The sequence below is a fragment of the Streptomyces sp. MRC013 genome (assembly GCF_023614235.1).
GTDB lineage: Bacteria > Actinomycetota > Actinomycetes > Streptomycetales > Streptomycetaceae > Streptomyces.
Genome location: NZ_CP094264.1, coordinates 4,405,805 through 4,463,475 on the forward strand (window position 1 = coordinate 4,405,805; position 57,671 = coordinate 4,463,475).

Genomic DNA, 57,671 nt, shown 5'->3' on the forward strand with positions numbered 1-57,671 from the left:
GAGGCGTACGCCGGGCAGGCCGACCCCGGCTCGCACGCCTACCGGGGCCGCACGGCACGGAACGCCGTCATGTTCGGCCCCCCGGCCACGTGTACGTCTACTTCACCTACGGGATGTGGCACTGCCTGAACCTGGTGTGCGGCCCGGAGGGCACCGCGAGCGGGGTCCTGCTGCGCGCCGGGGAGATCCGCACCGGCCACGGACTGGCCCGGCGCCGACGCCCCTCGGCCCGGAGCGACGGAGAACTCGCCAAGGGGCCGGCCCGGCTCGCCACGGCCCTGGGCATCGACCGCACCCTGGACGGCACCGACGCCTGCGCCGGCCCGGATTCCCCGCTGTCCGTGCTGACGGGCGCCCCCGTGCCCCTCGACCGGGTACGCAACGGCCCCCGCACCGGTGTGGGCGGGGAGGGCGCCGCGCACCCCTGGCGCTTCTGGATCGACGGGGACCCGACGGTCAGTCCGTACCGGGCCCACACACCGCGCCGAAGGAGGGCTTGACTCCGGGGAGCGGGCCACCTAAGCTCGACCGAGCCGCAAGAGCCGGGGCACGCTGTATCAGCACCCCTGGGGCGGCCAAAACCACTACCTGGCGATCCCCCCTGGCAGGGGCGGATTCGTCGTGCCGGAATTCATTTCGAGGAGCTCGATTATGAGCACCGCGGGGAATCCGCTAAAGTGGAGGAAGCCGAAAGGCGGAGGCCTTCCAACGGCCGCTGGAGAGGGAATCCGGACCGGGAACGGGGCGGTGAACGGATCTGGTAGTGTTGGAAACACCGAAGGAAGCGCCCGGAGGAAAGCCCGAGAGGGTGAGTACGAGGGAAGCGTTCGTTCCTTGAGAACTCAACAGCGTGCCAAAAGTCAACGCCAGATATGTTGATAACCCCGTCTCTGTGAGACGTGGTTCCTTTGAAGAACACAGCGAGGATGCTGTGGATCGGGAGGATCATTCCTTCTTCCGGTCCCGCTCAACGCGGGTGTTTGCCCGGATGACCGGGAAGCATTCACGGAGAGTTTGATCCTGGCTCAGGACGAACGCTGGCGGCGTGCTTAACACATGCAAGTCGAACGATGAACCCGCTTCGGTGGGGGATTAGTGGCGAACGGGTGAGTAACACGTGGGCAATCTGCCCTGCACTCTGGGACAAGCCCTGGAAACGGGGTCTAATACCGGATACGACCGCTTCGGGCATCCGATGGTGGTGGAAAGCTCCGGCGGTGCAGGATGAGCCCGCGGCCTATCAGCTTGTTGGTGAGGTAACGGCTCACCAAGGCGACGACGGGTAGCCGGCCTGAGAGGGCGACCGGCCACACTGGGACTGAGACACGGCCCAGACTCCTACGGGAGGCAGCAGTGGGGAATATTGCACAATGGGCGCAAGCCTGATGCAGCGACGCCGCGTGAGGGATGACGGCCTTCGGGTTGTAAACCTCTTTCAGCAGGGAAGAAGCGCAAGTGACGGTACCTGCAGAAGAAGCGCCGGCTAACTACGTGCCAGCAGCCGCGGTAATACGTAGGGCGCAAGCGTTGTCCGGAATTATTGGGCGTAAAGAGCTCGTAGGCGGCTTGTCGCGTCGGATGTGAAAGCCCGGGGCTTAACTCCGGGTCTGCATTCGATACGGGCAGGCTAGAGTTCGGTAGAGGAGATCGGAATTCCTGGTGTAGCGGTGAAATGCGCAGATATCAGGAGGAACACCGGTGGCGAAGGCGGATCTCTGGGCCGATACTGACGCTGAGGAGCGAAAGCGTGGGGAGCGAACAGGATTAGATACCCTGGTAGTCCACGCCGTAAACGTTGGGAACTAGGTGTGGGCGACATTCCACGTCGTCCGTGCCGCAGCTAACGCATTAAGTTCCCCGCCTGGGGAGTACGGCCGCAAGGCTAAAACTCAAAGGAATTGACGGGGGCCCGCACAAGCGGCGGAGCATGTGGCTTAATTCGACGCAACGCGAAGAACCTTACCAAGGCTTGACATACATCGGAAACATCCAGAGATGGGTGCCCCCTTGTGGTCGGTGTACAGGTGGTGCATGGCTGTCGTCAGCTCGTGTCGTGAGATGTTGGGTTAAGTCCCGCAACGAGCGCAACCCTTGTCCCGTGTTGCCAGCAGGCCCTTGTGGTGCTGGGGACTCACGGGAGACCGCCGGGGTCAACTCGGAGGAAGGTGGGGACGACGTCAAGTCATCATGCCCCTTATGTCTTGGGCTGCACACGTGCTACAATGGCCGGTACAAAGAGCTGCGATACCGTGAGGTGGAGCGAATCTCAAAAAGCCGGTCTCAGTTCGGATTGGGGTCTGCAACTCGACCCCATGAAGTCGGAGTCGCTAGTAATCGCAGATCAGCATTGCTGCGGTGAATACGTTCCCGGGCCTTGTACACACCGCCCGTCACGTCACGAAAGTCGGTAACACCCGAAGCCGGTGGCCCAACCCCTTGTGGGAGGGAGCTGTCGAAGGTGGGACTGGCGATTGGGACGAAGTCGTAACAAGGTAGCCGTACCGGAAGGTGCGGCTGGATCACCTCCTTTCTAAGGAGCACTTCTTACCAGGCCGTCTGGTCTGGTCAGAGGCCAGTACATCGGCGAACGTCCGGTGCTGGTGGCTCATGGGTGGAACGTTGACTATTCGGCACACTCGGGATCTTCCTTTGTTAGTACTGCTTCGGCGTGGAACACGGGGAGGGGCCGGGGGTGTTGGGCGCGCTGTTGGGTGTCTGAGGGTGCGAGTGTTTGCTTGCCCTTCTGCGATGCCGGTCCCAGTGAACTCCAGGTGTGGCTTGGGGGTGGTGGGTGGCTGGTCGTTGCTTGAGAACTGCACAGTGGACGCGAGCATCTGTGGCCAAGTTTTTAAGGGCGCACGGTGGATGCCTTGGCACCAGGAACCGATGAAGGACGTGGGAGGCCGCGATAGGCCCCGGGGAGCTGTCAACCGAGCTGTGATCCGGGGGTGTCCGAATGGGGAAACCCGGCAGTCGTCATGGGCTGTCACCCGCTGCTGAACACATAGGCAGTGTGGAGGGAACGAGGGGAAGTGAAACATCTCAGTACCCTCAGGAAGAGAAAACAACCGTGATTCCGGGAGTAGTGGCGAGCGAAACCGGATGAGGCTAAACCGTATACGTGTGAGACCCGGCAGGGGTTGCGTGTGCGGGGTTGTGGGATCTCTTTTTCATGGTCTGCCGGCTGTGAGACGAGTGAGAAACCGTATGGGTAGGCGAAGGACATGCGAAAGGTCCGGCGTAGAGGGTAAGACCCCCGTAGCTGAAATTCATGCGGCTCGTTGGAGAGACACCCAAGTAGCACGGGGCCCGAGAAATCCCGTGTGAATCTGGCGGGACCACCCGCTAAGCCTAAATATTCCCTGGTGACCGATAGCGGATAGTACCGTGAGGGAATGGTGAAAAGTACCGCGGGAGCGGAGTGAAATAGTACCTGAAACCGTGTGCCTACAAGCCGTGGGAGCGTCGCGCAAGGACTTCGGTTCTTGCGTCGTGACTGCGTGCCTTTTGAAGAATGAGCCTGCGAGTTTGCGGTGTGTTGCGAGGTTAACCCGTGTGGGGAAGCCGTAGCGAAAGCGAGTCCGAATAGGGCGGTGTAGTAGCGCGCTCAAGACCCGAAGCGGAGTGATCTAGCCATGGGCAGGTTGAAGCGGAGGTAAGACTTCGTGGAGGACCGAACCCACCAGGGTTGAAAACCTGGGGGATGACCTGTGGTTAGGGGTGAAAGGCCAATCAAACTCCGTGATAGCTGGTTCTCCCCGAAATGCATTTAGGTGCAGCGTCGTGTGTTTCTTGCCGGAGGTAGAGCACTGGATAGGCGATGGGCCCTACCGGGTTACTGACCTTAGCCAAACTCCGAATGCCGGTAAGTGAGAGCGCGGCAGTGAGACTGTGGGGGATAAGCTCCATGGTCGAGAGGGAAACAGCCCAGAGCATCGACTAAGGCCCCTAAGCGTACGCTAAGTGGGAAAGGATGTGGAGTCGCAGAGACAACCAGGAGGTTGGCTTAGAAGCAGCCATCCTTGAAAGAGTGCGTAATAGCTCACTGGTCAAGTGATTCCGCGCCGACAATGTAGCGGGGCTCAAGCGTACCGCCGAAGTCGTGTCATTGCAGCATGAGGGCTAACGCCTGTTGTGATGGGTAGGGGAGCGTCGTGTGCCGGGTGAAGCAGCCGTGGAAGCGAGTTGTGGACGGTTCACGAGTGAGAATGCAGGCATGAGTAGCGATACACACGTGGGAAACGTGTGCGCCGATTGACTAAGGGTTCCTGGGTCAAGCTGATCTGCCCAGGGTAAGTCGGGACCTAAGGCGAGGCCGACAGGCGTAGTCGATGGACAACCGGTTGATATTCCGGTACCCGCTTTGAAGCGTCAGCGCTGAACCCAGCGATGCTAAGCCCGTGAAACCGCCGTGTGCGTCTTCGGACAAGTGCGGAGTGGTGGAGCCGGTGGCCCAGACTGGTAGTAGGTGAGTGATGGGGTGACGCAGGAAGGTAGTCCAGCCCGGGCGGTGGTTGTCCCGGGGTAAGGGTGTAGGCCGTGTGGTAGGTAAATCCGTCGCACGTGAAGGCTGAGACCTGATGCCGAGCCGATTGTGGCGAAGTGGATGATCCTATGCTGTCGAGAAAAGCCTCTAGCGAGTTTCATGGCGGCCCGTACCCTAAACCGACTCAGGTGGTCAGGTAGAGAATACCGAGGCGTTCGGGTGAACTATGGTTAAGGAACTCGGCAAAATGCCCCCGTAACTTCGGGAGAAGGGGGGCCATGTCTGGTGATGAGTCTTGCACTCGGAGCTGGGTGTGGCCGCAGAGACCAGCGAGAAGCGACTGTTTACTAAAAACACAGGTCCGTGCGAAGCCGTAAGGCGATGTATACGGACTGACGCCTGCCCGGTGCTGGAACGTTAAGGGGACCGGTTAGCTCCATTTCGGTGGGGCGAAGCTGAGAACTTAAGCGCCAGTAAACGGCGGTGGTAACTATAACCATCCTAAGGTAGCGAAATTCCTTGTCGGGTAAGTTCCGACCTGCACGAATGGCGTAACGACTTCTCGACTGTCTCAACCATAGGCCCGGTGAAATTGCACTACGAGTAAAGATGCTCGTTTCGCGCAGCAGGACGGAAAGACCCCGGGACCTTTACTACAGTTTGATATTGGTGTTCGGTTCGGCTTGTGTAGGATAGGTGGGAGACTGTGAAGCTTCAACGCCAGTTGGGGTGGAGTCGTCGTTGAAATACCACTCTGGTCGTGCTGGATGTCTAACCTGGGTCCGTGATCCGGATCAGGGACAGTGTCTGATGGGTAGTTTAACTGGGGCGGTTGCCTCCTAAAGGGTAACGGAGGCGCCCAAAGGTTCCCTCAGCCTGGTTGGTAATCAGGTGTTGAGTGTAAGTGCACAAGGGAGCTTGACTGTGAGACCGACGGGTCGAGCAGGGACGAAAGTCGGGACTAGTGATCCGGCGGTGGCTTGTGGAAGCGCCGTCGCTCAACGGATAAAAGGTACCCCGGGGATAACAGGCTGATCTTCCCCAAGAGTCCATATCGACGGGATGGTTTGGCACCTCGATGTCGGCTCGTCGCATCCTGGGGCTGGAGTCGGTCCCAAGGGTTGGGCTGTTCGCCCATTAAAGCGGTACGCGAGCTGGGTTTAGAACGTCGTGAGACAGTTCGGTCCCTATCCGCTGTGCGCGTAGGAATATTGAGAAGGGCTGTCCCTAGTACGAGAGGACCGGGACGGACGAACCTCTGGTGTGCCAGTTGTTCTGCCAAGGGCATGGCTGGTTGGCTACGTTCGGGAGGGATAACCGCTGAAAGCATCTAAGCGGGAAGCCTGCTTCGAGATGAGTGTTCCCGCCTCCTTGAGAGGGTAAGGCTCCCAGTAGACGACTGGGTTGATAGGCCGGATATGGAAGCCCAGTGATGGGTGGAGTTGACCGGTACTAATAGGCCGAGGGCTTGTCCTCAGTTGCTCGCGTCCACTGTGTTGTTCCCGGGTTGCGAACAGTCGCACCGGCATACAACATCTATTCAAGTGAATAGTGTGCTTGTTCGCTCGAACCCGATGGGGTTTCGGTGGTCATAGCGTTAGGGAAACGCCCGGTTACATTCCGAACCCGGAAGCTAAGCCTTTCAGCGCCGATGGTACTGCAGGGGGGACCCTGTGGGAGAGTAGGACACCGCCGAACAATCTTTCAGGACCCTTGGTCCCAGCGTGCATGCTGGGACCAAGGGTCCTTTTGTTGTTGTTGAAGTCTGCTCGAAGCGCGATGGGATCTCCGTTGCGCGAGAATGACCTGCGGTACCCGAAGACAGGAGCCACACCCATGTCCACCAACTCCTCCGACGACCGTCCGGAGCGCGAGCCTCGTCGTAGGGACGGTGGCGGTGAACGGGGCGGATTCCGCGGACCTCGCCGCGACGACGACCGTCGGGACGGTGGCGGTCCCCGCCGCGACGAGCGGCGTGGCGACCGCGGTGGTTTCCGGCGCGGTGACGATCGACCGCCATTCCGCCGTGACGACCGCGATCGCGACCCGCGCCGTGATGACCGGGACCGCGGTGGATACCGGGGCGCCGGCTTCCGCCGCGACGACGACCGCCGGAACGACGACCGACATGGTGGCGGTTACCGCTCCGACGACCGTCGTGACGGCCGGGCTGGTTTCCCGCGCGACGAGCGCGCCCCGCGTCGCGACGATGACCGTCCGCCGTTCCGTCGTGAGGACCGGGACCGTGACCGCGGTCCGCGGCGTGACGACGACCGCCGGGGTGGCGGTGGGTTCCGTCGCGACGACCGGCGTGATGACCGGCGTGATGACCGTGGTGGTTTTCCGCGTGACGATCGTGCCCCGCGCCGTGATGAGCGGCGTGATGACCGTGGTGGGTTCCGGCGTGGTGGCGACCGTCCGCCGTTCCGTCGTGAGGACCGGGATCGCGACCGCGGTCCGCGGCGTGACGACGACCGTCGTGACGACCGCGGCGGGTTCCGTCGTGACGATCGCGGTGGGTTCCGTCGTGACGAGCGCCGCGACGACCGGCGTGATGACCGTGGTGGTTTCCGCCGCGACGACCGGCGTGATGACCGGCGTGATGACCGGCGTGATGACCGTGGTGGTTTCCGCCGCGACGACCGTCGTGACGACCGCGGTGGGTTCCGTCGCGACGATCGTGCCCCGCGCCGTGATGAGCGGCGTGATGACCGTGGTGGGTTCCGGCGTGGTGGCGACCGTCCGCCGTTCCGTCGTGAGGACCGGGATCGCGACCGCGGTCCGCGGCGTGACGACGACCGTCGTGACGACCGCGGTGGTTTCCGCCGTGATGACCGGCGTGATGACCGTGGTGGTTTCCGCCGCGACGACCGTCGTGACGACCGCGGTGGTTTCCGCCGTGACGACCGGCGCGACGACCGGCGGGACCGCGAGCCCGTCAAGCGGCTGCCCATTCCCGACGACGTCACCGGTGACGAGATCGACAAGGACGTGCGACAGGAGCTGTTGAGCCTGCCCAAGACCCTCGCGGAGGACGTCGCCCGCAACCTGGTGATGGTCGCCAGGCTCATCGACGAGGACCCCGAGAAGGCGTACGCCTACTCGCGGATCGCCCTCCGGCTGGCCTCCCGCGTCGCCGCCGTCCGCGAGGCCGCCGGATTCGCCGCGTACGCCACGCAGAAGTACGCCGAGGCGCTCGCCGAGTTCCGCGCCGCCCGGCGCATGACCGGAAACGTCGAACTGTGGCCCGTCATGGCCGACTGCGAACGCGGCCTCGGCCGTCCCGAGCGGGCCCTCGCCATGGCCGGCGAGCCCGACGTGCAGAAGCTGGACAAGGCCGGACAGGTCGAGATGCGGCTCGTCGCCGCGGGTGCCCGCCGCGACATGGACCAGCTCGACGCCGCGATCGTCACCCTCCAGTCGCCCGAACTCGCGTCCCACTCCGTCCAGCCGTGGACGGCGCGCCTGCGGTACGCGTACGCCGACGCGCTTCTCGCCGCCGGCAGGGAGGCCGAAGCGCGCGAGTGGTTCGCCAAGGCACTCGAGTCCGACAAGGAGGGCACCACCGACGCCTCCGACCGGCTCGCCGAACTCGACGGGGTCGAGTTCGTCGACGCGTTCGACGAGGACGAGGAGACCGAGGCGGCCATCGAGGAGGCCGACGGCGGTCGGCCCGCCGGGGACGGGGCCGGCGAGAACGGCACCGACGAGGAGGGCGACGGGGCCGGGCGCTGATCGCGGAGCGGCACGGGGAGGGGCGGCATCCCGCGGGATGCCGCCCCTCCCCGTGCCCTCAGTCCAGGGCCAGGCTCCGCAGGACCAGGCCCGTCGCCGGCTTCGGGCCGAACGACGTCGACTTCCGGGGCATCGTCACGCCCTGCCGCGCCAGGTCCCGTACGACCTCCTCGCGCACCGGGTGCATCAGTACCGCGGTCGCCCCGTTCCGCTCCGCCTGCGTCACCGCCGCCCGCGCGTCGTGGAGGTACGCGATGTGCTCCGGGGCGTCGGGGACCCGCCACACGTGCTCCAGCAGCGTCGCGTGCAGCACCGTCGCGTCCAGGCTTCGCCACGCCTCCGGCCGGTCCCGGCGCACCGTGCGCTCCAGCAGCTCCGGGGCGGGACGGTCCACCAGGTGGAAGCGGCCGTCGCCCGCCAGCAGGAACGCGTTGCCGTCGCCCGCGGCCACCGCCAGCACGTCCAGGGCGGTCTCCAGCGGCGTACGGTCCAGTGTCCGCACCCTGAACGCCCCGTCCAGCGCCGCCAGTGCCCCGGTGACTGGCAGGTGGTGCAGCAGCCGGTGTATCGCCCGTACCCGCAGCGGGTAGCGGGCCGTGTCGACGAGGAGGACCAGGCCGTAGTTCCAGGGACCCGGGCCGGAACGCTCCTCCCGGAGCCGCAGGTACGTCGCCCAGCGGTGGTGGCCGTCCGCGATCAACGCCTGGTGGTCCGCCAGGTCCTCCGCGGCGACCGCCAGCTCCCCGGGGTCCGTCACCGCCCACAGCCGGTGCTCGAACCCGTCCTCCGTCGTCGTCGACAGCAGCGGGGTGCCCGCGGTGGCCCGCTCGATCACGGCCGCCGCACCCGTCGTGCGGCCCCCGCCCCGGTACGTCAGCAGCAGCGGCTCCAGGTGCGCGCCCGTCGTCCGCATCAGGTCCGCGCGCTCCTCCACCACGTGCGGCATCACGTCCTCGTGCGGAAGGACCACGCCCTCCGCCGGCGACGACAGCTCCAGCGCGCCGATCAGGCCCCGTTGCAGCAGGTCGCCCTTCCTCTGCTCGTACACGTAGAGGGCGGGCTCCGCGTCCGGGGCGAGGACGCCGTCCTCCAGCCAGTCCGCGAGGGTGTCCGCCGCCCGGCGCGGACGGGCGTCGGCCGTCGGGGCCTGCGGCAGGATCAGCCGCACGATGTTGTGCGGGTCCGACGACTCCAGGTGGTACAGCCCGTCCGGCCGCACGACCACGTCGTACGGCGGAGAAGTCACCGCGGCGAGGCTGCGAACCCGTTCGGGGACGTACCGCAGTCCGCGGAACGGCTTCAGGCGCAGGCCGTCGTCGGCCGCGGGACCTCTCTCGTTCATCCTTGCATCGTAGGTGGGCGCGCGGATGGGCGATGATCGGGGGACGGGATCCGCCGGACGAGTGAGGAGCCAGACCGATGGGACGGCACGGACGGAGCGCGCCGGGCGGCAGCGCGACCGCGCTGAGCGCGGCGTACGACACGGCACTGCTGGACCTGGACGGCGTCGTCTACGCGGGCGGCGAGGCCATCCCGCACGCGGTGGAGGCGCTGGGGGAGGCGCGGGCCGGCGGGATGCGCCTCGCGTACGTCACCAACAACGCGCTGCGCACCCCCGAGGCCGTCGCCGCGCACCTCACGGAGCTGGGCGTGCCCGCCGAGCCGGCCGACGTGGTCACGTCGGCGCAGGCCGTGGCGCGGCTCATCGCCGACCGGCTGCCGCAGGGGGCGCGCGTCCTCGTGGTCGGCGGCGAGGGGCTGCGGGTGGCGCTGCGCGAGCGGGGGCTCGTCCCCGTCGAGTCGGCGGACGACGACCCGGCGGCCGTCGTCCAGGGGTACGGCGGGCCCGAACTGCCGTGGGGCCGGTTCGCGGAGGCGTCGTACGCGATCGCGCGGGGCCTGCCCTGGTACGCGTCCAACACCGACCGCACCATCCCCGGCGCGCGCGGCATCGCGCCCGGCAACGGCGCCGCCGTGGAGGTCGTGCGCATCGCGACGGGCGCCGAGCCGGAGATCGCGGGGAAGCCGCTGCCGCCCATGCACCGCGAGACGATCCTGCGGACCGGGGCGCGGCGGCCCCTGGTCGTCGGGGACCGGCTCGACACCGACATCGAGGGCGCCCACAACGGCGGTGTCGACTCGCTGCTCGTCCTCACCGGCGTGACCGCCCCGGCGCAGCTGCTCGCGGCCCGGCCCGAGCACCGGCCGACGTACGTCGACGCGGACCTGCGGGGCCTGCTGACGGGGCAGCCGGAGGTGTCCGGGACGGCGGCGGGCGGCTTCCGTTGCGGGGGGTGGACGGCGGCCGCCGACGGCGGCGCGCTCGTCCTCGGCGGGAGCGGCGACCCGCTGGACGGGCTGCGCGCGCTGTGCGCGGCCGCCTGGAGCCGGGCCGGGGACGGATCGTGCGCCCTGGAGGCGGGGAAGGCCCTGGCCGGGCTGGGGTGGTGACAGCCTCACGATCATCACGGAGGGGGAGGGTAGGCTAACCTAACCGGGTGTTGGTTGAGAGTCCCCCCGAACAGAGCGCGGGGCCCCGGGTCGCCGCGGGGCCCCGCGGCCGCCGGTCGGCGCGCGCCGCCGGGCTGCTGCTCTCCCTCGGCGTGCTGGCGCTCGTGTGCGTCGCGAGCATCGCCGTCGGAGCCAGGCCGGTGCCGCTCGGCGACGTCTGGCACGGCCTGTTCCAGAACTCCGGAACCGGCAACGACGTCCTCATCACCGAGGTCCGCCTCCCGCGTACGCTGCTCGGGCTCCTCGCCGGCGTCGCGCTCGGCCTGGCCGGCGCGGTCATGCAGGCACTCACCCGCAACCCGCTCGCCGAACCGGGCCTGATGGGCGTCAACGCGGGCGCGGCGGCCGCCGTGGTCACCGCGACCAGCGTCCTGGGCGCGACCTCCTTCACGGGGTACGTGTGGTTCGCGTTCGCCGGTGCCGCGATCGTGTCGGTGCTCGTGTACGTGCTCGGGGGCGGACGCGGCGCCACGCCCGTGCGGCTCGCGCTGGCCGGCACCGCCGCGACCGCCGCGCTCTACGGGTACGTCAACGCCGTCCAGCTGCTCGACTCGGCGGCCCTGGACCGGCTGCGGTTCTGGACCGTGGGGTCGCTGGCCGGCGCCGACGCGGACGTGGTCGGCGCGGTCGGCCCCTTCATCGCCGTCGGCGTCGCGCTGGCCGCGCTGGTCGTCCGGCCCCTCAACGCCATGGAGATGGGGGACGACACCGCCCGCGCGCTCGGCGCGAACCTCACCCGCACCCGGGTGCTGGCCATGCTCGCCGTGACCCTGCTGTGCGGCGGCGCGACCGCCGCGTGCGGGCCGATCGTCTTCGTCGGGCTGATGGTGCCGTACCTGGTCCGCGCCGTCACCGGACCCGACGTGCGGTGGATCCTGCCGTACGCGGCGGTCCTCTCGCCCGTGCTGCTGATCGGCTCCGACATCGTCGGCCGGATCGTCGCCCGCCCGTCCGAACTCCAGGTCGGCATCGTCACGGCGCTGATCGGCGGGCCCGTCTTCATCCACCTCGTACGCCGCAAGAGGATGGCCCAGCTGTGACCGCGACCCGCGCCACCGCCCCCGCACCGACCGCGGCCGCGCAGGGGGCCCCGCCCGCCCGCGTCCGCACCGTCCGGGCCCTCCGGACGCGGGGCGGGCTGTCCGTCCGGGTCGAGCCGCGCGCCGCGGCCGTCTGCCTGCTGCTGCTGGCGCTGGTCCTCGGCACCGGGGTCGTCCTCGTCGGCAGCGGCGACCTCCCCCTCGCGCCCGGCGAGGTCCTCGCCGCCCTCCTCGGCGACGGCACGGCCGTGCAGGAGTTCGTCGTCCTCGACCTGCGACTGCCGCGCGTCCTCGTCGGGATCCTGGTCGGCGCGGGCCTGGCGGTCGGCGGTGCGGTCTTCCAGACCGTCACCCGCAACCCGCTCGGCAGCCCCGACATGCTCGGCGTCAACCAGGGGGCGATCGTCGGCGCGCTCGCCGTGATCGTGCTGTTCCACGGAGACGCCGCCGCCGTCGCGGCCGGGGGGCTCGTCGGCGGCACGCTGACCGGCGCCGCCGTGTACGTCTTCGCGTGGAAGCGGGGTGTGCACGGCTTCCGGATCGTCCTCGTCGGCATCGGTCTCGCCGCGATGCTGACCGCGGTCATCCACTACCTGATCACCAAGGCGAACCTGGTCGACGCGACCCGCGCCGTCGTGTGGATGACCGGCTCCCTGGAGGGCCGGGACTGGACGCAGTTCCGGCCGCTGCTCGCCGTCAGCGCCGTCCTGCTGCCGGTGGTCCTCGCCTACGGGCGGCCGCTGCGGATGCTGGAGATGGGCGACGACGCGGCGTACGCGCTGGGCGTGCGGGTGGAGCGGGTGCGGACGGTGCAGCTGGTCTGCGCGGTGCTGCTCGTCGCCTCCGCCACCGCCGCGGCCGGCCCCATCACGTTCGTCGCGCTCAGCGCGCCCCAGCTGGCCCGCCGGCTGACCCGGTCGCCCGGCCCGAACCTGGGCGCCTCCGCCCTGGTGGGCGCGGCGGTGCTGCTGGTCGCCGACTGGGCGGCCACCGGCGCCTTCGGCGGGCGCCAGCTGCCCGTCGGCGTCGTCACCGGCGTCGTCGGCGGCTGCTACCTGCTGTGGCTCCTGGTCGCCGAGCGCCGGGCAGGCCGGATATGACCCCCGTGAACGACCGGAGCGCCAGGAGTACGCCCATGCCCCAGCCCGCGCGGCAGCGCCTCGCCGCGGAGTCCGTCACCCTCGCCTACGACCAGCGGACCATCGCCCGGGACCTGTCCGTGGCGATCCCCGACAACTCCTTCACGGTGATCGTCGGGCCCAACGCCTGCGGCAAGTCCACGCTGCTGCGCGCCCTCGCCCGGATGCTGAAGCCCGCGCGGGGCCGGGTGCTGCTGGACGGGCAGGCCATCCACTCCATGCCCGCGAAGAAGGTCGCGCGGACGCTCGGGCTGCTGCCCCAGTCGTCGGTCGCCCCGGACGGCATCACCGTCGCCGACCTCGTCGCCCGCGGCCGCTACCCGCACCAGGGCCTGCTGCGGCAGTGGTCGGCGGAGGACGAGCGGATCGTCCGGGAGTCGATGGACGCCACCGGCGTCGGCGAGCTGGGCGACCGGTACGTCGACGAGCTGTCCGGCGGGCAGCGCCAGCGCGTGTGGATCGCCATGGCGCTCGCCCAGCAGACGCCGCTGCTGCTGCTCGACGAACCGACGACGTACCTCGACATCCAGCACCAGATCGACGTCCTCGACCTGTGCGCCGAACTCCACGAGACGCAGGGCCGCACCCTCGTCGCCGTCCTGCACGACCTGAACCACGCCGCGCGGTACGCCACGCACCTCATCGCCGTGCGCGGCGGGGAGGTCGTCGCCCAGGGACCGCCGTCCGAGGTCGTCACCGCCGAACTCGTCGAGCGGGTCTTCGGGCTGCGCTGCCAGGTCATCGACGACCCCGAGACGGGCACCCCGCTGGTCGTCCCGGCGGCCCGGCGGGCGCGGGCGTCGCGGACCCGTCGGGAGGGGGACGGCACCGCCGCGGACCGGCACCGCGCGGGGGCTTCGCGGTAGCGTCGGGGCATGGACGCCACGCCCCCGCGAGAGCCCCGGTCCCCGTCCGCCCCGGACACCGCCGGAGCCCCGGCGCCGCCCCCGGGCGCGCCCGGGCCGGACGGCGGCGCGCCCCTGCCGCTCGGCGCCGGGCGGGCCGCCACCGGGTACGCCCCCGTGGACGCCCTGCTGGAACGCCTGGGGGAGGCCGACCACCTCGCGGCCGACGGGCACCTGCGGGTGTACGAGGATGTACACGAAGGGCTGCGCGACGCGCTGGCCGCCCTGGACGCACACCCCCGGCCGGGATCCCCGAACGAGCACAGGAGCTGAACCGAACGTGGCAGGAGTGGCACGCCGCCGCCTCGACGCCGAGCTTGTGCGCCGCAAGCTCGCCCGCTCGCGCGAACACGCGAGCCAGCTGATCGCGGCGGGGCGGGTGACGGTCGGCGGCACCACCGCCACCAAGCCCGCCACCCAGGTCGAGACCGCCGCGGCCATCGTCGTCGCCCAGGACGACTCGGACCCCGAGTACGTGTCGCGCGGCGGCCACAAACTCGCCGGGGCGCTCGCCGCGTTCGTACCGCGGGGGCTGGCCGTCGAGGGACGGCGGGCGCTCGACGCCGGGGCGTCCACGGGGGGCTTCACCGACGTCCTGCTGCGCTCCGGCGCCGCGCACGTCGTCGCCGTCGACGTCGGCTACGGGCAGCTCGCCTGGTCGCTGCGGAGCGACCCGCGCGTCACCGTCAAGGACCGCACCAACGTCCGCGAGCTGACGCTCGACGCGGTCGGGGGCGGGCCCGTGGACCTGGTCGTCGGGGACCTCTCGTTCATCCCGCTGGGACTGGTCCTGCCGGCGCTCACCGGGGTGAGCGGACCCGGCGCCGACCTCGTGCTGATGGTCAAGCCGCAGTTCGAGGTGGGCAGGGAGCGGCTCGGCAGCGGCGGTGTCGTGCGCAGCCCCGAGCTGCGCGCCGAGGCCGTGCGGAACGTCGCGCGGCAGGCCGCCGGGCTCGGGCTCGGGGTGCTGGGCGTCACCGCGAGCCCCCTGCCCGGGCCGTCCGGCAACGTCGAGTACTTCCTGTGGCTGCGGGCCGGGGCGCCCGCGCTCGACCCGGCCGACGTCGACCGCGCCGTGGCGGAGGGACCCCGGTGACCCCGCGGCCGGGTACGGCGCCGCGGACCGTCTTCCTCCTCGCGCACACCGGGCGGCCCGCCGCCGTGCGCAGCGCGGAACTGGTCGTCCTCGGCCTGTTGCGCAGCGGCATCGGCGTGCGGGTGCTGGCCGCCGAGGCCGCGGACCTGCCGCTGCCGCCGTCGGTGGAGACCGTCCCGGAGGCCACGCCCGGCGTCCTCGACGGCTGCGAGCTGCTGATCGTCCTCGGCGGCGACGGGACGCTGCTGCGCGGGGCGGAGTTCGCCCGCGCGTCCGGCGTGCCGATGCTCGGCGTCAACCTCGGGCGCGTCGGGTTCCTCGCGGAGGCCGAGCGGGACGACCTCGACAAGGTCGTCGACCGGGTCGTCACGCGCGCGTACGAGGTCGAGGAGCGCATGACCCTCGACGTCGTCGTCTACGACAACGGCGACGTCCTGCACACCGACTGGGCGCTGAACGAGGCCGCCGTGCAGAAGGTCGCCCCCGAGCGCATGCTGGAGGTCGTCCTCGCCATCGACGGCCGTCCGGTGACCGGTTTCGGCTGCGACGGCGTGATCTGCGCGACACCGACCGGGTCGACCGCGTACGCCTTCTCCGCGGGCGGGCCGGTGGTCTGGCCGGAGGTGGAGGCGCTGCTGATGGTGCCGATCGGCGCGCACGCCCTGTTCGCCAAGCCGCTGGTGACGACGCCCGACTCGGTGCTGACCGTGGAGGTCGAGCCGCACACCCCCGACGGGGTGCTGTGGTGCGACGGGCGGCGCACCGCCACCCTGCCCGCCGGGGCGCGGGTGGAGGTGCGGCGCGGGTCGGTGCCGGTACGGTTGGCGCGGCTGCACCACGCCTCGTTCTCGGACCGGCTCGTCGCCAAGTTCGCGCTGCCCGTCTCGGGCTGGCGCGGCGCCCCGCACTAGCCGGCGGCGGCCGCGGACGCGCCACCCCCGCGGGTGATTGCCGGGGCGTGTCGCCCGGTCGTCCGGGCGCGGGGGACGGGGCTCGTCGCATCGGGGCCGCCGGACCTCGTATGGTCTTCCACGTGCTGGAGGAGATGCGGATACGGTCGCTCGGAGTCATCGACGACGCGGTGGTCGAGCTGTCGCCCGGGTTCACCGCGGTGACCGGTGAGACGGGCGCGGGCAAGACCATGGTCGTGACCAGTCTGGGGCTGCTGCTCGGCGGGCGCGCCGATCCGGCCCTGGTGCGGATCGGGGCCGCGTCCGCCGTCGTGGAGGGACGCGTCGTCGTCGCCCCCGGCTCCGCCGCGGCCCGCCGCGCCGAGGAGGCGGGCGCCCAGCTCGACGACGGTGCGCTGCTCATCAGCCGCACCGTCTCGGCGGAGGGCCGCTCGCGGGCGCACCTCGGCGGGCGCAACGTCCCCGTGGGCCTGCTCGCCGAGCTGGCCGACGACCTCGTCGCCGTCCACGGCCAGACCGACCAGCAGGGGCTGCTGAAGCCCGCGCGGCAGCGCGCCGCGCTCGACCGGTACGCGGGCGACGCCGTCGCCGTGCCGCTCGCCGCGTACGGCGGGGCCTACCGGCGGCTGCGGGCGCTCGACGCCGAGTTGGAGGAGCTGACCACGCGCGCGCGGGAGCGGGCGCAGGAGGCGGACCTGCTGCGGTTCGGGCTGGCGGAGATCGAGGCGGTCGCGCCGCGCGCCGGGGAGGACGCGGAGCTGGCCGCCGAGGCCGAGCGGCTCGGCCACGCCGAGGCCCTCGCCTCCGCCGCCGCGCTCGCGCACGGCGCGCTCGCCGGGGACCCGGAGGACCCGGAGGCGGTCGACGCGACGACGCTCGTCGCCGGAGCCGGGCGCGCCCTGGAGGCCGTACGGTCCCACGACCCGGACCTGGCCGCGCTCGCCGACCGGATCGGGGAGATCTCGATCCTCCTCGCCGACGTGGCGGGCGAACTCGCCGGGTACGCCGACGACCTGGACGCCGACCCGCGGCGGCTGGCCGCCGTCGAGGAGCGGCGCGCCGCTCTGACCGGGTTGACCCGCAAGTACGGCGAGGACGTCGCCGCCGTCCTCGCCTGGGCGGAGGAGGGCGCCGCCCGCCTCACCGAACTCGACGGCGACGACGACCGGATCGCGGAGCTGACCGCGGAACGGGACGCCCTGCGCGCCGAGCTGTCGCGGCTGGCGCAGGCCCTCAGCGACGCCCGGACGGAGGCGGCCGCGCGCTTCGCGGGCGCGGTCACCGCCGAGCTGGCGTCGCTGGCGATGCCGCACGCGCGGGTGTCGTTCGACATCCGGCAGACCGAGGATCCGGACGGCGTCGAGGTCGGCGGGCGGCGCGTCGCCTACGGGCCGTCCGGCGCCGACGAGGTGGAGCTGCTGCTCGCGCCGCACCCGGGCGCCCCGCCGCGGCCCATCGCGAAGGGCGCGTCCGGCGGCGAGCTGTCCCGGGTGATGCTCGCCGTGGAGGTCGTCTTCGCCGGTACGGACCCGGTCCCGACGTACCTGTTCGACGAGGTCGACGCCGGGGTCGGCGGCAAGGCGGCCGTCGAGATCGGCCGGCGCCTCGCCAGGCTCGCCAGGACGGCGCAGGTGGTCGTCGTGACGCACCTGCCGCAGGTCGCGGCGTTCGCCGACCGGCAACTGCTGGTGGAGAAGACCAGCGACGGCTCGGTCACCCGGTCCGGCGTCACCCTCCTGGAGGGCGAGGACCGGGTGCGGGAGCTGTCGCGGATGCTCGCCGGGCAGGAGGACTCCGAGGCGGCCCGCGCCCACGCCGAGGAACTGCTGGCGACCGCGCGCGCCGACCGCTGACCCCGGAGACGGGCGGGGCCGCCGACCGCCGCGGAGGCCCGGACGAGGAGACGACCGTGACCGACCACCCCACCAGGACCGCCGTCGTCTGCGCCACGGCCGCCGCGGTGGCCGGTGCCGTGCGCGCGGGGCTGGGGCGCCGCCGCAGGCCGGCCTGGGAGCGCACCAACCACGCGGGCCGCGCCGTCGACCTGTACGCCGGGCCCGCCGTCGCCGCCGGTACCGTCCTCGCCGCCCTGGGCGCCGCCTCGGCCCGGGAGCGGGGCGCCGCCGTGCTGGCCACCCTGGCCGGTGCGGCGTGCGGGGCCTACGACGACGTGCGCGGTGACCACCGGCGCGGTTTCCGCGCCCACCTGGGCGCCCTGCGGCACGGCGAGGTCACCGGCGGCGCCGTCAAGCTGTTCGGGATCGGCGCCGCCGGGCTCGCGGCGGGCGCGCTGCTCCGGGACCGGCCGCTCGATGGGCTGCTCGCGGGCGTGGTCGTCGCGGGCACCGCCCACTTCGTCAACCTCGTCGACGTGCGGCCCGGGCGCGCCGCGCTGGCCGTGCTGGTGCTCGGGGCGCCCGGCGCGGCGCGGGGCGGGTTGCTCGCCGCCGCGCCCGTGGGCGCCGCCGCGGCGGTCCTCCGCGACGACCTGGGGGAGCGCACGATGCTCGGCGACACCGGGGCGCACGCCCTGGGCGCCGCTCTCGGCGCGGCCGTCGCCGCCGGGGCCGGGCGGTTCGGACTCGCCCTGGGCGCCGCCGCGGCCGTCGCCGCCGCCGTCGGCGGAGAAGGCGTCAGCCGGCTCGCGCGCTCACCCGTGTGAGTGGTCCAGGCGGTACGGTCGCGCCGCCGGGCGCCGGAAAGTGGCGGGATGCGGCGGGCCGCGCCCCGGAGCGGTGCCGGAACGCGCGTACGGGCTGGCATCCTTGGCGGGTGACACAGCTGCGTACGGTCCAAGTGCTGGGCGGTGGCGGCGCGGGCAGCGGCGCCCACGTCAGGTCACTGGCCGCCGGGCTCGTGGCGAGGGGCGTGCGGGTGACCGTGTGCGCCCCGGCCGAACTGGACCGCGCCCACGACTTCCCGGGCGCCGGGGCGTACTTCGTCCCCGTGCCGCCCCGCGGCGACCCGTTGTCCGTGGGCGCGCTGCGGGCCGTGTGCTCGGGGGCCGACGTCGTCCACGCGCACGGGCTGAACGCCGCGGTCCGGTCCGCGCTGGCCCTCGCCGCGCAGCGGGTGCCGCTCGTCGTCACCTGGCACTCCCGGCCGCACGGCGAGGGGGTGCGCGGGCAGTTGCTGCGGCTGATGGAGCGTCGGGCCGTGCGCGCGGCGGCGGTGGTCCTCGCCACGTCGCCGGAGCTGGTCGACCGGGCGCGTCGGCGGGGCGCCCGCGACGCCCGTCTCGGCCCCGTCGCCCTGCCGCCGCCGCGCGACTCCGCCGACCCGCCCGGGGAGAAGGAGCGGGCCGAACTCGGAGCGGTCAGCAGGCCGTTGGTGGTGACGGCCGGCCCCTTGGAACCGTACCGGGGGCACGGCACGCTGCTGGACGCGTCCCGGCGGTGGCTCGGCCACGACCCGGTGCCGCTGGTCGCCGTCGCCGGCGAGGGCTCGCGGCGAGCCGCGCTCCAGCGGCGCGTCGACGCCGAGGGGCTGCCGGTGCGGCTGCTCGGGCGGCGCGACGACGTGACCGCGCTGCTGGCCGCGGCGGACGTGGCGGTGCTGGCCGGCCGCTGGGCGGCGCGGGCGCCGCTCGCCCGGGAGGCGCTGCGGCTGGGCGTGCCCCTGGTCGCCACGGCGGTGGGCGGGGTGCCGGAACTGGTGGGCGACGCGGCGGAACTCGTCCCGTACGGGGACTCCGTACGGCTCGCCTCGGCCGTGGCCGGCCTCCTGACGGACCCGGCCCGGCACGCGGCGCTCGCGGCGGCCGGACCGCGGCAGGCGGCCGCGTGGCCGACGGAGGAGCAGACCATCGCCCAGGTGCTGAGCGTGTACGACGAGCTGTGCGCGCCCGGCGGCGGCCCCGGGCCCCGGCGGGGCGCCTAGCGGCGGCCCCGCGGGACGCCGCCCGTGCGCCCGGGGTCAGCCGCCGTAGGCGCCGCTCGCGGTCAGGCGCAGCGCCGTGTCGATCAGCGGCACGTGGCTGAACGCCTGCGGGAAGTTCCCGACCTGCCGCTGGAGGCGCGGGTCCCACTCCTCCGCGAGCAGCCCCAGGTCGTTGCGCAGGCCGAGCAGCTTCTCGAACAGCTTGCGCGCCTCGTCGACCCGGCCGATCATCGCCAGGTCGTCGGCCATCCAGAACGAGCACGCCAGGAAGGCGCCCTCGTCGCCGGGCAGGCCGTCCACGCCCTCGTCGAAGCCCTGCGTCGGGTAGCGCAGGATGAAGCCGTCCTCGGTGGACAGCTCCCGCTGGATCGCCTCGATCGTGCCGATGACCCGTTTGTCGTCCGGTGGCAGGAAACCCACCTGCGGGATGAGCAGCAGGGCGGCGTCCAGCTCCCGCGAGCCGTAGGACTGCGTGAAGGTGTTGCGCTCCGGGTCGTAGCCCTTCTCGCACACGTCGCGGTGGATCTCGTCGCGCAGCTCGCGCCACCGCTCCAGCGGGCCGTCGGCGTCACCGGACTCGATCAGCCTGATGGTGCGGTCGACGGCGACCCACGCCATGACCTTGGAGTGGACGAAGTGGCGGCGCGGGCCGCGCACCTCCCAGATGCCCTCGTCGGGCTCGGTCCAGTGCTTCTCCAGGTAGTTGATCAGCTTCAGCTGCAGGAGCGAGGCGTAGTCGTTGCGGGCCAGGCCGGTCATGTGGGCCAGGTGGAGGGCCTCGGTGACCTCGCCGTACACGTCGAGCTGGAGCTGTGCGGCGGCGCCGTTGCCGACGCGGACGGGGGCGGAGCCCTCGTAGCCGGGCAGCCAGTCCAGCTCCGCCTCGCCCAGCTCGCGCTCGCCCGCGATGCCGTACATGATCTGCAGGTTCTCCGGGTCGCCGGCGACCGCGCGCAACAGCCACTCGCGCCAGGCGCGGGCCTCCTCGCGGTAGCCGGTGCGCAGCAGCGAGGAGAGGGTGATCGCCGCGTCCCGCAGCCAGGTGTAGCGGTAGTCCCAGTTGCGCACGCCGCCGATGTCCTCCGGCAGGGAGGTCGTCGGTGCGGCGACGATGCCGCCCGTCGGCGCGTACGTCAGGGCCTTCAGCGTGATCAGGGAGCGGACCACCGACTCGCGGTAGGGGCCGCGGTAGGTGCAGTGGTCGACCCACTCGCGCCAGAAGTCGGTCGTCGTCTCCAGGGCCCCCTCGGGGTCGGGGAGCGGGGGCTGCGCGTGGTGCGAGGGCTGCCAGCTGATGGTGAAGGCGACCCGCTCGCCGGCGGCGACGGTGAAGTCCGCGTACGTGGTGAGGTCCTCGCCGTAGGTCTCGCACGGCGTGTCGAACCACACCGAGTCGGGCCCGGCGACGGCGACCGTGCGGTTGTCGACCTTGTGGACCCACGGCACGATCCGGCCGTAGCTGAACCGCATCCGCAGCGTGGAGCGCATCTTCACCCGGCCGCTGACGCCCTCGACGATCCGCACCAGCTGCGGCGCGCCGTCGCGGGGCGGCATGAAGTCGGTGACGCGCACCGTGCCGCGCGGCGTGTCCCACTCGGACTCGAGGATCAGCGAGTCCCCCCGGTAGCGGCGCCGGTCGGCCGCCGGAGGCTCGGCCTCCTCGTCGTGCACCGGTCCGATCCGCCAGAATCCGTGCTCCTCGGTCCCGAGGATTCCTGCGAAGACCGCGTGCGAGTCGAAGCGCGGCAGGCACAGCCAGTCCGCCGTGCCGTCCCGGCAGACCAGGGCGGCGGTCTGCATGTCTCCGATGAGTGCGTAGTCCTCGATGCGCCCGGCCACGTGCAATCTCCAGTCGAACGGCCACGTTCGCCCCGCGGGGCGCTTACTGGGGTCAGGGTCAAGGATCGTTGACGCGAGGGAGTCCCGGACGACGGGCGGGGTGGTGCCGTACGCGGGCCCGACTCGGCAACGGATGTCCGAGCAGGATACGACGCGCCCGGGTCTTCCGTGTGATCTTCTTGGGAGAAGCTGGTAGTGCGGATGGTCTGGACGAGTGGGCGCGTACCCCTTGTACGCGCGCATGCAGCACACCACGCGCTCCTTTGTTTCGCACAGGTCCGAACGCGTACCCACAGGATCCCACAATGGCCGATTCGCGGGGGTCATGTGGCCGGAACGCGGTCCTCCTCCGTCGCTGATACCCTGGTAGCCCGTGGACCGGTGGGCGCCGCAGAACCAATCGGCGGCCCCCGAACCGCAGCGACGGCACCCCCGGAGACCCCGGGCCCTCCCCCCATCGGGCCCCCTTCGGGACGGACGCCGGTACGCACCTCCAGACCGCGACCACGGGAGCCCCCCTCTTGGCCATGCCGCCCGCTGCTTTCCGAAACAGCACAGCCACGACGACCAAGCACATCTTCGTCACCGGGGGTGTCGCCAGCTCCCTCGGCAAGGGCCTGACCGCCTCCAGTCTGGGCGCGCTCCTCAAGGCGCGGGGCCTGCGGGTCACCATGCAGAAGCTCGACCCGTACCTGAACGTCGACCCCGGCACGATGAACCCCTTCCAGCACGGCGAGGTGTTCGTCACCAACGACGGCGCCGAGACCGACCTGGACATCGGCCACTACGAGCGCTTCCTCGACGTCGATCTCGACGGCTCCGCCAACGTCACCACCGGCCAGGTGTACTCCACCGTCATCGCCAAGGAGCGGCGCGGCGAGTACCTGGGCGACACGGTGCAGGTCATCCCGCACATCACCAACGAGATCAAGCACCGCATCCGCCGCATGGCCGCCGACGACGTCGACGTCGTCATCACCGAGGTCGGCGGCACGGTCGGCGACATCGAGTCGCTGCCGTTCCTGGAGACCGTCCGCCAGGTCCGCCACGAGGTCGGCCGGGACAACGTCTTCGTCGTGCACATCTCCCTGCTCCCGTACATCGGCCCGTCCGGTGAGCTGAAGACCAAGCCCACCCAGCACAGCGTCGCCGCGCTGCGCAACATCGGCATCCAGCCCGACGCGATCGTCCTGCGCGCCGACCGGGACGTCCCCACCGCGATCAAGCGCAAGATCTCCCTGATGTGCGACGTCGACGAGGCGGCCGTCGTCGCCGCCATCGACGCCAAGTCGATCTACGACATCCCGAAGGTGCTGCACACCGAGGGCCTCGACGCGTACGTCGTGCGCAAGCTGGACCTGCCGTTCCGCGACGTCGACTGGACCACGTGGGACGACCTGCTGGACCGCGTCCACAACCCGGAGCACGAGGTCACGGTCGCCCTCGTCGGCAAGTACATCGACCTGCCCGACGCCTACCTGTCGGTCACCGAGGCCATGCGCGCCGGCGGCTTCGCCAACAAGGCCCGGGTCAAGGTCAAGTGGGTCACCTCCGACGACTGCAGGACCCAGGCGGGGGCGGCCCAGCAGCTCGGCGACGTCGACGCGGTCGTCATCCCCGGCGGCTTCGGCGAGCGCGGCGTCGACGGCAAGGTCGGCGCCATCCGGTACGCCCGCGAGAACAGGGTCCCGCTGCTGGGCCTCTGCCTCGGCCTGCAGTGCATCGTCATCGAGGCCGCGCGGAACCTCGCCGGCATCCCCGACGCCAACTCCACCGAGTTCGACGCCGCCACCTCCCACCCCGTCATCTCGACGATGGAGGAGCAGCTGGCGTACGTCGAGGGCGCCGGCGACCTGGGCGGCACCATGCGCCTCGGCCTGTACCCGGCGAAGCTCGCGGAGGGCTCGACCGTCCGCGAGGTCTACGGCGACCAGCCGTACGTCGAGGAGCGGCACCGCCACCGCTACGAGGTGAACAACGCGTACCGCGCGGAGCTGGAGAAGAAGGCCGGCATCCTCTTCTCCGGCACCTCCCCGGACAACAGGCTCGTCGAGTACGTCGAGTACCCGCGCGAGGTCCACCCGTACCTGGTCGCCACCCAGGCCCATCCCGAGCTGCGGTCCCGGCCGACCCGGCCGCACCCGCTCTTCGCCGGCCTGGTGAAGGCCGCGGTGGAGCGGCGGCGGGCCGCCGGGTCCGGCGCGTGACGGCGTAACCGCGGGCTATACGGTTGGCCGGGGTGCGGGTCCGCGCGGGCCCGCACCCCGGCCAACGCAGCGAGGGAGGACGACCGCATGACCATCAAGGACGCGCCGGCCGAGTGGCGGGTCACCGCGACCGAGACCCCGTTCCGGGGCGGCAAGACCAGTGTCCGCACGGACGAGGTGGTCATGCCCGACGGGTCGGTCGTGCGCCGCGACTACCAGGTGCACCCCGGGTCGGTCGCCGTGCTCGCGCTCGACGACGACGACCGCGTCCTCGTCCTGCGCCAGTACCGGCACCCCGTGCGCCAGAGGCTGTGGGAGATCCCGGCGGGCCTGCTCGACGTGCCCGGCGAGAACCCGCTGCGCGCGGCCCAGCGGGAGCTGTACGAGGAGGCCCACGTCGAGGCGGAGGAGTGGCGCGTCCTGGCCGACCTCTACACGAGCCCGGGCGGCTCCGACGAGGCCCTGCGGATCTTCCTGGCGCGCGGTCTGTCGGAGGCGGAGGGGGAGCGCTTCGAGGCCGCCGAGGAGGAGGCCGACATGGAGGTCGCCCGGGTGCCGCTGACCGACCTGGTGCGGGGCGTCCTGGCCGGGGACCTGCACAACGACTGCCTGGTGGTCGGGGTCCTGGCGGTCCTCGCCGCGCGGGCGGGCGACGGCCTGGACGCGCTGCGCCCGGGGGAGGCGCCCTGGCCGGCGAGGCCCTTCACGGCGTGAGCGGGCCCGGCGCGGGGCGGGCCCGGCGGCAGCCGGTGTGACGATCGGTTGATCCGATTGGGTGATGTGCGGGCCTGCTCCGCACCGAACGTCCCCGGCGCTGAACTACGCTCGGTCCACCCGCCCGGGACCGGGCGGGACCAGCACGTTACGCAGGCGGACGGGAGCGTGACCCGTGACGGACCAGGCGGTGAACACCGGCGAACCCGAGCGCCCCACGGCCGGCGCGGACGGCACGGGACGCCCGGGCGCCGGCGCCCCGCACCCCCCGCGGGACGGCCGCGGGGGCACGGGCGCGGGTCCGGCGCCGCCCCCGCCGGTGCCGACCGCCCGCGTCCCGCCCCCGCGCCGGCCGACGAGCGGCCGGACACCGCCCGGGGGCCCGAGCGGACCGGAGGAGACGCCTCCGACGGCGCCGGCCGCGACCACGTCCCGGACCGCCCCCGGAGCCCCGCCCCGCCCGCGCCCGCCGCGGGCCCCGCCGGCGGGGGCGCTCCCCGTCCCACCGCCCCCGGCGCCCGGCCGGGCGGGGCTCCCGCCGGCGTTCCGGCACCGGCCCGCGACCGGGTCGACGGCGGTCGCCGGGACGCCGCGCCGGAGGCGCGCGAGCGGCCGTTCTTCGGGCGGGTGCGGGAGATCAAGGCGCTGCGGGTCGACATCTCGCGGGCCGGACTCGACACCCTCGCCGGGCGGAAGGCGCCCCGCGCCCGCGTACTGCTCATCGCCGGGCGGCCCGGGTCCGGGCGGACCGCGCTCGCCGAGGAGCTGGTCCGGGACCTGGAGCGCGGCTACCGCGACGGGGTGCTGCGGGCGCGCCTCACCGAGCCGGGCGGCGAGGCCGTACCGGTCGGGCGCGTGGCCCGCGCCCTCCTCGACGACCTCGGCGTCGCCGCGCCGGCCGGGGCCGGCGAGGACGACCTCGGCGAGCTGCTGCGGACCGCCCTCCGCGACCGCCGCGCCCTGCTGCTCCTCGACGACGCCGCCGACGCCGGGCAGGTGGACGCCCTGCTCCCGGACAACCCCGAGTGCCTGGTCGTGGCCATCGCGCACGGCCCCCTCACCGGCATCCCCGACGTACGGCCCTGCACGGTCGGCGGCCTTGACGCCAAGGCCGCCGTCGACCTCCTCGGCACCTACGCCGGCTCCGTCCGCATCACCGTCGACCCGCAGGCCGCCGAGACGCTCGCCGAACTGTGCGCCGGCCAGCCCGCCGCCCTCGTCCTCGCCGGCGGATGGCTCGCCGCCCACCCCGCCGCCTCCGTCGCCGACTTGGCCAAGCGCCTGCGCGCGGTGCCGGACGACGAGGGCCGCCCCGCCGCCCTCCGGCCGCTCGCCCGCGCGTTCCGCCTCGCGTACGAGGCGCTGCCCGCGCCCGGCGCGCGCGCCCTGCGCCTGCTCGCCCTCGCCCCGCTGGGCGCCGTGGACCCGCAGACCCTGTCCGCGCTGGCCGGCTGCTCGATGTCGACCGCCGCCTCGCTGCTCGACGGGTTCGTCGCGCTCGGGTTCGTGCGGGAGGCCCCGCGCGGCCGGTACGAGGTGCCCGGATGCCTGATGCCGTTCCTGAGGGAGCGGCTCGCCGCCGAGGACCGGCCCGCCGAGACGCAGCTGGCGCGGGCGCGCATGCTGGAGCGGACCGTGCGGCTCCTGCAGTCCTGCAGGGCGGTCACCGAGCCGGAGGGCGCCCCCGCGCGCCGCCGCCTCGCCGGGCTGCCGCGCGCCCTGCGCTTCCCCGGCCGGGGGGCCGCCGCCGAGTGGCTGGACCTGCGGCAGCCCGCCCTGCTGGCCTCCGCGCGCCTCGCGGTCGCGGACGGGGAGCTGGACACGCTCGCCCGGCGCCTGATCGCCGCGCTCGTACGGGCCCTCGCCGCACACCGCGGCACCGAGGCGGCCGCGCCCGAGCTGTACGGCCTCCACCAGCTGGTCCTCGGCGTCGCCGAGCGCCGGGGCCTGCACCGGGAACGCGCCGCCGCCCTGCTGAACCTCGCCGACCTGGACGCCGGCACCGGCCGCACCCGCGACGCCCTGGCCCGCTACCGGGCCGCCCTGGACGCCGCCCGGCTGGCGGACGACCCGTACGCGACCGGCCGCGCGATGGAGTCCGTCGGCGGTGCCTACCAGGAGCTGGGCGACTGGCAGCGGGCCGCCGACTGGTACGGCCGGGCCCTCGCACAGCGGCTCGCGCGGGACGAACGGGCCGACCAGGCGCGGCTCTACGGCAGGCTCGGCGCCGTCCACGCGTACGCCGGCCGCTACGGCGAGGCGCTGCGCAACTGGCGTGCCGCGGCGGCCCGCTACCGGCGCCTCGGGGACGTGCCGGGCCGTGCGCGGGCGCTGAGCGAGGCGGCCCGGGTGCAGGAGTACGCGGGCCGTCCGGAGGACTCGCTGCGCACCTGCGAGGAGGCCGTGGAGTGGGCGCGCCGCGCCGGTGACGCACGGCTCCACGCCGCGCTGCGGCTCCGCCTCGCCGACACCCTCGACCGGCTCGGGGACCCCACCGCGGCGCGGCTGCACCGGGTGGCCGCCGAGCGGCTCCTCGGCCCCGGCGGGTCGGCCGCCCAGCCGGGTACCGCAGATCGGGGTTTCCTGGGGCATCCCGCCCCTTCCGCCTGGGAAATCCGCAGTAGTTCTCGGAAGAGTTAACGCTTTGTAAGGCTAGACACAGGGAAATCCTTCATTAGACTGGGTTAGCCGCGCTTAATTGCTGTGTATCCCGGTGTGCCCTGAAGTGGCCGGGTATGTATCGCGGTACAGCGCTTCGCCCCTGTTACCCCTGATTCAAGGACCGTGATCGACGATGAAGGTCGGCATCCCCCGCGAGGTCAAGAACAACGAGTTCCGCGTCGCCATCACCCCGGCCGGTGTGCACGAGCTCGTCCGCCACGGCCACGAGGTCCTGGTCGAGCGGGACGCCGGTGTCGGCTCCTCGATCACAAACGACGAGTACGTGGCCGCCGGTGCGCGGATACTCCCCACCGCCGACGAGGTCTGGGCCGCCGCCGACCTGCTGCTGAAGGTCAAGGAGCCCGTCGCCGAGGAGTACCACCGCCTCCGCAAGGACCAGACCCTCTTCACCTACCTGCACCTCGCCGCTTCCCGCGAGTGCACGGACGCGCTGCTGGCCTCGGGCACCACCGCCATCGCCTACGAGACCGTCGAGACCGCGAACCGGGCGCTGCCGCTGCTCGCCCCCATGTCCGAGGTCGCGGGCCGGCTCGCCCCGCAGGTCGGCGCCTACCACCTGATGCGCGCGGCCGGCGGCCGCGGCGTCCTGCCGGGCGGCGTGCCGGGCGTGGTCCCGGCCAGGGCCGTGGTCATCGGCGGCGGCGTCTCCGGCTGGAACGCCGCGCAGATCGCCGTCGGCATGGGCTTCGACGTCACCCTGCTCGACCGCGACATCAACAAGCTCCGCGAGGCCGACCGGATCTTCGGCACGAAGGTCAAGGCCGTCATGTCCAACTCCTTCGAGCTGGAGAAGGCCGTCCTGGAGGCCGACCTCGTGATCGGCGCCGTCCTCATCCCGGGCGCCAAGGCCCCGAAGCTGGTGACCAACGAGCTGGTCTCCCGCATGAAGCCGGGGAGCGTCCTCGTCGACATCGCGATCGACCAGGGCGGCTGCTTCGAGGACTCCCACCCCACCACGCACGCCGAGCCGACCTTCCGGGTCCACGACTCGATCTTCTACTGCGTGGCCAACATGCCCGGCGCGGTCCCGAACACCTCGACCTACGCCCTGACCAACGCCACGCTGCCCTACATCGTGTCGCTCGCCGACAACGGCTGGGCCGAGGCGCTGCGCCGCGACCCGGCACTGGCCAAGGGCCTCAACACCCACGACGGGAAGGTCGTGTACAGGGAGGTCGCCGAGGCGCACGGCCTCCACCACGTGGAACTCGCCTCCCTCGTCGGCTGAAGGCCCTCCGGCCCCGCCAACCACCGGCTCCCGTACGGCGGTCGGCCCGCACGGGCCGACGGGAGCCGTCAACCGCACACATCCGGCCGGACCTTGCGCGACGGGGTCCGGCCGGACGCGTGTCCGCCCGCGTGCGCCGGCCCGATCCGCCCCGAACACGGCCCTTCGGCCGTTTCGCGCGCCCGCGGAACGCGGTGACGGAGGGTCCCAGGCCCTTGACAGGAAGGCGCTCGGGCTCCGACACATCCCGTCGCGTCCGCCCGATTGTGTTGCTGCGAAGCGGTGACACGCCATAGAGTCGCCAACCGTCGGCATAGCGCCACGCTGACCTATCGATAAGTTTCCTGGTCCCGTCCAAGGAGGTAAGACGACTTGTGAATGAGTCGACATTCGCTCCCGGGGCCGCTCGGCCGGGGACGCCGACGGCGGGCCAGGGTGGTCAGCCGTCCGGGCGCGAGGACGCCGGGTCCGTCGCCGTCCGGACGTTCGCGACGCACCGGCACATGACGACACCCCACACGATGAAGACGATGGACGGCCAACACGTGAACGCCACGGCCGGCAACGAGAGTGGCCGAGAGTCCACCCACTTCGCCGCCTACGACGAGCTGCCCGAGGGGCACTTCTACGACCCCGACGCCGAGTACGAGCCCGACCCCGAGTACGCGGCCACCCTCGCCCCCGACGCCGCCCGGCAGCGCCGCGAGCGGATCGGCCCGACCGGGCGGCCCCTGCCGTACTTCCCCATCCCCGGTCCGCTCACCGAGCACGGACCCGCGAAGATCATCGCGATGTGCAACCAGAAGGGCGGCGTCGGCAAGACCACGTCGACCATCAACCTGGGCGCCGCGCTCGCCGAGTACGGTCGGCGGGTGCTGCTCGTCGACTTCGACCCGCAGGGCGCCCTGTCGGTCGGCCTCGGCGTCAACCCGATGGAGCTCGACCTCACCGTCTACAACCTGCTCATGGAGCGGGGCATGTCGGCGGACGAGGTCCTCCTGAAGACCGCCGTGCCCAACATGGACCTCCTGCCGAGCAACATCGACCTGTCGGCCGCCGAGGTCCAGCTCGTCAGCGAGGTCGCCCGCGAGTCGACCCTGCAGCGCGCCCTCAAGCCGCTGCTGCAGGACTACGACTACATCGTGATCGACTGTCAGCCCTCCCTCGGCCTGCTGACCGTCAACGCGCTGACGGCCGCCCACAAGGTGATAGTGCCGCTCGAGTGCGAGTTCTTCGCGCTCCGCGGGGTCGCGCTGCTCACGGAGACCATCGAGAAGGTCCAGGAGCGCCTCAACCCCGAACTCGAACTCGACGGCATCCTCGCCACCATGTACGACTCGCGGACCGTCCACAGCCGCGAGGTCCTCGCGCGCGTGGTCGAGGCCTTCGACGACCACGTCTACCACACGGTCATCGGCCGCACCGTCCGCTTCCCGGAGACCACGGTCGCGGGCGAGCCCATCACCACCTACGCCTCCAACTCGGTCGGCGCGGCCGCCTACCGCCAGCTCGCCAGGGAGGTGCTCGCCCGGTGTCACGCCGAGTGAGTCTGCCCGGAGCCGACGAGCTGTTCCGTACGACCGGGGGCACGGCGCTGCAGGCGTCCACGCCCCGGCGCCAGCCCGCACCGGAGGCCACCCGGGTGCCCGGGCAGGGCGGCGAGCAGGACCCGCAGGCCGAGGAGCACTCGGCGGCGGAGGACCCCGAGGCCGTGCGGCGGCCCCGGACGCGGGCGACGGCCGGTGAGCCGGAGTCCGGTGCGGCCCCCGCGGCCGCGGGGACGGCGGCGGGCACCCCGGCCGCGCGGCGGGGGCGGCGCTCCCCGAGCCGGCGGCCCAGCGGGCGGGAGCGCCACGACGAGAAGATCACCGTGTACGTCTCCGCCGAGGAGCTGATGGACCTGGAGCACGCGCGCCTGGTCCTGCGCGGGGAGCACGGGCTGGCCGTGGACCGCGGGCGCATCGTCCGCGAGGCCGTCGCTGTGGTCCTGGCCGACCTGGAGTCCCGGGGGGACGCGAGCATCCTCGTGCGCAGGCTCAGGGGCCGCTGAGCGGGACCCGTCCGGAGCCGCCCCGCGCCCGGAGCGCTTTCGGGGGTCCCGGGCGCGCCCGTCCGCGCGTGGCGCGCCGCCGGGCGCGCGGGCCGGGTAGCCTACGGGCGCCGCCCCCGCACCCCCTGGACCACGATGCCCCCCAACCCCCCGCGCCCCCGCGCCCCGGACCCCGGCCCGGCCGCGCCCCCGGCGAGCGGCCCTCCCGGGGCCCCGCCGGAGCCCGCCGCCCACGCCGCGCCGTCCGGAGCGCCCGCCGCCGGCGAGGGGGGCCGGGAAGGCGCGCGCGACGGCGCCGGCGGCCGGTTCACCGTGCGGCTGGCCAACTTCGAGGGGCCCTTCGACCTGCTGCTCCAGCTCATCGCCCGGCACCGGCTGGACGTCACCGAGGTGGCGCTCTCCCGGGTCACCGACGAGTTCATGGCGCACCTGCGGACCATGGGCCCCGACGGGGACCTGGACCAGACGACCGAGTTCCTCGTCGTCGCCGCCACGCTGCTCGACCTGAAGGCCGCCCGGCTGCTGCCCGCCGCCGAGGTGGAGGACGAGGCCGACCTCGCGCTGCTGGAGGCCCGCGACCTGCTGTTCGCCCGGCTGCTCCAGTACCGCGCGTACAAGAGGGCCGCCGAGGTCTTCGGCGCCCGCCTCGACGACGAGAGCCGCCGGCACCCCCGCACGGTCGGGCTGGAACCGCATCACGCCGCGCTGCTGCCCGAGGTGGTGCTGGGCATCGGCCCCGAGGGGCTCGCCCGGCTGGCCGTGAGGGCGATGCGGCCCCGGCCCCGGCCGCAGGTGTACGTGGACCACGTCCACGCCCCGCTGGTCAGCGTCCGCGAGCAGGCCGGGATCGTCGTGGCGCGGCTGCGGCAGCGCGGCGAGGCCCGGTTCGGGGAGCTCGCCGAGGACGCCCCCGACACCCTCACCGTCGTCGCCCGCTTCCTCGCCCTGCTGGAGCTGTACCGGGACGGGGCCGTCGCCCTCCACCAGGACGACCCGCTGGGCGAGCTCACCGTCCGCTGGACCGGCGGCGACGCCGGCGCGGCGGTCACCGACGAGTTCGACCGGGCCGCCGGGCCCGAACGGGAGGAGGAGGCGTGACGGACGCCACGGAACTGAAGCCCGCTCTGGAGGCGGTCCTCATGGTCGTCGACGAACCGGCGACCGAGGAGCACCTCGCCAGGGTGCTCGGGCGCACCCGGCACGAGGTCGCCGACGCGCTGCGCGAGCTGGCCGGCGAGTATGACGCCCAGGGGCGGGGGTTCGAGCTGCGGCCCGTCGCGGGCGGCTGGCGGTACTACACGCGCCCCGCCTACGCCTCCGCCGTGGAGGGCTTCGTCCTCGACGGCCGGCAGGCCCGTCTGACCCAGGCCGCGCTGGAGACCCTGGCGGTCGTCGCGTACCGGCAGCCGGTCAGCCGCTCCCGGCTCTCCGCGGTGCGCGGCGTGAACTGCGACGGGGTCGTGCGCACCCTCCTCCAGCGCGGTCTGGTGGAGGAGGCGGGCGCGGAACCCGAAACAGGTGCGATCCTGTACAGGACGACGAACCACTTCCTGGAGCGGATGGGCCTGCGCGGCCTGGACGAGCTCCCCGAGCTCGCGCCCTTCCTCCCCGAGGCGGACGCGGTCGAGGCCGAGTCGCGGGAGGCGGCACCGTCGTTCGATCCGGATGCACCGGATTCCGAGGACGCAGACGACAAGACGGAACTTTGATGCGAAGCAGCAGCGGCAGGAACGGCAGCGGAGACAACGGCGGGAGCCGTGGTGGCAACAGCGGCGGCCGCGGCAGCGGCGGTGGCCGCGGCGATCACCGGGGTGCCGGTGGCGGCCGCGACGACCGCCGGCGGGGCGGGGCCGACCCGCGCCGCCCTCGCCCCGAGGAGCGCAGCTACGACGTGGGCGGCGGCCCCGCCGAGGGCCCCCGGCGCGGACGCGGCGCGGCGGCCCGCGGGGGCGCCAAGGGCGGTCCCCGGCAGTCCCCCGGCGCGGCGACGGCCGCACGGTCCCGGCGCGCCCGCGCGAGCTGGACGCCCGGATCGAGGAGCGCAACCGCGAGCGGCACGCGAACCGACCGCAGCGGCAGGACCAGGACGGCGAGCGCCTGCAGAAGGTCCTCGCCCGCGCCGGGTACGGCTCCCGCCGCGCCTGCGAGGAGCTGATCGAGGAGGCCCGGGTCGAGGTCAACGGCTCGATCGTCGTCGAGCAGGGCCTGCGCGTCGACCCGGAGAAGGACGAGATCAAGGTCGACGGGCTGACCGTCGCCACGCAGTCGTACCAGTTCTTCGCGCTGAACAAGCCCGCCGGCGTCGTCTCCACCATGGAGGACCCCGACGGCCGTCAGTGCCTGGGCGATTACGTCACCAACCGCGAGACCCGGCTCTTCCACGTGGGGCGGCTCGACACGGAGACCGAGGGCATCATCCTGCTCACCAACCACGGCGAGCTGGCCCACCGCCTCACGCACCCGAAGTACGGCGTGAAGAAGACCTACCTGGCGGCCGTCACCGGCCCCCTCCCGCGCGAGGTGGGCAAGCGGCTCAAGGAGGGCATCCAGCTGGAGGACGGCTACGCCCGCGCCGACCACTTCCGGGTGGTGGAGCAGACCGGCAAGAACTACCTGGTCGAGGTGCAGCTCCACGAGGGCCGCAAGCACATCGTGCGGCGCATGCTCGCCGAGGCGGGCTTCCCCGTCGACAAGCTGGTGCGGACCGCCTTCGGCCCGATCCAGCTGGGCGACCAGAAGTCGGGCTGGCTGCGCCGCCTGACCAACACCGAGGTCGGCATGCTGATGAGGGAGGTCGGCCTCTGAGCCCCTCCCCGCGGCACGCCCCTCCGCCCCTCCACGGGCGGGCCGGCTCCCCGGGAGCGCCCTCCGGAGGGGCGGTGCGCGGCCGGGTGCCCGACGACCGCGGCCCGTACGCCTTCGGGCCCTCCGCCGTCGGCCCTGCCGCCCCCGCCCTCCGCGACGGCCGCCTCCGCGTCCCGCCCGTCCGGCCCGCGGGAGGCCCGCCGCGCCCCACCGGCGGGCGGGGGCAGGCGGCGGCCCTCCACCGGGAGGGCGGTGCGACCGCCCTCCCCCGCCACCGCCGCGACCGCGACGACGGGAGACGACCGCATGACCGCCACCGAGGCCGCCGCCGGGCAGGCCGCCACCGGAACGCTCGTCGGGCTCGCGCTCGGCGACGCGATGGGCCTGCCCACCGAGTTCATCGGCGTACCGGAGGCCACCAGCCGGTACGGGCCCTGGCGGGACCTGCCGCTGCCGGAGCCCGCCCGCGTCACCGACGACACGCAGATGACGCTCGCCGTGGGCCGCGCGCTGCGGACCGCGACGGACGGGGGCCCCTCACGCCGGAGCGGTTCGCCGGCCCGCTGCGCGAGGAGTTCACCGCCTGGGCCCGCTCGCCGGAGAACGACCGCGCCCCCGGCCGCACCTGTCTGGTCGCCTGCGAACTGCTGGCCGCCGGCCGGCCCTGGCAGGACGCCAGCCGGATCGGCTCCAAGGGGTGCGGCGCCAACATGCGGGTCGCGCCCGTCGGCCTCGTGCCCGGTCTCGACGGGGAACGGCGCGCCGGCGCCGCCCAGTTGCAGGCCGCCCTGACCCACGGGCACCCCACGGCGCTCGCAGCCTCCGACCTGACCGCCCACGCGGTGCACCTGCTGGCGCGCGGCGCCGAACCGCCCGAACTGGTCGGGCTGCTGCGCTCGTACGCCTACGGCAACCGCTCCCGCTACCCCGGGGCGTGGCTCGGCGACCTGTGGACCCGCTCCCAGGACCCCTCGCCGGCGCACTTCGCCGAACGCGGCTGGGACGAGTGCCTCGCCGTCCTGGAGCGCGTCGACGCGGCCCTGCCCGAGGCCGACCCCGAGGCCGACCCGTGCCTGCTCACCGGCGAGGGCTGGATCGCCGAGGAGGCGCTCGGCACCGCGCTGCTGTGCTTCCTCATGTTCCCCGGGGAGCCGCTCACCGCCCTGCGCAGAGCCGCCTGCACCAGCGGCGACTCCGACTCCATCGCCTGCCTCGCGGGCGCCTTCGCCGGCGCCCACCTCGGCGCGTCCGCCTGGCCGCGGGAGTGGGCGGAGCGCGTCGAGTACCGCGACGACCTCCTCGCGCTGGGCATGCTCTGGGATGCTTGACCGGTGATCGAACACCTGGACCTCTCCGCCGTCGTCGCCGAACAGCCCGACCCCCTGCCGTTCGCCACCGTCTCCGGCGCGCACCTGTACGGCTTCCCGTCCCGCGACTCGGACGTGGACCTGCGCGGAGCGCACCTGCTGCCGCTCGACGCGCTGATCGGGCTGCGCGAGGCGGAGGAGACCCGCGGCCGCACATGGCTGCGGGACGGCGTGGAGGTGGACCTGGTCACGCACGACCTGCGGAAGTTCGTCCGGCTGATGCTGCGGCGCAACGGCTACGTCCTGGAGCAGCTGCTGTCCCCGCTCGTCGTCCGCACGAGCGACCTGCACGCCGAGCTGACCGCCCTCGCGCCCGGCGTGCTCACCACCCGCCACGCCCACCACTACCGGGGCTTCGCCTGCACCCAGTGGCGGCTGTTCGAGAAGAACGGCGAGCTGAAGTCACTGCTCTACACCTTCCGCGCCCTGCTGACCGGCATCCACCTGATGCGTTCGGGCGAGGTCGTGGCACACCTGCCCACCCTGTGCGGCACGGTGGGGGAGGCCCCCGCCTACCTGGGCGAGCTGATCACCGCCAAGGCGGAGGCCGAGCACGGCCCGGCGGCCGGCACCGACCGGGAGCGGCTGCGCGCCGACGTGGAGGCGCTGCACCGGGCGCTCGACGACGCCCGTGCGGCCTCCCCGCTACCGGAGACCGCCACGGGGGCGTACGACGCCCTGCACGACCTCGTCGTACGCGCCCGGCCGGGACAGCGCCTCCAGGGCTGAGCGCAGCCGGGTCCGGAACAGGAAGTCCTCCACCCGGCCCCGGTCCGGCTCCGCCGGCAGCGGGGGGGAGGGGAGCGCCGCGTCGGCCTCGTCCGCCAGGCGGACCATCCACGCCTCGGCCCCGGCCCACGCGACCTCGCCGCGCCTCACCGCGAGCAGCCGCTCCCGGGCGGCCCCCGCGTCCACCACGAGCTCGCCGGTGCGCAGCAGGTCGCGGCAGGACGCGAGCAGCCGCAGCAGGTGCATGACGTGCTTCCAACGGGGCGCCCCGTGCCGCCGCACGTCCGCCTCCAGCCTGCGGCGCTGCGACAGGGCGTACCGGGTGAACGTCCCGTGCACCTGCCGGGACAGGAACGCGCCGCGCAGCGCGAGCAGTTCGCGGCCCGTGTCGTCGGCGTGCTCGACGAGCGGAGAGTGCAGGCACTCCAGGATGTTCGGGTTGCCGCGCAGCGCCAGCTCGCAGAAGCGCTCCAGCTCCCAGCTGAACTGCTCGGGGGCCGGCCCCTCCACGTGCGCGGGCGGTTTGGCGAACCGCCACTGCGACGGCGTCGGGGCGAGGAACACCCCGCGGCGATCGGTGTCGCTGCCGTCCACGGCCAACCCGAACGCCCGGGACCCCATGACGCAGGAGTAGACCGTGTGGTCGCGTACGAGGGCTTCCGGCGTGAGGGCGTTCCCAGACATGGTCCCGACCCTAGCGGCCCCGCCCGGCCCCGGCGGGACGTGAGCGGCGGCCCGCCCGGCACGGGCGCGGGAGCGCGCCCGCCGTCCCGCCCGGTCGCGGGACCGCCCCCGCGCCCGCCCGGCGTTGACTAGGCTGAACGCGCAACAGGTCCCACCGCCGCCCGCCGCAAGGACACCTCCCAGTGAGAACCGCCGTCGTCATCGGAACCGGGCTGATCGGCACGTCCGTCGCCCTCGCCCTCACCGACCGGGGCGTCACCGTCCACCTCGCCGACCACGACCCCGCCAGGGCTCGCACCGCCGCCGCCCGCGGCGCCGGCACGGACGCCCCGCCGGACGGCCCCGTCGACCTGTGCGTGGCCGCCGTGCCCCCCGCCCGCACCGCCGCGGCCCTCGCCGACGCCATGCGCGCCGGCACCGCGCGCGGCTACCTGGACGTGGCGAGCGTCAAGGGCGGCCCGCGGCGGGAGCTGGAGGCCCTGGGCGCCGACCTGTCCGCGTACATCGGCACGCACCCCATGGCCGGCGCGGAGCGCTCCGGCCCGCTCGCCGGCAGCGGGGACCTCTTCGAGGGCCGCCCCTGGGTCCTCACGCCCACCCCCGAGACCCGCACGGAGGTGCTGAACCTCGCCCTGGAACTGGTGGCCCTGTGCCGGGCCGTCCCGGTCGTCATGGACGCCGACGCCCACGACCGGGCCGTCGCCCTCGTGTCGCACACCCCGCAGCTGGTGTCGTCGATGGTCGCCGCGCGGCTGGAGGAGGCCGAGGAGACCGCCGTACGCCTCTGCGGGCAGGGCATCCGCGACGTCACGCGCATCGCGGCCTCCGACCCCCGCATGTGGGTCGACGTCCTCTCCGCCAACCCGGGGCCCGTCGCCGACGTCCTCGCCGCGCTCGCCGCCGACCTCGACGGGACGGTCCGCGCGCTGCGCGCCCTGCAGTCGGCCGACGACGACGAGCGCCGCGGGGGCGCGGCCGGCGTCGAGGACGTCCTGCGCCGCGGCAACACCGGCCGCGCCCGCGTCCCGGGCAAGCACGGCACGGCCCCGGCCGCGTACGAGACGGTCGCCGTCCTCATCAGCGACCGGCCCGGCGAGCTGGCGCGGATCTTCGCGGACGCCGGCCGGGCCGGCGTCAACGTCGAGGACGTCCGCATCGAGCACGCGACCGGCCAGCAGTCGGGGGTGGTGCAGCTGATGGTCGCCCCGTCCGCCGCGCCGCTCCTGGCGGCCTCCCTCCGGGAGCGCGGCTGGGCCCTGCGCCAGTAGGGCCGGCCCCGCGGCCGGGGGCGGACCGAACGGGTGCGAGGGGAGGCGGGGACAGTCGGTAACCTTGTGGCGGGCCCTCGGCAGCCGGCCGGCCCCTCTCCCACGCAGGCAGGAAGGTGTCCCACACCGTGGATCCCGTGATCGTCGCCATCGACGGCCCCTCCGGTACGGGCAAGTCGAGCACCTCCAGGGCCGTCGCCGCCCGGCTCGGTCTCGGCTACCTGGACACCGGCGCCCAGTACCGGGCGATCACCTGGTGGATGATCACCAACGGGGTCGACGTGGACGACGCCGCCGCCGTGGCCGGCGCCGCCGACAAGCCCCTGATCGTCTCCGGCACCGACCCGTCCCAGCCGACGATCACCGTCGACGGCGTGGATGCCTCCGGCCCGATCCGCACGCAGGAGGTCACCTCCAAGGTCAGCGCCGTCAGCGCCGTCCCCGAGGTGCGCACCCGGATCACCGGGCTCCAGCGCTCCATCGCGGCCTCCGCCCCCCTCGGCATCGTCGTCGAGGGCCGCGACATCGGCACCACCGTCCTGCCCGACGCCGACCTCAAGGTCTTCCTCACCGCCTCCCCGGAGGCCCGCGCCGCCCGCCGCGCCGCCGAGCTGGAGGGCGCCGACGTCTCCGCCACCAGGGAGGCCCTGGTCAGGCGGGACGCCGCCGACTCCACCCGGAAGACCTCCCCCCTCGCCAAGGCCGACGACGCCGTCGAGGTGGACACCACCGAGTTGACGCTCCAGCAGGTCGTCGAGCACGTGATCGCCCTCGTGGAGGAGCGGAGGGAAGCCGCCCGGTGACCCCCTCGGCGAAGGGCGCCGCCGTCGGGCGGGGCATCGGCATCGGCCTGATGTACGGCTTGTGGCGGCCGCGCGTGCTGGGCGCCTGGCGCGTACCGGCCTCCGGCCCCGTCATCCTCGCCGCCAACCACACCCACAACCTCGACGGCCCCATGATCATCGGTACGTCCCCCCGGCCGGTCCACTTCCTGGTCAAGAAGGAGGCGTTCGTCGGGCCGCTCGGGCGTTTCATGACGGCGACCGGGCAGCTCGGGGTCGACCGCGCCACCGCCGACCGCACCGCGATCACCGGCGCCCTGGACGTCCTCGCCTCCGGCGGCGTCCTCGGGATCTTCCCCGAGGGCACCCGCGGCGACGGCGACTTCGCGTCGCTCCGCGCCGGTCTCGCCTACTTCGCCCTGCGGTCCGGCGCGCCGATCGTCCCGGTCGCCGTCCTGGGCGGCGGCGAACGCCGCGGACGGCTGACGAAGGCGCTGCCGCCGCTGCGCAGCCGCGTCGACGTCGTCTTCGGCGACGCCTTCGACGCGGGCGACGGCAGCGGGCGCCGCACGCGCGGGGCCCTGGACGACGCCACCGTACGCATCCGGAAGCGGCTCACCGCCCACCTGGAGAACGCCAGGCGCCTCACCGGGCGCTGAGCGACACTCGAGTAGTGGCCCCGGCCCCGGCCGGGCCCCCACCGACCACCACGAACGCACGAGGAACGGACTTCATGAACGACCAGCACGACCACGGGGCACTTGGCGACGCCGAGTACGCGGAGTTCATGGAGCTCGCCGCCGAAGAGGGCTTCGACGTCGACGAGGTCGAGGGCGCGATCGAGGAGGCCGGGCACGGCCCGCTGCCCGTCCTCGCCGTCGTCGGCCGCCCGAACGTCGGCAAGTCGACCCTGGTGAACCGGATCATCGGCCGCCGCGAGGCCGTCGTCGAGGACCGCCCCGGAGTCACCCGCGACCGCGTCACCTACGAGGCGGAGTGGGCCGGCCGCCGTTTCAAGGTCGTCGACACGGGCGGCTGGGAACAGGACGTGTTCGGCATCGACGCGTCCGTCGCCGCGCAGGCCGAGTTCGCGATCGACGCGGCCGACGCGGTCGTCTTCGTGGTCGACGCGACCGTGGGCGCCACCGACACCGACGAGGCCGTCGTCAAGCTGCTGCGCCGCGCCGGCAAGCCCGTCGTCCTCGCCGCGAACAAGGTCGACGGTCCGTCCGGCGAGGCCGACGCCGCGATGCTGTGGTCCCTGGGCCTCGGCGAGCCCTTCCCGGTCTCCGCGCTGCACGGCCGCGGCACCGGCGACCTCCTCGACGAGGTGCTCAAGGCCCTCCCCGAAGCGCCCGAGCAGACCTTCGGCGCCGCCGTCGGCGGCCCCCGCCGCATCGCCCTCATCGGCCGCCCGAACGTCGGCAAGTCGTCCCTCCTGAACAAGGTCGCGGGCGAGGAGCGGGTCGTCGTCAACGAGCTCGCCGGCACCACCCGCGACCCGGTCGACGAGCTCGTCGAACTGGGCGGCAAGACCTGGAAGTTCGTCGACACCGCCGGCATCCGCAAGAAGGTCCACCTCCAGGAGGGCGCGGACTACTACGCCTCCCTGCGCACCGCCGCCGCCGTCGAGAAGGCCGAGGTGGCGGTCGTCCTGATCGACACGACCGAGTCCATCTCCGTCCAGGACCAGCGGATCATCACGATGGCCGTCGAGGCGGGCCGGGCACTGGTCATCGCCTACAACAAGTGGGACGAGCTCGACGAGGAGCGCCGCTACTACCTGGAGCGCGAGATCGAGACCGAGATGCAGCAGGTCTCGTGGGCACCCCGGGTGAACGTCTCCGCCCGCACCGGCCGCCACATGGACAGGCTCGTCCCGGCGATCGAGACCGCGCTCGCCGGCTGGGAGACCCGCGTCCCGACCGGCCGCCTCAACGCCTTCCTCGGCGAACTCGTCGCCGCCCATCCGCACCCGATCCGCGGTGGCAAGCAGCCCCGCATCCTGTTCGGCACGCAGGCCGGCACCAAGCCGCCCCGGTTCGTGCTGTTCGCGTCCGGCTTCCTGGAGCACGGCTACCGCCGGTTCGTGGAGCGGCGCCTGCGCGAGGAGTTCGGGTTCGACGGCACCCCGATCCACATCTCCGTTCGGGTCCGCGAGAAGCGCGGCCGCAAGAAGTAGCCGTACCGCGGGCGGCGGCGGGGCCGGGGGCCGATCGCGCCCCGGCCCCGCCGCCGCTCACACGCCGCGGCGGGGTGCCGGCGGCAGCGCCACCTGCGCCGGCCCGCCGTACGGCCGGGCCGCCGCGTAACCGCCGTACTGCTGCGCCTGCCACCCCTGCCCGTGGCCGTGCGTGCCGGTGGTGTGGCCGGCGGCGCCCTGCCCGCCGCCGGGGTGGCGGACGGGCGGCAGCTCCCCGAAGGCCCGGAACCCGAGGTCCTCCTCGCCGCTGCGGTCGCCGGGCAGCGCCCGGAACGACCGGCGGTACTCGGAGTACAGCGCGTCGTAGATCGGCGTGGCCGAGTAGGACAGTCCGTCCTCCGCCGGGCGCATGGCGGGGACGTACCGGTACGACTGGCGGGACGGCTCGTATGAGTGCTGCACGTAGGTGCCAACGACCCCGCCGCCCGCGGGATGCGGTCCGTCCCGGGAAATCGCCCTCCACCGTGCGGGGAGCGGGGAGGTCATCAGGACGTGCCGGCCAGCGGCATGGCGGCGGCGACCAGGCCGCCGTTCGCGGCGGCCTTCTCCAGGGCGTCGCGCAGCAGGTCCTCGCGCGGCTGCTGGCCGATGGAGCCGACGGGCGCGGCGAAGACCAGCACCGTGTGCGACCTGTTCGCCGCGGTCCGCCAGCCCTCGGTGACCTGGAGCGGCTGGTGCGCCTGCCACCAGGCGGCCTGCCGGCCGCCCTCACCCGGCTGGAGGATCGCGTGGAGCTGCCCCGCGGCGAGCAGCACGGACCACCCGGCGAGCACCGGCGGCTTCCGGTCCAGGCCGGGCACCGGGAGGAAGCCCTGCTCGGCGAGGAGCGGCAGGAACTCGTCCTCGGTGCCGTACGAGCCGGGCCGGGTGATCGGCGCGGTCGGCTCGACGACGAGTGCCGGGTGCAGCTCCCCGTCGATCAGGACCAGGCCGCTCGTCACGCCCAGGACGGCCTGCCGGATGTCCGGCGGCACCTGCACCCGCACGGGCCCGGGTCCCTGCGGCTCATGACCGGTGATGGACCGGACGGCCCCCTGCAACTGCTCCTCCGGGACCCTGACGACCTGGGAGGGGATGCAGGTGGCGTGGGCGAAGGCGAGGACGGCGGTCTCGTCGCCGACGAACAGCACCGTGCTGGTGCGCTCCTGCCCGGGGTCGCCCGGGGTGCGGCAGGAGGTGCAGTCGTAGCTGCCCGGGGCGTTCTCCCCGGCCAGCAGCCGGTCGGCTTCGTCGTCACCGATCTCGGCGCGTACGTCCTCGCTGACGTCGAGCATGCGCGGCACGGGTGGCTCCTCGGACTCGTTGGTGCGTGCGGTGCCGGGGGCGCCCCCGGCACACTTCGTGAAGAGTTCAACGGACGACTCCCGGCCGGGGTCACGCGCGTGCGGCGACCGAATCGGCCGCCGGGCCCCGCCCGGTGCACCGCCGGACGGACCGGCGTCGCGGGTCCGCCGACCGGGCGGGTCCCGCGGCACGGCTCCGCCGTACCGGCCGGGCGCCCGCGGCCGGGGGGCCGCAGCAGGGGGCCTCGGCAGGAGGTCCTCGGCAGGAGGGGGTGGGAGCGCCCCGCCGCGACGGCCGCGGCGCCGGCACCCCTTCGCACCACTCCGCTGGCGGCGCGTGGTGGTTCCCTGCACCATGCCCGTGAACGCCCTTCCCCCCTCACGGCCCCTACCCCGGTGGTGACCCGATGGTCCACGTGACCCCCCGCAGGTCCCGCACGCGCACCGCGGCGCTGGCGGTGGCCGCCGTCCTCGCCCTCGTACCGCCGATCGCGGCGTGCGGCGGGGGCGAGGACGCCAGTGACGGCCCGCAGTCGCCCGACCTCCGGACGACCACCGGGGCGGCGAGCCCCACCGGGACCCCCCACGGCCTCGCCCACGGCGACGGGTTCGCCCACCGCCACCGGCAGCGCGCCGGCCGACCCGGAGGACGCCGAGGAGGAGGTCCGCGAGAACTGGGCGGAGTTCTTCGACCCCGGGACCCCCACCGACGAGAGGGTCCGGCTGCTGGAGGACGGCGAGCGGCTGCGCCCCGTCCTCGAGGCGTTCGGCGAGGATCCGAACGCCTCGAAGGCCTCCGCCCGGGTGAAGGCCGTCTCCTTCGCCTCGGCCACCCGGGCGGACGTCACGTACGACCTGCTCGTCGGCGGCCGCCCGGCCCTGTCCGGCTCCAAGGGCGCCGCCGTCCTCCGGCAGGGCACCTGGAAGGTCTCCCGCGCCACCCTGTGCGCACTGGTGGAACTCGGCGGCGACAAGGCCGTTGCGGGCTGCTGACCTCCTGCCCCGGACACCGCCCGCAGCCCCGCGTCCGGCCGGACACCGGCCGGCGGCGCCCGCGACCCGGCCGCTCCACCGTCCCCGCCGCCCCCGGGGCCGCCCGCGACCCGGGCGGCCCCGGGGAGGAGGCACCCGCCGCCCCGCCCGCCCGCGCGTTCCGCACACCCGCACCCGGCCTCCGGCGCCCCGGCCGGGCCCGCCGGGCCGCCACCCGCCGGCGGGGCGGCGCGGACGGGGGTCCCGCCGCCGTCCCCGGTCCGGCCGCCGCCCCCGGGGGCCGAGTACAGTCCACCTCTGACGACCTATCGACCTGGGGGACCCGGCTGCGCGATGCACATCTCCTTCCTGCTCCACAACGCGTACGGGATCGGCGGCACCATCCGCACGACCTTCAACCTCGCCGAGGCGCTCGCCGCCCGCCACGAGGTGGAGATCGTCTCCGTCTTCCGCCACCGCGACGAGCCGACCCTCGGCGCCCCCGCCGGGGTGACCCTGAGGCACCTCGTCGACCTGCGCAGGCACAGCCCCGGGTACGACGGCGACCACCCCGACCACCGGCGGCCCGCCGAGGTCTTCCCGCGCGGCGACGGCCGCTGGAAGCAGTACAGCCGCCTCACCGACACGAGGATCGCCGCGCACCTGAGGACGGTGGAGGCGGACGTCGTCGTCGGCACCCGCCCCGGGCTGAACGTGCACATCGCCCGGCAGACCCGCCGCGGCCCGGTCCGCGTCGGGCAGGAGCACCTCACCCTGGACAGCCACGGCTACCGGCTGCGCCGCGAGATCGGGTTCCGCTACCCGCTGCTCGACGCCGTCACCACCGTCACCGAGGCCGACGCCCGCTCCTACCGCACCAGGCTCAAGCTGCCCGGAGTCCGCGTCGACGCCGTCCCCAACAGCGTTCCCGCACCGGGCGTCGAACCGGCCGACTCCACCGCCAAATGGGTCGTCGCGGCCGGCCGGCTCACCAAGGTCAAGCGGTACGACCTGCTGGTCGAGGCCTTCGCGAAGGTCGTCGCCGCCCGCCCCGACTGGCGGCTGCGGATCTACGGCTCGGGCGACGCCACCGGCAACGAGAAGAACGCCCTGCGCACCCTGATCGGGCAGCGCGGACTGCACAACCACGTCTACCTGATGGGCCCCGCCAACCCCCTCGAAGCGGAGTGGGTCAAGGGGTCCGTCGCCGCCGTCACCTCCCGCCTGGAGTCCTTCGGCATGACCATCGTCGAGGCGATGCGCTGCGGGCTGCCGGTCGTCTCCACCGACTGCCCGCACGGCCCCCGCGAGATCATCGAGGACGGCGTCGACGGGCGGCTGGTCCCGGTCGGCGACGCGGACGCCGTCGCCGAGGCGCTGCTCGGCCTCATCCAGGACGACGAGGCGCGGCGCCGCGCCGGGCGGGCGGCGCTCGCCGCGTCCCGCCGCTTCGACCCCGTGCGGATCGCGGAGCGGCACGAAGCGCTGTTCGCGGAACTGGTCGCCCGCGGGCCCGGCGCCGCCTCCCGCGGCCGCGGCCGCGACGCGCTCCACCGGGTGCGCGGCGCCGTCCTCGACGCCGCGTACTCCGCCCGCTACAAGGCCGCCGACGTCCTCCGGAAGGGGAAGCGCACATGACCGGCACCACGGGCGCCTCCGGGCGGGGCGGCCCGCGCGCCGACTGCGTCGCGGACTCGGCGGGCGGCATCACCTTCGACATAGCGGGCCACGACGTGCGGGGGGCCGACCCGTCCGAACGGGGCGGGGGAGCGGGGGGAGAGCCGGTCCTGGTGCTCCGCCGCCGCGGCGCCGACCCGGTCGAGGAGACGCGGCTGCCGCTCACCCCGGCCGGCGGGGACCGGTCGCGCGCCGTCCTGCCCAGTACGGTCGAGCTGGCGGAGGGGCACTGGGACGTGTCCGTCGGGGGCCGCCCGGTGGAACCGGGCGTCCGCGACGTACGCGCACTCGTCGACCGCGTCCCCGAACCGTCCGGGCCGGTCGCCGCGCGCGTCCCGTACCCCACGGCGGACGGGCGGCTCGCCGTGCGCAGCTGGCTGCGCGCCCGGCACGCCGAGGCCGGCGACCTGACCTTCGGGGAGGACTGCTGCACGGTCGAGGGCCGGCTGTACGGCGCCGTACTGGAGGCCGGCGCGGTCGCCGAGGCGCGGTGGGGCGGCGAGGTGCGGGAGGTGCCGGTGGACGGCGAGGCCGGCGCCTTCGCCTTCACGGTGCCCTACGGCCCGCTCGCGCAGCCGCGGCCGGACCGCCCGCGGACGTGGCAGTTGTGGCTGCGGCCCTCCGCCGGCGCCGGACCGGTGCGGGTCGCCCGCGTCCTCGACGACGTGTGGGACCGCCGGGACGTCTTCGTCTACCCGGGGTACGAGGGCGACGGGTTCCGCGCGACGCCCTGCTACGGCGCCGACAACGAGCTCTGCGTCCGGGTCGCCCCGGCCCCGTAGCCCTGCCGCGCGCACCCCGACCGCGGCCGTGGCGGCCCGCACCCCTCCGCGACGGCCGGCGGTTCCTCCCCGCGGGGCGCGGCGCGACCGCCGTCCCCGCGCCGGACCCGCCGAGCCGGCCCGGCGCCGTCCCCGCGGGACCACCCGCCCCCGGACCGCCGGCGGTACGGCGGCGGCCCGGCGGGGGAGGGGAAGCCCGCGGGGCGGCCGCCGACCCGCCGGGCAGGCGCCGGGGGCACCGCGCAACGGGGCCGGACGGGGCGGCCGGCCCCCGCCGCCCCGTCCCCGCCCCTTCGCTTCCGGTGGCGCTTCCCGGAACCGGCCGTCCCACACCTGCCGGCAATGCGGGAATCATGTGGAGGAATCGTGGAGCAGAAGTGCCCGGCCGTGTTCCGTGAAGCCGCCCGGGAGAATTTCCGAAGCCGGCCCGGGCGCGCGGTCCGAGCCGGGGAATTATCGCGGAACTCCCTCCGCCGGTGCCTTGTGCGCGGAAAACGGCCCGATAGCCGGGGAACGGGTTCTTGTGACATACATGTGACAGGCCGCACACGGGCGGATGGCGATCCCCCCGGGGAGGCGCCTACGGTGGGGCCATGGCACCCATACCCGAGACGCCCCCCGCACGCCCCGACGAGCCCGCCGCGTACGTCGGCCTCGACCACCGGGAGGCCGAACGCCGGGCCCGCTCCCGGGGCTGGACCACCGTACGGACGCTGCCGCCCGGAGCCGTCGTCACGCTGGAGTACCTGGAGGGCCGGATCAACTTCGAGGTACGCGACCACACCGTCACCCGCTGCTGGACCGGCTGAACCCCGTCCCGCGCGGCGGCACGGAACGGGCCCCGGCATCCGCCGGGGCCCGCTCCTCCGCACCACGGATCGCCGCCGGCGGCTCAGCCGCCCGTCGCCGGGCGGGAGCGCGGCGGCCTGCGGCTGCCCGCCGGTGTGACCGGCATCCGCTCGGAGCGCAGCACCGCGTGCGTACGGGGCTGCGACAGCGTCGTGCGGATGCCCGCGGCGTGTGCCCCGGCGCCGACCGCGCCGGTACCCGCCGCCGGTTCGCGCACCGGCTCCTCCCGGCCCCCGGCGGCCCGCCGACGCGGCCGCGCGTCCGGCAGCGGTCCGACGGCCGCCACCGGCACCACGGGCAGCGCCGGGACGAGCGCGCGGCGGCGCTCCCGCAGCCGGTCGCGCGCCCGGTCCCGCGCGGCGAGGAGGAACGCCTCCGCGCGTGCGAGCAGCGGCTCGCACCACGGCAGGCCCAGCAGGATCAGCAGGCCGGCGGCCCATCCCAGCAGCACGTCGCTGAGCCAGTGCGTACCGAGGTAGACCGTGGTGAGACCGACGCCCAGGGCCACGACGGCGGAGAGGGCCGACAGATGGCGGCGCGCCCGCGGCGTGGTGGCCAGGTAGGAGAGGATGCCCCAGGTCACCACGGCGTTGGCGGTGTGCCCGGAAGGGAATATATCCCCGCCCGCGAACAACTCGGCCGAGCCGATCCGGGTCGCGTAGTGCGGGCCGAGCCGGCCCAGCCCGATCTTCACGGCACCCACCGTGACGTTCAGCAACAGCAGCGCCGTGCCCAGCACGAGCAGCGGGCGCAGGGTGTGCTGCCGCCACGACCGCCAGCCGAGCCAGGCCGCCACCATCACCGCGGTGGGGCCGCGCTGCCCGAGCACCACGAAGTAGTCGAGCGGCGCGTGCAGCTCGGGCCACTGCTGGTAGGGCCGGAACAGCATGACCTTCCAGTCGACGAGCACCAGCCACGTCGACGCGAGCACGGCCACGACGATGGCCAGGTAGAACACGGACGTCCCGCCGAAGAGGGCAAGACGCGTGCGGCTCATCCGCGGGATCTCCATCTTCGGCGGTTCCGGCTCCCGGTCCAGTCGGGCAAAGATGTCGGTACGCACCCAATCGACGTTACAGGGAGTGAGCGTCGGGTCAGGCCGATCGGGTCTCTTTGTGATGACGATGTGATGTGGAGTGGGTCTCGGCGGTTGTTTATCCGACTCTTATCCATAAAACGGCGGAGTGGTTCGCCCTAATGCCGGTAGGGCTTCCTCCGTAAGTGTGTTTACGTGCTCGGGAAAATTCGCTCTCCCCGGCCCCGGGCGCAATTCGCGGGCCGTTCGGGCCGCCGTCGGCGCGTCGCGGCCGGCGCCCGCGTGGCGCACGCCACACGCCCGGGCGTGTCCCGGTGAGAGGTGGGCCACGCGCCGGCCGCCCCGCGTCCCGTAGGCTGACGTCTCGCTCGCCCGTCCCCGGAGGGCCGGACGCACTCGGTCGGGGATCCCGGATGCCGGGTCGCCCCGCGGAACGTCCCCTTCCCCGGCCGGCGCCCGCCGAGCGCGGGAGTTCCACGCGGGAGGTACCTACATGTCGGGAACGACCACTGTCGGAGCGCGTCTGCGTGCCGCCGGCGGCGGCGCCAACCGCTGGGTCGTCCTGTTCGTCCTCTGTGTGAGCCTGCTGCTGGTCGCGCTGGACGCGACCGTCCTCCACGTCGCCGTCCCCGCGGTCACCGAGGACCTCCGGCCCGGCTCCACGGCCCTGCTCTGGATCGTCGACGCCTACCCGCTCGTCTGCGCCTCGCTGCTGATCCTCTTCGGCACGCTGGGCGACCGGGTCGGGCGGCGGCGCGTCCTGCTCGGCGGGTACGCCCTCTTCGGCGTGGCGTCCGCCGTCGCGGCGCTGGCCGACACGCCGGCCGTGCTCATCGCCGCGCGCGTCCTGCTCGGCGTCGGCGGCGCGATGATCATGCCGGCCACCCTCTCCCTCCTCCGCGCGGTCTTCCCCGACCGGCGCGAACGGGCCACGGCCATCGGCATATGGACGGCCGTCGCCGCGGTCGGCGCCGCCACCGGTCCCGTGCTCGGCGGGTTCCTGGTCGAGCACTTCTGGTGGGGGTCGGTCTTCCTGATCAACCTCCCCCTGATGGCGCTGATCCTCCCCGCCGGGCGCTGGCTCCTGCCCGAGTCGCGGGGGAGCGGTGACGGCCCCTGGGACGTCCTCGGCGCGCTGACGGCCGCCGCCGGCGTCCTCGCCGCGGTCCTGGGCGTCAAGCGGGCCGGCGCGGGCGACCCGCTGCTGGGCCCCGCCACGCTCGGCCCCCTCCTCCTCGGCGCCGTGCTGCTCGTCCTCTTCGTCCGGCGCCAGCGCCGCCGCGCCCATCCGCTCATCGACATGCGGCTGTTCTCGCGGGCCGCGTTCACCACGTCCGTCGGCTGCATCGTCCTCGCCATGCTGGCGCTGGTCGGCCTGGAGCTGATCGCCGTCCAGTACCTCCAGCTGATCCTGGGCCTGAGCCCCCTGGAGACCGGGCTGCGGCTGCTGCCGCTGACGTTCGCGGCGATGGCCGCCGGCGCCACCGGCTCGTACACGCTCGCCCGCCTCGGGCCGCGCCGGATGGTCGGCGGCGGTTTCGTGCTGACCGCGGGGTCCGTGCTGCTGCTGCTCCTCATGGGCCAGTACGACCGGCCGCTCCTGCTGACCGCCGGCTTCGTCCTGCTCGGCTTCGGCCTGCAGACCACGCTGTTCGCGGCGTACGAGTCGATGCTCAGCGAGGCGCCCGCCCGCAGCGCGGGCGGCGCGGCGGCCATCGGCGAGACCTCCTACCAGCTCGGCGCGGGCATGGGCATCGCCCTGCTCGGCAGCGTCATGAACGCCGCGTACGCACCCGGCCTCACCGGCGTTCCCGGCGTCCCCGCCGCCGCGGGCGCCGCCGCGGCCAACTCGCTGGGCGAGGCGTACCAGGTCGCGGCCCGGCTCGGCGGCGCGGCCGGGGAGGCGCTGCACACCGCCGCGCGCCACGCCTTCGTGCACGGGCTGCACACCACGTTGCTGGTCAGCGCCGGGCTGCTGCTCGCCGGGGCGGCCATGGCGCTGCGCCTGCCGCGCGTGATGGAGACGCAGGCCGACGACGCCGACCCCGGGGACCGCGCCGCGCCGCCGGCCCGCGCGACCGACGACGCGCCGCGGGTGCCCGCCCGGCGCGCCCCGGTGGAGCCGGCCGGCTCTGGACGTGCGGCGCACTGAGCCGTAACGTCGGCGCCCGGTCCGGCTGTCGAGGACCGTCCCCTTCCCGTCGTTCCCGCCGTTTCCCTGGTGAGCCAGTTGCCGGAGGCCCGCATGCCCGCACCCTCGAAGCTCCCGCCGTTCGACCCGGGCGACCCGCTCGGCGTCGACGACCTGCTCGGCCCGGAGGACCTCGCCGTCCGCGACACGGTGCGCGCCTGGGCCGCCGACCGGGTGCTGCCGCACATCGCCGAGTGGTACGAGAGGGGCGAGCTGCCCGTCATCCGCGAACTCGCCCGCGAACTCGGCTCGATCGGCGTGCTCGGCATGTCCCTGGAGGGGTACGGCTGCGCCGGCGCGAGCGCCGTCCAGTACGGGCTGGCCTGCCTGGAGCTGGAGGCCGCGGACTCCGGCGTCCGCTCCCTCGTCTCCGTGCAGGGCTCCCTGGCCATGTACGCGATCTGGAAGTACGGCTCCGAGGAGCAGAGGCGGCGCTGGCTGCCGCCCATGGCGGCGGGCGAGACGATCGGCTGCTTCGGCCTGACCGAGCCGGACCACGGCTCGGACCCGGCCGCCCTGCGGACGTACGCCAGGCGGGACGGCGCGGACTGGGTCCTCAACGGGCGCAAGATGTGGATCACCAACGGCTCGGTCGCCGGGGTCGCCGTCGTCTGGGCGCAGACCGACGAGGGGATGCGGGGCTTCGCCGTGCCGACCGACACCCCCGGCTTCTCCGCGCCGGAGATCCGGCACAAGTGGTCCCTGAGGGCCAGCGTCACCAGCGAGCTCGTGATGGACGACGTGCGGCTGCCCGCCGACGCGGTCCTGCCCGGCGTGACGGGGCTGAGGGGCCCGCTCGGCTGCCTGTCGCACGCCCGGTACGGGATCGTCTGGGGCGCCATGGGCGCGGCGCGCGCGTCCTTCGAGGCGGCGCTCGACTACGCGCGGACGCGGGAGCAGTTCGGGCGGCCCATCGGCGGCTTCCAGCTGACCCAGGCCAAGCTCGCCGACATGGCGGTGGAGCTGCACAAGGGCATCCTGCTCGCGCACCACCTGGGGGCGCGGATGGACGCCGGGCGGCTGCGCCCCGAACAGGTCAGCTTCGGCAAGCTGAACAACGTGCGGGAGGCGATCGAGATCTGCCGCACCGCCCGGACGGTCCTGGGCGCCAACGGGATCTCGCTGGAGTACCCCGTCATGCGGCACGCCACCAACCTGGAGTCGGTGCTCACCTACGAGGGCACCGTCGAAATGCACCAGCTGGTGCTGGGCAAGGCGCTCACCGGCCTCGACGCCTTCCGGTGAGCGGCCCCGCCCTCAGCTCTGGTTGAAGAAGCCGTCCCGGGCGCGGCCCCCGTGGTCGCCGGTGACGATCCGCGTGTCCGCGGGCGTCAGCAGGAAGACCCGGGTGGCCACCCGCTCGATGGAGCCGCGCAGACCGAAGGTGAGGCCGGCCGCGAAGTCCACGACGCGCTTGGCGTCGTCCGCCTCCATGGCGGTGAGGTTCATGACGACCGGGACGCCGTCCCGGAACAGCTCGCCGATCGTCCGGGCGTCGCGGAAGCCGTCCGGGGACACCGTGGCGATCCGGCGGCCCTCCTCCCGCGCGCTCTCGGAGGCGACCCGCACCCGGGGGTCGGTCACCCAGGCGTCGCCGTCGTCGGCGGTCTCGGCGTACTCGTCGTCGTAGTAGCGCTCGTCGTTGTCCTCGACGAGTCCCAGCCAGGCACTCGCCTTGCGCACCGATCCCATGGACGCCTCCTTTCAACGTGGTCACGTGTGGTTCCGCACTCCTATGGTCGTCCATGATGCGGACCGCACGCCAAGCGGATACCCGCCGAGCGAGCGTTTCGTGACGGTACTGGTGCAGAAGATATGGTGATTCGTCAGGTTTCCTGCTGCGCAACAGGCTTCTTGTACCCCAAATATGAAATTCACACCGGACGGGCGAGTCGGCGCGCGTACGGGTGAACGACTCCACGGTTACGATGCCCGACGTGTAGGGATCCAGTCACGGGGGAGCGCATGTTCGGAATCGTCAGACCCTGTTCGCACCGGCTTGCGGAGGGGCTCCGGGCGGAGTGGACGGCACACCTGTGCGGGCTCTGCCTCGCCCTGCGCGCCGACCACGGCCAGTTCGCCCGGGTCGCGACCAACTACGACGGCCTCCTCGTCTCGGTCCTGACGGAGGCTCAGTCCGGACGTGCCGCCGACGCACGGCGCACCGCCGGCCCCTGCCCGCTGCGCGCGATGCGCACCGCGCCCGTCGCGCGCGGCGAGGGCGCCCGGCTGGCCGCCGTCGTCTCCCTGGTGCTGGCCTCGGCCAAGGTGCGGGACCACGTCGCCGACCGCGACGGACCGCTGGCCCGCCGACCGGTCGCCGCGGCCGCCCGCCGGGTCGCGCACCGCTGGGACGCCGCGGGCGCCCGGACGGGACGGGAACTCGGTTTCGACACGGCGGTCCTGCTCAACGCGGTTGACCGCCAGGCCGGGGTCGAGGCGCTGGCCGGGCCCGGCACGCCCCTGACGGCGGTGACCGAACCGACCGAGACGGCCACCGCCGCCGCGTTCGCGCACACCGCGGTCCTCGCCGGCAGGCCCGGGAACGCCGCGCCCCTCGCGGAGGCGGGCCGGCTGTTCGGGCGCCTCGCCCACCTGCTGGACGCCGTCGAGGACCTGGAGGCCGACACGGCGTCGGGCGCGTGGAACCCGCTCACCGCGACCGGTACGTCCCTCACCGAGGCGCGGCGCCTCGCCGACGACGCCGCGCACGGCGTACGCCTCGCGCTGCGGGACGCCGAGTTCGCCGACGACCGGCTGCTGCACCGGCTCCTCGTGCACGAGCTGCGGCGCTCGGTGGACCGCGCGTTCGCCACGACGACCTGCGCGCACCGGGCGCACGGCGGCCACCCCCACCGGGGCGACGGGCGGGACCGGGAGCCGTACGGCGCCTCCCGCCCCCACGGGGGCGGCCGGCCGGGCGGGTACGGCGGAGGGCGCGGCGGCCGGGGCGGCGGATCGGGCTCCGGGGGCGGGGGGCCGAGGCAGAAGCCGCCGCGCGGACCGATCGCCGGCTGCGCCGTCTTCGTCGGCCTCTTCTGCACCTGCCGCATCTGCTGCGCGGAGGAGTACGAGGGTCCCTGGTCCCGCAAGAAGCGCGAGGGCTGCTGCCGCGACTGCGACTGCGGCAACTGCGGGTGCGACTGCTGCTGCCCCTGTGACGGCTGCTGACCCCGTACGGCACCGGCACCCCCTGCCCGGACGCGCCCGTCCGTCCGGCGGCGGGTCCGCGCCGCTCCACCACGCCCCCGCCCGGCCCGCCGGGCGGGGGCGTTCCGCATCCCGACGCACCCGCGCGCGACGAGTTCGAGCCGCTTTCGCCGGGGCAAACCCAAGTGATCGAGACAGGACTAGACCTCACTCCACGTCCCCCGACCATTGCACGAGGTGTTCGCAATCGGGACTGACCAGTGATGATCAGCGGTAATAGGCGCAGGTGGGATGGGGGTGTGACGATCATGTGTGCGTCCTGAAGCCGGTCTTGTGTACGACTCACGGATATCGGAATAGTGGGCGGCCCATCCTCCGTGCCAGGCGCCCCACGCGCCGGGCGCGGGTCCCCACAGGAGGTTGATGTTGAAGCACCGACGCATACCCGAGAGGCGCGCGGTTCTCGCCGGCGGAGCCGTGGTGGCCTTGTTGGGAGCAGCGGTCACCTTCCAGACTGCGAACGCCAGTGATGACGTACCGCAGTTCGAGGCCAAGGCCATGTCGGCCGTTGCGGCCGGAAATCTCGCCTCTTCGCTCGACGCCCGGCTGGGCGACGGCGACACCGCCGGCGCGTACTACGACGTCGAGTCCCGCACCCTCGTGGTGAACGTCGTCGACGAGGCCGCGGCGGACACCGTCCGCCGCGCCGGCGGCGAGGCGCGGGTCGTCGAGCACTCCCTGACCGAGCTGAAGTCGGCGCGGGAGACCCTGAAGGACCGGGCGACCATCCCCGGCACCTCGTGGGCCGTCGACCCGGTCACCAACAAGGTCGTCGTCACCGCCGACCGCACCGTCAAGGGCGAGACATGGGAGAAGCTCACCCAGGTCGTTAAGGGCCTCGACGACAAGGCGGAGCTGAAGCGGACCGCCGGCGCCTTCACCCCGTTCGTCGCGGGCGGCGACGCCATCCACACCGGCGGCGGCCGCTGCTCCCTCGGCTTCAACGTGGTCAAGGACGGCCGGCCGCACTTCCTCACCGCCGGACACTGCGGTGACACCGGCTCCAAGTGGTCGGACAGGCAGGGCGGCGAGCCGGTCGGCACGATGGTCGACTCGCAGTTCCCGGGCGACGACTTCGCGCTGGTCGAGTACGACCGCGAGGTCGAGCACCCGAGCACCGTCAACCTGTACGACGGCGGTGCCCAGCGGATCGCCCGCGCGGCCGAGGCCACCGTGGGCATGGAGGTGACCCGCAGCGGCTCCACGACGCAGGTCCACCGGGGCGAGGTCACCGGCCTGGACGCCACCGTCAACTACGGCAACGGGCAGATCGTCGAGGGGCTCGTCCAGACCACCGTGTGCGCCGAGCCCGGCGACAGCGGCGGCTCCCTCTTCTCCGGTGACGCGGCCGTCGGTCTGACCTCCGGCGGCAGCGGCGACTGCACGTCCGGCGGCGTCACCTTCTTCCAGCCCGTCACCGAGGCGCTCACGGAGTACGGCGCGCGGATCGGCTGACGTCGGGCACGGCGAGGCGGCGGGCCCCCGGTTCCGGTACCCCGGAGCCGGGGGGCTCCGCGCACGGGCGCGGTCCGCCGGGCCCGCGCGGACGGGACCGCTCCCTGCGGTCGCGCCCACCACCGCGGGACGCCGCCCCGGCCGGCCGGGGCCTCCGGCGCGCCCGGCGCCGCCACCGCGCGGGCGGCGGCGTGCTGCGGGTCGCGCTCCGCGAGGCCGCTCGCCGTGAACCCGTCCCCGCCCGGCCGCAGCACCGGCCGCCGGTCCGCCGACGCCCGCGGGGCCGGGTCCTTCGCGACCGCCGCCGGGGCCGTGGTCCCGGCGGGCCGGGCGACGCCGCGGTACCGGCCCCCCGGCGCGCCGTCCGCGGCCCGCACCCCCTTCACGGAGTACCGCCGGTTTTGCCCGCGGTGCTCCGTGGACACGTCGCCGGGTTTGAACCGCGCGAAGCCGGAGTCCCGCGCCCCCTCGCCCACCCGGGCGGCGCGGGCCGTCGGCGGCGGGCCGTCGTCGGGCACGGCATCCGCCGGGTACCGGGCACGGCGCGCCCCGCCTCGACCGGGACGACGTCAGCCGAGCGTGCGGACGTGGCGCACCTCCGTCGCGCAGATCCGGTAGCCGAGCCGGGCGTTGACGGCCAGCATCGGGGCGTTCGCGCCGTCGTTGCTCGTGTACGCGTCGGTGTAGCCGGCGGCACGGGCGCGGCGCAGCGAGTCCGTCTTGGCCAGCCGGGCCAGACCGCGGCCGCGGTGGGCGCGCAGGGTCCCGGTCATGCCGGAGACGTAGCGGGAACCGCCGTCCGTGTGGGCGGCGGTGTAGGAGGCCACCCGGCCGTCCACCGTGACGACCGTGGACAGCCGGCGGTCGAGCAGCGGATTGTCCCAGGTGTGGCGCACCCAGTCGTCGAAGTCGTCGAGGTCGGTGGCGATGTCGCCCGGCTCGTCGGACGTGGCCTCCGCGTCCGCCTCGAACATCGGCCTCGGATCGTCCTCGTAGTCGGCGGCCGTGCGCAGCGCGACCCCGGGCGGAAGCTCTGCGGGCGGTTCGGGCAGGGCGGCGGACGCCAGGTCCAGATGCTGGAAGTGCGCGGTCCTGGTGGGGCGGTAGCCGCGCCCGCGGGCGAACGCCAGGCTCCGCGGGTCGTCCCGCGCCCAAGCGTAGACGGACGTGGCGCCGTGGGCCGCGAGGTGCTCCTCGGCGGCGCGCAGCAGCAGGCCGCCCGCGCCGCGGCCGCGGCGGTCGGGGTGGACGTTCGGCGTGGCGTACGCCTGGCCGGGCTCGTCGCTGTCGTACGCGATGCCGGCGTGGACGGTCCCGACGACCTCGCCGTCCTCCTCGGCCACGAGCAGGCGGAACCTCTTGGCCGGGTTGGCGGTCTCGACGTCGAAGAGGACCGAGCGCGGGGTCACCGCCAGGAACGGCACGGTGGCCCGGCGGGACCGGGCCACGGCCTCGGCGTCCTCGGGGCGGAAGTCACGGATGATGACGGGCATGGAGGGTCACGGTACGGGTCTCCCGGCGCCGGTCGCCTCCCTGTTTCCGCGCCGTGGGGGAGAATCGGCCCGTGACCCTGAAGCTCTCCGTCGACGCCGGCGCACCGGCCGCCCCCTACGAACAACTGCGCGCCCAGATCTCCGAGCAGGCCCGCTCCGGCCGGCTCCCGGTCGGCTGGAGGCTGCCCACCGTGCGGGGCCTGGCCGAGGAGCTGGGCCTCGCCGCGAACACGGTCGCCAAGGCGTACCGGGCGCTGGAGGCGGACGGGGTGGTCGAGACCCGGGGCCGCGCCGGCACGTTCGTCGCGGCGGCCGGCGACGCCGCGGACCGCCGCGCGGCCGAGGCGGCCGCCGCCTACGCCCGGGAGGCCCACCGGCTGGGGCTGGCCCCCGCCGAGGCGCGGGCGGCGGTGGAGGACGCACTGCGCGCGGTGTACGGGGGTGAGGCGGGCGCCCGCGGGGGCGTGGTCCCGCAGGCCCTACAGGTACAGCCCCGCACCCGCGTTCCGCGGTTCCGGGAGGGCCGCGGGACCGGTGCCGCGCCGCAGGGCGTACAGTTCGGCGAGGGTGGCGCCGTCCCGGCCGACGTCCCCCTCCCCCGCCCAGCCAGGCGACCGCCTCGGCACGGGTCAGCGGCCCGACCTCGACGCGGGCCAGGCACCGGCCGGGCCGGACGACCGCCGGGTGCAGCCGCTCCAGGTCCTCGTTGGTGGTGACGCCGACCAGGACGTTGCGCCCCTGCCCCAGCAGCCCGTCCGTCAGGTTCAGCAGCCGCGACAGGGCCTGTCCCGCCGTGTGCTTGGCCTCGCCGCGGATCAGTTCGTCGCAGTCCTCCAGGAGCAGCAGCCGCCAGCGGCCCCTCCCGGTGCCGTCCTCCTCGCCGGTCGCGATGTCCATCAGGTAGCCGATGTCCCCGAACAGCCGCTCCGGGTCGAGGACGCAGTCCACCTGGCACCAGTCCCGCCACTCGCGGGCGAGCGTGCGCAGCGCGGACGTCTTGCCCGTGCCGGGCGGTCCGTGCAGGAGCAGCAGCCGGCCCGCGACGCCCTCGGGCGTGACCTTCATCAACCGGTCCAGCGCGTCCGCGACGGGCGCCGTGTAGTTGGGCCGTACGTCCTCCCAGGCCCCGGCGGCGATCTGACGGGTCGTCCGGTGCGGGCCGCGCCGCGGCGACAGGTACCAGAAGCCCATGGCGACGTCCTCGGGGCACGGCTCGGGCTCGTCCTGCGCCCCGTCCGTCGCCTGGGCCAGGACCCGTTCGGCCAGGGCGTCGTCGACGGCGGTGACCGTGACGTCCGCGCCCCGGCTCCAGCGGGACACGAGCAGCGTCCACCCCTCGCCCTCGGCGAGGACGGCGCTGCGGTCGTCGGCGCGGGCGGACCGCAGCACCGTCGCGTCCGGCGGGAGCAGCGTCGACCCCGGCCTGACCCGGTCGAGGCTGCGGCTGCGCGAATGCGGCTGCTCACCGGTCGCGAAGCGGCCGAGGAACAGCGCGTCGACCACGTCGGAGGGGGAGTCGCTGTCGTCGACGGTGAGCCGGATCGGCAGGGCGTCCTGCGGGTTGGCTGACATGGGCCCCATGATCCGGCACGCCGGCCGGGGCCGCACCGGTTTTCGGCCCCGCCGCACCGCCGCCGCACCACCGCCGCACCACCGCCGCGCCCGGACGCTCCGCGGACGCGGTACGGACGGGGGAAGGCCGACCGTCGTACGGGTGAAGGACCGGTGTGCCGGAGGGCGCGAGGAGCCGCCGCGGTGTTCCGTACCGGAAGACGGCCGGCGGTGCGCGCGGGACGAGCGCCCCGTCCGGCCGACTCCGCCGGCGCACGACGCGGTCGGACGGGGCGCGCGGAAGGCCGTGTGGGCGCCGCCTCCGAACGGGGGAACGCGCGGGCGGCCACCACCGCGGCTATTGGCATGCACACGTCCTGCTGCTACCAAGAGGCAGGCAGAGATTCCGCGACAGGGGGTTCCATGAAAGCTTCCCGCCGTGCCGTGTCCGCGTCCGCGCTCCTCCTCGGCGCCGCCCTCGCCCTCACCGGTGCGGGGGCCGCGCAGGCCGACTTCTCGACAGCCGCCGTCGACTACGTGGCCCTCGGCGACTCCTACTCCTCCGGCGTCGGAGCCGGCGCGTACGACAGCGCCAGCGGCTCCTGCAAGCGCACGCCCCGCGCCTACCCCGCCCTCTGGGCGGCCGCCAACGCCCCCTCGTCGTTCGCCTTCACCGCCTGCTCGGGCTCGAGGACGACCGATGTGACGGCCGGCCAGCTCTGGCCCCTCAACAGCGGGACGGACCTCGTCTCCGTGACCGTCGGCGGCAACGACGCGGGCTTCGCCGACGTCATGACCACCTGTGTCACCCAGTCCGAGGCCGTCTGCATCCAGCGCGTCAACACGGCCAGGGGCTACATGGACACGACGCTGCCCGGCCGCCTCGACACCGTCTACCGCGCCATCCGCGGC

At 73.8% G+C, this 57,671-nt stretch carries 42 protein-coding genes, 3 rRNA genes and 5 pseudogenes (2 of these 50 running past the window's edge); 41 read left to right on the plus strand and 9 right to left on the minus strand.

Translation table 11 applies throughout. From position 1 onward, the window contains the following. The 6 genes and pseudogenes from LUW75_RS19990 to LUW75_RS20015 all read left to right on the plus strand — a co-directional run. Positions 1 to 500 (plus strand): annotated as a pseudogene (locus tag LUW75_RS19990) (DNA-3-methyladenine glycosylase) (it extends 141 nt beyond the left edge of the window). A 502-nt stretch (positions 501 to 1,002) separates the two neighbouring features. Then, a 16S ribosomal RNA gene (locus tag LUW75_RS19995) occupies positions 1,003 to 2,530 on the plus strand. Between the two features lie 308 nt (positions 2,531 to 2,838). Further along, a 23S ribosomal RNA gene (locus LUW75_RS20000) occupies positions 2,839 to 5,962 on the plus strand. Between the two features lie 105 nt (positions 5,963 to 6,067). After that, positions 6,068 to 6,184: ribosomal RNA gene (gene rrf / locus LUW75_RS20005) — 5S ribosomal RNA — on the plus strand. Together the 16S, 23S and 5S rRNA genes form the textbook arrangement of a ribosomal RNA operon. Before the next feature lie 193 nt (positions 6,185 to 6,377). Next, on the plus strand, positions 6,378 to 7,496 hold the full coding sequence (locus tag LUW75_RS20010; RefSeq protein WP_250336848.1) for a hypothetical protein: 1,119 nt from the start codon (positions 6,378 to 6,380) through the stop codon (positions 7,494 to 7,496). Then, positions 7,478 to 8,221: a tetratricopeptide repeat protein gene (locus tag LUW75_RS20015; RefSeq protein ID WP_250336849.1), complete on the plus strand. Its 744-nt coding sequence runs from the start codon at positions 7,478 to 7,480 to the stop codon at positions 8,219 to 8,221. Before LUW75_RS20010 ends, LUW75_RS20015 begins: the two co-directional genes overlap by 19 nt. A gap of 58 nt (positions 8,222 to 8,279) precedes the next feature. Here the strand turns inward: LUW75_RS20015 and LUW75_RS20020 are convergent, their stop codons facing one another. Continuing rightward, positions 8,280 to 9,563: a DUF1015 domain-containing protein gene (locus tag LUW75_RS20020; RefSeq protein WP_250336850.1), complete on the minus strand. Its 1,284-nt coding sequence runs from the start codon at positions 9,561 to 9,563 to the stop codon at positions 8,280 to 8,282. A 77-nt stretch (positions 9,564 to 9,640) separates the two neighbouring features. Between LUW75_RS20020 and LUW75_RS20025 the strand changes: the two genes are divergently transcribed. The 10 genes from LUW75_RS20025 (at position 9,641) to LUW75_RS20070 (ending at position 19,702) form a co-directional block, all read left to right on the plus strand. Beyond that, a complete protein-coding gene (locus tag LUW75_RS20025; RefSeq protein WP_250336851.1) occupies positions 9,641 to 10,672 on the plus strand; it encodes an HAD-IIA family hydrolase in 1,032 nt (343 codons plus the stop codon). Positions 10,673 to 10,719: 47 nt separating this feature from the next. Beyond that, positions 10,720 to 11,772, plus strand: a complete 1,053-nt coding sequence (locus LUW75_RS20030; RefSeq protein ID WP_250336852.1) for a FecCD family ABC transporter permease — start codon at positions 10,720 to 10,722, stop codon at positions 11,770 to 11,772. 98 nt (positions 11,773 to 11,870) lie between these two features. Beyond that, positions 11,871 to 12,872 (plus strand): FecCD family ABC transporter permease, encoded by a 1,002-nt coding sequence (locus tag LUW75_RS20035; protein WP_250337741.1) that lies wholly within the window; start codon positions 11,871 to 11,873, stop codon positions 12,870 to 12,872. Further along, positions 12,869 to 13,777 carry an ABC transporter ATP-binding protein gene (locus LUW75_RS20040; RefSeq protein ID WP_462933757.1) on the plus strand — a complete coding sequence of 303 codons (909 nt, stop codon included), beginning with the start codon at positions 12,869 to 12,871 and terminating at the stop codon, positions 13,775 to 13,777. The genes LUW75_RS20035 and LUW75_RS20040 overlap by 4 nt, the downstream gene beginning before the upstream one ends. A 9-nt stretch (positions 13,778 to 13,786) precedes the next feature. Then, positions 13,787 to 14,089, plus strand: coding sequence for a hypothetical protein (locus LUW75_RS20045; RefSeq protein WP_250336854.1), 303 nt, complete (start codon positions 13,787 to 13,789; stop codon positions 14,087 to 14,089). 7 nt (positions 14,090 to 14,096) lie between these two features. Then, entirely contained in the window at positions 14,097 to 14,912 is an 816-nt protein-coding gene (locus LUW75_RS20050) for a TlyA family RNA methyltransferase (RefSeq protein WP_250336855.1), read from the plus strand. After that, positions 14,909 to 15,823, plus strand: a complete 915-nt coding sequence (locus tag LUW75_RS20055) for an NAD kinase (protein ID WP_250336856.1) — start codon at positions 14,909 to 14,911, stop codon at positions 15,821 to 15,823. Before LUW75_RS20050 ends, LUW75_RS20055 begins: the two co-directional genes overlap by 4 nt. A gap of 110 nt (positions 15,824 to 15,933) precedes the next feature. Further along, entirely contained in the window at positions 15,934 to 17,676 is a 1,743-nt protein-coding gene (recN, locus tag LUW75_RS20060; protein WP_250336857.1) for a DNA repair protein RecN, read from the plus strand. A gap of 56 nt (positions 17,677 to 17,732) precedes the next feature. Then, positions 17,733 to 18,485 (plus strand): hypothetical protein, encoded by a 753-nt coding sequence (locus LUW75_RS20065; RefSeq protein ID WP_250336858.1) that lies wholly within the window; start codon positions 17,733 to 17,735, stop codon positions 18,483 to 18,485. Positions 18,486 to 18,595: 110 nt separating this feature from the next. Then, on the plus strand, positions 18,596 to 19,702 hold the full coding sequence (locus LUW75_RS20070; RefSeq protein ID WP_250336859.1) for a glycosyltransferase family 4 protein: 1,107 nt from the start codon (positions 18,596 to 18,598) through the stop codon (positions 19,700 to 19,702). A gap of 36 nt (positions 19,703 to 19,738) precedes the next feature. Here LUW75_RS20070 and LUW75_RS20075 read toward each other — a convergent pair whose 3' ends face one another. Further along, on the minus strand, positions 19,739 to 21,541 hold the full coding sequence (locus tag LUW75_RS20075) for a glycoside hydrolase family 15 protein (RefSeq protein WP_250336860.1): 1,803 nt from the start codon (positions 21,539 to 21,541) through the stop codon (positions 19,739 to 19,741). Between the two features lie 527 nt (positions 21,542 to 22,068). Here LUW75_RS20075 and LUW75_RS20080 point away from each other — a divergent pair. The 11 genes and pseudogenes from LUW75_RS20080 (at position 22,069) to LUW75_RS20130 (ending at position 35,323) form a co-directional block, all read left to right on the plus strand. Further along, entirely contained in the window at positions 22,069 to 23,748 is a 1,680-nt protein-coding gene (locus LUW75_RS20080; RefSeq protein WP_250336861.1) for a CTP synthase, read from the plus strand. Positions 23,749 to 23,835: 87 nt separating this feature from the next. Continuing rightward, a complete protein-coding gene (locus tag LUW75_RS20085) occupies positions 23,836 to 24,462 on the plus strand; it encodes an NUDIX domain-containing protein (RefSeq protein WP_250336862.1) in 627 nt (208 codons plus the stop codon). A 627-nt stretch (positions 24,463 to 25,089) separates the two neighbouring features. Then, positions 25,090 to 27,102 carry a tetratricopeptide repeat protein gene (locus tag LUW75_RS20090; protein ID WP_250336863.1) on the plus strand — a complete coding sequence of 671 codons (2,013 nt, stop codon included), beginning with the start codon at positions 25,090 to 25,092 and terminating at the stop codon, positions 27,100 to 27,102. 154 nt (positions 27,103 to 27,256) lie between these two features. After that, positions 27,257 to 28,372 (plus strand): alanine dehydrogenase, encoded by a 1,116-nt coding sequence (gene ald / locus LUW75_RS20095; RefSeq protein ID WP_250336864.1) that lies wholly within the window; start codon positions 27,257 to 27,259, stop codon positions 28,370 to 28,372. A gap of 503 nt (positions 28,373 to 28,875) precedes the next feature. Next, positions 28,876 to 29,919 carry a ParA family protein gene (locus LUW75_RS20100; protein WP_462933758.1) on the plus strand — a complete coding sequence of 348 codons (1,044 nt, stop codon included), beginning with the start codon at positions 28,876 to 28,878 and terminating at the stop codon, positions 29,917 to 29,919. After that, positions 29,916 to 30,422: a hypothetical protein gene (locus tag LUW75_RS20105; RefSeq protein ID WP_250336866.1), complete on the plus strand. Its 507-nt coding sequence runs from the start codon at positions 29,916 to 29,918 to the stop codon at positions 30,420 to 30,422. The genes LUW75_RS20100 and LUW75_RS20105 overlap by 4 nt, the downstream gene beginning before the upstream one ends. A 135-nt stretch (positions 30,423 to 30,557) precedes the next feature. Continuing rightward, complete coding sequence (locus tag LUW75_RS20110) at positions 30,558 to 31,520, plus strand: segregation and condensation protein A (protein WP_250336867.1); 963 nt, start codon at positions 30,558 to 30,560, stop codon at positions 31,518 to 31,520. 41 nt (positions 31,521 to 31,561) lie between these two features. Then, complete coding sequence (scpB, locus tag LUW75_RS20115) at positions 31,562 to 32,131, plus strand: SMC-Scp complex subunit ScpB (RefSeq protein ID WP_250337742.1); 570 nt, start codon at positions 31,562 to 31,564, stop codon at positions 32,129 to 32,131. Continuing rightward, positions 32,131 to 33,227: pseudogene (locus LUW75_RS20120) on the plus strand (pseudouridine synthase). Before scpB ends, LUW75_RS20120 begins: the two are co-directional and overlap by 1 nt. A gap of 306 nt (positions 33,228 to 33,533) precedes the next feature. After that, positions 33,534 to 34,555, plus strand: a pseudogene (locus LUW75_RS20125) (ADP-ribosylglycohydrolase family protein). A gap of 3 nt (positions 34,556 to 34,558) precedes the next feature. After that, positions 34,559 to 35,323: a nucleotidyltransferase domain-containing protein gene (locus tag LUW75_RS20130; protein WP_250336868.1), complete on the plus strand. Its 765-nt coding sequence runs from the start codon at positions 34,559 to 34,561 to the stop codon at positions 35,321 to 35,323. On the opposite strand, the gene LUW75_RS20135 is transcribed toward LUW75_RS20130, so the two are convergent. Then, positions 35,240 to 36,007 carry a nucleotidyltransferase domain-containing protein gene (locus tag LUW75_RS20135; RefSeq protein ID WP_250336869.1) on the minus strand — a complete coding sequence of 256 codons (768 nt, stop codon included), beginning with the start codon at positions 36,005 to 36,007 and terminating at the stop codon, positions 35,240 to 35,242. The two genes, LUW75_RS20130 and LUW75_RS20135, sit on opposite strands and share 84 nt — an antisense overlap. Before the next feature lie 182 nt (positions 36,008 to 36,189). Between LUW75_RS20135 and LUW75_RS20140 the strand changes: the two genes are divergently transcribed. The 4 genes from LUW75_RS20140 (at position 36,190) to der (ending at position 40,239) form a co-directional block, all read left to right on the plus strand. After that, entirely contained in the window at positions 36,190 to 37,275 is a 1,086-nt protein-coding gene (locus tag LUW75_RS20140; RefSeq protein WP_250336870.1) for a prephenate dehydrogenase, read from the plus strand. A gap of 116 nt (positions 37,276 to 37,391) precedes the next feature. Further along, a complete protein-coding gene (gene cmk, locus LUW75_RS20145; protein ID WP_250336871.1) occupies positions 37,392 to 38,078 on the plus strand; it encodes a (d)CMP kinase in 687 nt (228 codons plus the stop codon). Between the two features lie 50 nt (positions 38,079 to 38,128). Further along, the gene (locus tag LUW75_RS20150; protein ID WP_250337743.1) at positions 38,129 to 38,716 is read left to right on the plus strand and encodes a lysophospholipid acyltransferase family protein; all 588 of its coding nucleotides are present in this window, start codon (positions 38,129 to 38,131) and stop codon (positions 38,714 to 38,716) included. A gap of 74 nt (positions 38,717 to 38,790) precedes the next feature. After that, the gene (der, locus tag LUW75_RS20155; protein WP_250336872.1) at positions 38,791 to 40,239 is read left to right on the plus strand and encodes a ribosome biogenesis GTPase Der; all 1,449 of its coding nucleotides are present in this window, start codon (positions 38,791 to 38,793) and stop codon (positions 40,237 to 40,239) included. A gap of 57 nt (positions 40,240 to 40,296) precedes the next feature. Here the strand turns inward: der and LUW75_RS20160 are convergent, their stop codons facing one another. Continuing rightward, a complete protein-coding gene (locus LUW75_RS20160; protein ID WP_462933759.1) occupies positions 40,297 to 40,662 on the minus strand; it encodes a hypothetical protein in 366 nt (121 codons plus the stop codon). A gap of 83 nt (positions 40,663 to 40,745) precedes the next feature. Then, positions 40,746 to 41,543, minus strand: coding sequence for a hypothetical protein (locus LUW75_RS20165; protein ID WP_250336873.1), 798 nt, complete (start codon positions 41,541 to 41,543; stop codon positions 40,746 to 40,748). 519 nt (positions 41,544 to 42,062) lie between these two features. Between LUW75_RS20165 and LUW75_RS20170 the strand changes: the two genes are divergently transcribed. From LUW75_RS20170 to LUW75_RS20185, 4 genes are all read left to right on the plus strand, one after another. Further along, positions 42,063 to 42,536 carry a hypothetical protein gene (locus LUW75_RS20170; RefSeq protein WP_250336874.1) on the plus strand — a complete coding sequence of 158 codons (474 nt, stop codon included), beginning with the start codon at positions 42,063 to 42,065 and terminating at the stop codon, positions 42,534 to 42,536. 333 nt (positions 42,537 to 42,869) lie between these two features. Continuing rightward, positions 42,870 to 44,153 carry a glycosyltransferase family 4 protein gene (locus LUW75_RS20175; protein ID WP_250336875.1) on the plus strand — a complete coding sequence of 428 codons (1,284 nt, stop codon included), beginning with the start codon at positions 42,870 to 42,872 and terminating at the stop codon, positions 44,151 to 44,153. Next, positions 44,150 to 44,974: a hypothetical protein gene (locus LUW75_RS20180; protein WP_250336876.1), complete on the plus strand. Its 825-nt coding sequence runs from the start codon at positions 44,150 to 44,152 to the stop codon at positions 44,972 to 44,974. The genes LUW75_RS20175 and LUW75_RS20180 overlap by 4 nt, the downstream gene beginning before the upstream one ends. Before the next feature lie 593 nt (positions 44,975 to 45,567). Next, positions 45,568 to 45,783: an I78 family peptidase inhibitor gene (locus LUW75_RS20185; RefSeq protein ID WP_250336877.1), complete on the plus strand. Its 216-nt coding sequence runs from the start codon at positions 45,568 to 45,570 to the stop codon at positions 45,781 to 45,783. A gap of 83 nt (positions 45,784 to 45,866) precedes the next feature. Here LUW75_RS20185 and LUW75_RS20190 read toward each other — a convergent pair whose 3' ends face one another. Continuing rightward, positions 45,867 to 46,886: a phosphatase PAP2 family protein gene (locus LUW75_RS20190; protein ID WP_250336878.1), complete on the minus strand. Its 1,020-nt coding sequence runs from the start codon at positions 46,884 to 46,886 to the stop codon at positions 45,867 to 45,869. Positions 46,887 to 47,352: 466 nt separating this feature from the next. On the opposite strand from LUW75_RS20190, the gene LUW75_RS20195 reads away from it, so the two are divergent. Beyond that, complete coding sequence (locus tag LUW75_RS20195; RefSeq protein ID WP_250336879.1) at positions 47,353 to 49,011, plus strand: MFS transporter; 1,659 nt, start codon at positions 47,353 to 47,355, stop codon at positions 49,009 to 49,011. A 93-nt stretch (positions 49,012 to 49,104) separates the two neighbouring features. Next, a complete protein-coding gene (locus LUW75_RS20200; protein WP_250337745.1) occupies positions 49,105 to 50,295 on the plus strand; it encodes an acyl-CoA dehydrogenase family protein in 1,191 nt (396 codons plus the stop codon). Between the two features lie 12 nt (positions 50,296 to 50,307). On the opposite strand, the gene LUW75_RS20205 is transcribed toward LUW75_RS20200, so the two are convergent. Beyond that, positions 50,308 to 50,742 carry a cell division protein SepF gene (locus LUW75_RS20205; RefSeq protein ID WP_250336880.1) on the minus strand — a complete coding sequence of 145 codons (435 nt, stop codon included), beginning with the start codon at positions 50,740 to 50,742 and terminating at the stop codon, positions 50,308 to 50,310. A gap of 273 nt (positions 50,743 to 51,015) precedes the next feature. On the opposite strand from LUW75_RS20205, the gene LUW75_RS20210 reads away from it, so the two are divergent. Further along, a complete protein-coding gene (locus LUW75_RS20210) occupies positions 51,016 to 52,221 on the plus strand; it encodes a DUF5685 family protein (protein ID WP_250336881.1) in 1,206 nt (401 codons plus the stop codon). Positions 52,222 to 52,626: 405 nt separating this feature from the next. Then, positions 52,627 to 53,715 carry a S1 family peptidase gene (locus LUW75_RS20215; RefSeq protein WP_250337746.1) on the plus strand — a complete coding sequence of 363 codons (1,089 nt, stop codon included), beginning with the start codon at positions 52,627 to 52,629 and terminating at the stop codon, positions 53,713 to 53,715. 569 nt (positions 53,716 to 54,284) lie between these two features. On the opposite strand, the gene LUW75_RS20220 is transcribed toward LUW75_RS20215, so the two are convergent. After that, on the minus strand, positions 54,285 to 55,208 hold the full coding sequence (locus LUW75_RS20220; protein ID WP_250336882.1) for a GNAT family N-acetyltransferase: 924 nt from the start codon (positions 55,206 to 55,208) through the stop codon (positions 54,285 to 54,287). A gap of 71 nt (positions 55,209 to 55,279) precedes the next feature. Between LUW75_RS20220 and LUW75_RS20225 the strand changes: the two are divergent. After that, a pseudogene (locus LUW75_RS20225) lies at positions 55,280 to 55,648 on the plus strand (GntR family transcriptional regulator); the annotation flags it as partial. Between the two features lie 39 nt (positions 55,649 to 55,687). On the opposite strand, the pseudogene LUW75_RS20230 reads toward LUW75_RS20225, so the two are convergent. Continuing rightward, a pseudogene (locus LUW75_RS20230) lies at positions 55,688 to 56,780 on the minus strand (DUF5925 domain-containing protein). Between the two features lie 402 nt (positions 56,781 to 57,182). On the opposite strand from LUW75_RS20230, the gene LUW75_RS20235 reads away from it, so the two are divergent. Continuing rightward, positions 57,183 to 57,671: the 5' portion of an SGNH/GDSL hydrolase family protein gene (locus LUW75_RS20235; protein ID WP_250336883.1), read on the plus strand. It continues 321 nt past the right edge of the window; 489 of the gene's 810 nt are visible here — the first part of the coding sequence; its start codon is at positions 57,183 to 57,185; the stop codon falls past the right edge of the window.

Coding starts and splice junctions, on each gene's coding strand:
- LUW75_RS20020 (WP_250336850.1), bottom strand. CDS start 9,563: ATGAACGAGAGAGGTCCCGCGGCCGACGACGGCCTGCGCCTGAAGCCG.
- LUW75_RS20025 (WP_250336851.1), top strand. CDS start 9,641: ATGGGACGGCACGGACGGAGCGCGCCGGGCGGCAGCGCGACCGCGCTG.
- LUW75_RS20040 (WP_462933757.1), top strand. CDS start 12,869: ATGACCCCCGTGAACGACCGGAGCGCCAGGAGTACGCCCATGCCCCAG.
- LUW75_RS20045 (WP_250336854.1), top strand. CDS start 13,787: ATGGACGCCACGCCCCCGCGAGAGCCCCGGTCCCCGTCCGCCCCGGAC.
- recN (WP_250336857.1), top strand. CDS start 15,934: ATGGTCTTCCACGTGCTGGAGGAGATGCGGATACGGTCGCTCGGAGTC.
- LUW75_RS20080 (WP_250336861.1), top strand. CDS start 22,069: ATGCCGCCCGCTGCTTTCCGAAACAGCACAGCCACGACGACCAAGCAC.
- LUW75_RS20085 (WP_250336862.1), top strand. CDS start 23,836: ATGACCATCAAGGACGCGCCGGCCGAGTGGCGGGTCACCGCGACCGAG.
- ald (WP_250336864.1), top strand. CDS start 27,257: ATGAAGGTCGGCATCCCCCGCGAGGTCAAGAACAACGAGTTCCGCGTC.
- LUW75_RS20100 (WP_462933758.1), top strand. CDS start 28,876: ATGACGACACCCCACACGATGAAGACGATGGACGGCCAACACGTGAAC.
- LUW75_RS20110 (WP_250336867.1), top strand. CDS start 30,558: ATGCCCCCCAACCCCCCGCGCCCCCGCGCCCCGGACCCCGGCCCGGCC.
- scpB (WP_250337742.1), top strand. CDS start 31,562: ATGGTCGTCGACGAACCGGCGACCGAGGAGCACCTCGCCAGGGTGCTC.
- LUW75_RS20135 (WP_250336869.1), bottom strand. CDS start 36,007: ATGTCTGGGAACGCCCTCACGCCGGAAGCCCTCGTACGCGACCACACG.
- LUW75_RS20150 (WP_250337743.1), top strand. CDS start 38,129: ATGTACGGCTTGTGGCGGCCGCGCGTGCTGGGCGCCTGGCGCGTACCG.
- der (WP_250336872.1), top strand. CDS start 38,791: ATGAACGACCAGCACGACCACGGGGCACTTGGCGACGCCGAGTACGCG.
- LUW75_RS20175 (WP_250336875.1), top strand. CDS start 42,870: ATGCACATCTCCTTCCTGCTCCACAACGCGTACGGGATCGGCGGCACC.
- LUW75_RS20180 (WP_250336876.1), top strand. CDS start 44,150: ATGACCGGCACCACGGGCGCCTCCGGGCGGGGCGGCCCGCGCGCCGAC.
- LUW75_RS20185 (WP_250336877.1), top strand. CDS start 45,568: ATGGCACCCATACCCGAGACGCCCCCCGCACGCCCCGACGAGCCCGCC.
- LUW75_RS20195 (WP_250336879.1), top strand. CDS start 47,353: ATGTCGGGAACGACCACTGTCGGAGCGCGTCTGCGTGCCGCCGGCGGC.
- LUW75_RS20200 (WP_250337745.1), top strand. CDS start 49,105: ATGCCCGCACCCTCGAAGCTCCCGCCGTTCGACCCGGGCGACCCGCTC.
- LUW75_RS20205 (WP_250336880.1), bottom strand. CDS start 50,742: ATGGGATCGGTGCGCAAGGCGAGTGCCTGGCTGGGACTCGTCGAGGAC.
- LUW75_RS20210 (WP_250336881.1), top strand. CDS start 51,016: ATGTTCGGAATCGTCAGACCCTGTTCGCACCGGCTTGCGGAGGGGCTC.
- LUW75_RS20220 (WP_250336882.1), bottom strand. CDS start 55,208: ATGCCCGTCATCATCCGTGACTTCCGCCCCGAGGACGCCGAGGCCGTG.